The organism is Terasakiispira papahanaumokuakeensis, assembly GCF_001709345.1.
Taxonomy (GTDB): domain Bacteria; phylum Pseudomonadota; class Gammaproteobacteria; order Pseudomonadales; family Halomonadaceae; genus Terasakiispira; species Terasakiispira papahanaumokuakeensis.
Window position 1 is genome coordinate 2,236,284 of record NZ_MDTQ01000001.1, and the last position, 42,989, is coordinate 2,279,272.

Genomic DNA, 42,989 nt, shown 5'->3' on the forward strand with positions numbered 1-42,989 from the left:
AGCGATGCCTAAAGCCGGGTCACCGTACTGGAACAGATAGGTAAAGGCGATATCGTAATTCCATTGACTGATACGTTGATTCCAACCTGCCACATCAGTCGCCTCTGTTTCTACGTTAATCCCAACAGCCTCTAAATTCTGGCGAATCGCCTCTCCCCAACGCGTCCAGGTTTCACCATAAGGCATCGGCAGCAAGCGCACAGGCTCCCCGTCATATCCCATTTCATCCAATAGGGCTTTCGCTTTATCAGGATCGTAAGGGTAGCCTTTAATATTCTCATCATGAGCGGCTAATTTGGTTGAAAAGGGCCCTTGAGCGACATTGCCCAAACCATTCCACAACACATTTTTGGCAAAATCCCGATCCATGGCATACATCACCGCCTGACGAAAACGGGCATCACGGGTCGGCCCTTCTCGATTATTCAGCCATAACATGGCAAATGGGTTGAAATACTCATTCCCCTTCTCAGTCATACAACTATTATCAAGACCCGATAAGCGGGGAATATCAAAATTCTCCACAGACCCGGCGGGCATGACATCAAGCGTGCCATTTTCATAAGCCGCCGCTCTAGAGGCCGCATCCGGGATCACATGCCAATAAATGCCATCCAGATATGGCTTGCCTGGCTCATAGTAATCTTCATTTTTTGCCAGTTGAATGACAGAACCTCGATCCCATTTAACAAACTTAAAAGGCCCCGTACCTATTGGCGTATTATTAGCCGGGTTAGAGCGGAAATCGGTCCCTTCATAAATATGCTTCGGCACCATAGGCATGGTGCCCACTTCAAAGGCTTGAATAAAAGGCGGGAAAGGGGCCTTCAGCTGAAACACCACTGTTTGCGGATCAGGGGCCTGTATCGATTTAACATGCTGAAGAATCATGCGGGTGCGAGGATTGGTTTGGCGCAGAAAAACATCTGCAGAAAATACAACATCATCAGCACTAAAAGGCTGGCCATCATGCCACTTAACCCCATCATGAAGATGAAAGGTATAGGTCATACCATCATCACTAATGTCCCAAGACTGAGCGAGCTGTGGCTGAGGTTTAAGGTCAGTCGAGTAACGTAATAGGCCTTCATAAATATTACCGGCAACTCGCTGGGTCGGTGCATTTTGAATCAAACCTAACATTAACCCAGGAGGTTCGGGCTGAATGGCAACGTTAATCATGCCACCCGATTGGGGCGTCTTACCCCATGCGGTTATCGTCAGGCTCGCAGAGGCGACAAGGACCAGTAAGGACCTGGAAAGCTTCATCATGATTCCCCTTCTCTCTTAGCATTGTTGTTCAGGGTCTATTTGTCGTGCGTTCAAGTTCGACGTCTTTCAAGATGTGTCTTTTCGGTCATACATCACAGGCGATTAATCCGCCATTTGGGTTATTATCTTGTGCTGATAAAAGCAGTTCATTGGTTGCGAACAGCGCATTGATTGAGACAATCGCGCATGAAAAACTCAATCACCTGTGCCAACACATTTTCTGTTAGCCAAGCGGTCTCCTCCTCATTACTGATCAAAATCCGGGGCCACTTTTTTGGCTTGGCGTAAAAAGGCAGCCCATTCTGGGTCGGACCCTCCGGCTTCATGCTGCGCTTCCCAGCCTTCATATTGACGAGCGGTAAACTCACATAAGGCCTCATCGGGTTTAATGATCGTGCCCCCCGAAGCCATAATCGCCAACTGGGCCTGACAAGCACGCTCTAAGTTAAACATGCGTCTAAAGGCCTCTCCCACACTACGCCCACAAACCAATAACCCATGATTACGTAGGATCATGACCGGCTTATCGCCAAGATCAGCAATCAAGCGTTGGCGTTCATCCAAACTCAGGGCAATGCCTTCATAATCGTGATAGGCCACCCGGCCATGAAACTCCATCGCCCATTGATTCAGTGATAAGAGCCCTTCTTCCAAGCACGAGACAGCCACACCCGCCACCGTATGAGTGTGTAACACACAAACCACATCGGGCCGTGCACTGTGTACGGCGCTATGAATCGTAAACCCAGCCTGATTAATCCCATGCCCCACAGGATCCGCTAGGACAGTGCCTTCATGAGACACCGTCACCAAATTAGAGGCCGTCACTTCATCAAAGCGATAACCATATGGGTTAAGCAAAAAATGCTCATCATCACCCGGCAAGCGCGCAGAGATATGCGTAAAAATGCTGTCGTCCATACCCATATGAGCGATCAAGCGATAAGCCGCCGCCAGGTCTTTCCTGATCGTCTCAGCAATCTCATGCCGAGCATCGTCGGCTTTTGATGATGGCGTCATACTGCTCATGGTGGCCCCCTATTATTGTATTGTGAGTGTTTCAGCAATCGGCCTCATTACACCTCAATGCACCTCAATGCACCTCAATGCATACCGTCCCAATGCACTTTATGTATACACTCAATATCTAGGAAAACAAAAAACTGTCGACAGTCGACATATATAAAAAAAACGCTATTCTAATAAAAAATCAAGGATGAATTTTAAAGCGCTTACCCATGCACAAAGATGCATCATTTTCAGGACATTTGCACCATGAAAGGATCCACAAAAGAATTAGCGCCAATTCAACAACTTGACCTTGTTAGCGAGATTGCCAGCCTCGTGACTAAAGCACTATTAAAGGGCGAATATTTGCCTGACGAACATTTAGCAGAAGCTCAACTGGCAAGAAGCTTGAATGTCAGCAGAGCGCCTGTTAGAGAAGCATTACGTTTGCTTGAAAGTCGGGGACTCGTGATTTCAAAACCGAGAAGAGGTTTTTTTGTCAGACAAATTACAGCGAAGGATCTAGATGATATTTACGGCCTTCGTATCGGTATTGAACGTCATGTCATTCGCGAATTAGCAACCCGATTCACACCTGAAATGATGAAATCACTTCATCATCAAATCGATAAAATGCGTGAAGTTGCACTTATAGAGTCACCAGAACTACAAGTTGAAGAAGACCTTAATTTTCACCGAATGCTTTGTGTTTTTTGTGATAACAAACGGCTCCTTAGAGTATTTGATGAACTCACACATGAACTAAGATTTAGTCTTTTTATGATGGGTGACCTTTATGCTGAGCCGATTCAATTAGCAGAAACGCACCTGCCCATCATTGAGGCATTAATGTCAGCCGACCCTGACCGCTGCCAAGAAGCCATTGAATATCACATCGGTGTTGCCAGAGCTCATGTCGTGCACCTGTTTTCACCACAAGACGATCACACGATCTCTGACACACACCCCTCAAAGTAAAACGCTTTCGAGTCAACCAGTCAGACTTTTTCCCACCAGACTCTTGATACTACCGACGAACCGTCGCAGTGTGTGGGGTAGATAAAATTCATGACGCTCAAAGAGACGAGGAGAAATGCAATGTCCAAGACACAGCTGCAAGATACCCAACTCTTTCGTGAACAATGCTATTTGGCTGGTGCTTGGGCCTCAGCTGACAGCGGTGAAACCCTCGAAGTCACCAACCCGGCCAATGGTGATGTATTGGGTCACGTACCCGTAATGGGTAAAGCCGAAACCACCCGCGCCATTGAGTCAGCCCATGAAGCCTTTCAACTCTGGCGACAAACAACGGCAAGTGAGCGCAGCGATATCTTGCGACGATGGTATGAATTAATGATGGCGCATCAGGACGACCTCGGCCGACTGATGACCTTGGAGCAAGGGAAACCACTGCCTGAAGCGAAAGGCGAGATTGCCTATGCGGCTTCTTTTTTGAAATGGTTTGCTGAAGAAGCCCCTCGCGCCTATGGCGATACGATCCCAGGCAGCAAAGCCGATCAACACATTCTAGTCATTAAGCAACCTGTAGGCGTCTCCGCCGCCATTACCCCCTGGAATTTCCCCGCCGCGATGATCACGCGCAAAGCCGGTGCCGCCTTAGCTGCGGGTTGCCCCATGGTCGTCAAACCGGCTTCTGAAACCCCTTTCTCAGCCTTAGCTCTGGCTGAGCTGGCTGAACGGGCAGGCGTTCCTCAAGGGGTATTAAGCGTTTTAACCGGTAAATCATCTGAGATTGGTGAAGCCATGACTCACCATCCCAAGGTACGCAAGATCAGCTTTACAGGCTCAACCGAAGTGGGCCGTATTCTGATGCGACAAAGTGCTGAAAATATCCAGAAAATCTCACTGGAGCTGGGCGGAAACGCGCCTTTCATTGTGTTTGATGATGCCGATCTGGATAAAGCCGTTGAAGGAGCAATCGCCGCCAAGTTCCGTAATACCGGGCAAACCTGTGTATGCGTCAACCGCTTTATTGTGCAAGAAGGTGTTTACGAAACGTTTATGACTAAACTAAAACACGCGATGGAAGCGCAGTTGGTCACAGGCGACGGTTTCGAGTCAGGCGTCAATCAAGCGGCACTGATTAATACGGCCGCTGTCGACAAGGTTCGTGAACACTTAGAGGATGCCTTAAGTAAAGGCGCTAAACTGTTAACGGGGGGCGAGCCTCACCCCTTGGGTGGACACTATGTGACACCGACACTCTTGGCTGAGATCACCTCAGACATGCGGATCGCTAAAGAGGAAACCTTTGGCCCCTTGACCGGCGCAATCCGTTTCCGGACAGAGGAAGAAGCCATTGAAATTGCCAACGATACACCTTTTGGTCTGGCCGCTTATTTTTACAGCCAGAACATCCATCGTGTTTGGCGAGTGGCCGAAGGGCTAGAAAGCGGAATGATCGGGATCAACGAAGGGCTGATCTCCAATGTCGCCGCCCCTTTTGGTGGCGTTAAAGCATCTGGGCTTGGCCGCGAAGGCTCGAAATACGGTATGGACGAATATATGGAAACCAAATATCTCTGTATGGGAGGCGCCTAATGGCCAATCAAGGTATTCGCCGCAGCTGGCGGATCGCAGTACTACCCGGTGATGGCATCGGCTCCGAAGTTGTCGGGGCCACACTGCCGCTACTTCGTCATGCCAGCCAAATGGCAGGGCTGGATCTAAACTGGGACATGCTGCCTTGGCCCAGTACCGCTTGGCATGAAGACAATGGCCAAATGATGCCCGATGATGCACTGGCGCAGCTCAGTCAATATGATGCCATGCTTATGGGGGCCCTGGGTGACCCAGGCCCAACATCCAACCCTAACCGCTACCTGCTCTCTGATGGTGTTTCTTTATCGCCACTACTGACACTACGCAAAGGGTTTGATCTATGGGCTTGTGAGCGTCCGGCTCAATTATTAGAAGGCGCTCATCAGTACCTTGCTGATGACCGGGCGCGCGACGTCGACATGCTGGTCATTCGGGAAAACAGTGAAGGTGAGTATGTCAATCAAGGCGGCCGCCTTCACCGAGGCACGCCGCGGGAAACCGCCACCCAGCTCGAAGTGTTTACACGCGCAGCGACAGAGCGCTTGCTCAGGCATGCCTTCGAAAGTGCTCAACGTCGAGCCGCGGAACGCAAAGAGAAAGGACAGACTCGACACTTTAAACGACTGGATGGATCTCATGCCACGTCTCAGGTCTGCTTAATCACCAAACGCAATGCATTGCCGGAATGGGGTGAGCTCTATACCGAAGTATTCGAACAATTGAGCCAGCGCTACCCCGATGTCGCGATCCATCACGAACTCATCGATGCGGCCTGCATGAAGTTTGTACAGGCCCCCTGGCAGTTTGATGTAGTGGCGGCCAGCAACCTGCAAGGGGATATCCTGACCGACCTAGCGGCCATTTTATCAGGCGGAATGGGCGTAGCCCCTTCCTGTAATCTGAAGCCGGATGATCGCAGCGTGCCACCGCTTTTCGAGCCCACTCACGGTAGCGCCCCAGATATTGCCGGTCAGCATTTAGCCGATCCCACAGCGATGATCTTAACCGCGGCGATGATGTTGGATTGGATGGGCGTAGAAGACCCGGCGGCAAGTGATGCTGCCGAACATCTACGTCGTGCGACAGAAGCCAGTCTCAAAGCGCGTAATGAAGGCAGCACTTTGACAGGCACCGATAATATCAGTCAGCACATTGAACATTTTCTAGCGCAGCGTCAGGAAGCCCTCACGCCCTGAGAACCCGATTAGAAAGGGAAAATCGCTAGCGATCACGATAGCTCAGTGGTCTGATGACAATATCTATAACGCCATGTCATCACGAGTACGATGAATGCCCCAGGTCAATCACGACCACGGGATAGACAAGCCGTCATTCACATGAACCTAGGCGCAAATCGCCTGAGTGTCACCTCTAGCCCTTGTGATCTCACGAGGGCTAGCAACAAAAGGCAGTATCACCCAGCTCACTTCATGTTATGCAAGGGAGATTCATATGAGCCATTTGTCACCACTGTTAACACAGTCCACCCAACTGCTGGCCGAACGCGGTTCAGGCAGTTTCCTCTATGATCAAAATGACCGTGCTTTTCTGGATTTCACCGCAGGTATTGGGGTCACCAGCACCGGCCATTGTCATCCCAAAGTCGTTGAGGCGGCTCAAGCCCAAGTCGGTAAATTGATTCACGCACAATATGCCACCGTCAAACATCCGGGGATGTTAAAACTAGCCGACAAGCTGGCCGAGTTAATGCCCGGTGACATTAACTCGATCTGTTTTAGTAATGCCGGGACTGAGGCCGTAGAAACGGCACTGCGTCTGGCCCGCCAGGCCACCGGCAAAGCCAATATTATTGCCTTCCAGGGCGGTTACCATGGCCGCACCGTCGGTGCAGCATCACTGACCAGTTCGGCCACTAAAGTCCGTGCGGGTTATCATCCGATGATGGCCGGTGTCGCTTTTGCACCTTTCCCACACGCTTATCGTTATGGCTGGTCAGAAGATGAAGCCGTCGATTTCTGTTTGAAAGAATTAGACCATCTTTTCGTTACCCAAGCGGCGCCGGATGACACCGCCGCGATGATTATCGAGCCAGTGCAAGGGGAATACGGCTACTACCCCGCCACCAAGCGCTTCATGCAAGGGCTGCGTGAGCGCTGTGATCAGCATGGCATTTTACTGATTTGTGATGAGATTCAGGCGGGCTTCGGCCGAACGGGCAAACTTTGGAGCCACAGTCACTACGACGTTCAGCCCGATATGGTCATCACCGCGAAAGGGTTAGCTAGCGGCTTCCCTATTTCTGCAGTCGCCACCTCCGAAGCATTGATGGCCAAAGGCTTACCCGGTTCACAAGGGGGCACCTACGGCGCCAATGCCGTCGCCTGCGCTGCCGCACTAGCAACCATTGGTGTGATCGAAGAAGAACACTTGGTTGACCATGCCGCCGAAACCGGCCGCTACCTGCGCCAGCAACTGGACGAGCTGTGTGAAACATATGCCAGCATTGGCGCGATTAATGGCATGGGGCTGATGCAAGGCATGGAAATGATCGATGCAGCAGGAAAGCCTAACGGCAATCTCGCGGCGGCACTGATCAAATCGGCGGAACAAGAAGGTCTACTGCTGCTTCGGTGCGGCCCTTGGGGACAGGTGGTTCGCTGGCTTCCCCCGCTGACGGTGAGCCAGGAAGAAATCGATCAAGCCATTAGTGCATTCCAAAAAGCACTGGATCAATGTGATGCTTGAACCTTGAGGTCCTTGGGCTGAGTCATGGACTCAGCCCAAGTGTTCAATCATGCGGGCCCTTTTGTCTGCTGATCATTACTGTATTGCTGGAGCGCGATATGAGCCGTGAACTGCTTCGTCTAAGCGCCACAGAACTCCTTGGCGCCTACCGTAAAGGCGACACGACCCCGACTGAAGTCACTCAAGCTATGCTGGCGCAGATCGAACGTCACAATCCGACGGTCAACGCTTTTTGTCTGGTCGATCAAGAAACCACGCTGGAATGGGCCGAAGCCTCAACAAAGCGCTGGCAGGAAGCGCAACCTCAAGGGCTATTGGATGGTGTCCCCGTCGCCATCAAAGACGTTTTCATGACACCCATGTGGCCCACCTTAAGAGGCTCCAAAGTCGTGCGGCCCGATTCAACCTTGGGAAAAGAATCGCCTTGTATCAGTGCATTAACACGGCACGGATATATCCCATTGGGTAAAACCACGACCCCAGAACTCGGCTGGAAAGGCGTCACAGATAGTCCGCTATGTGGCCCCACCCACAACCCGTGGAACCCACAAAAAACAGCAGGGGGCTCCAGCGGCGGCAGTGCATCCGCCATTGCTTTAGGTATGGGTCCGCTGGCATTGGGGACAGATGCAGGCGGCTCCATTCGGATCCCCGCCGGCTTCAGTGGCATTGTAGGATTCAAACCCACCTATGGCGAAGTGCCTCATTGGCCTGCAAGCCCCTTTGGCAGCTTATCCCACGTCGGCCCGATGAGCTGGACCGTCGAAGATTGCGCCCTAATGATGCAGGTATTGAGCGAACCGGATCCACGCGATAGCCAAGCGCTGCCACGTCATCAAGAGGATTACCTGAGCCACCTTAAAGACGGTATTAAAGGCCTTAAAATTGCCTACAGCCCTGACCTTGGGTATGCCGACGTTGACCCTGATATCGCACAAACGGTCGCCGAAGCCGTGCGGGTCTTTGAAGCACTGGGGGCCACGGTTGTCCGTACGGACCCGGGCTTTGTCAATCCGATGGGGGCTTTCAGCCACTTATTTTACAGTGGTGCTGCCAATGCATTGCGCGATCTCACTATGCGGCAGAAAGAAAAGATGGACCCAGGGCTCGTTGAGGTGGCACAAAAAGCCTCCCGCCTCTCCATGCTGGATTACTTAGGCGCCCATAATGAGCGCATGTCACTCAGCGAAAAGATGGCACTTTTTCATCAAAAATATGACCTGCTGCTCACCCCCACCTTGCCTATTGCAGCCTTTACGGCCAACCGAGAAGTCCCTGAAGACTGGCCCAGTACACGTTGGCCCAGCTGGACACCGTTCACCTACCCCTTCAACATGACAGGACAGCCTGCACTGTCAGTGCCTTGTGGCTTTTCCCGCGAAGGCCTGCCCATCAGTTTACAAATTGTAGGACCGCGCTTTGCGGATAGCACCGTCCTCCAGGCCGGGTTTGCTTATCAACAAGCCGCGCCTCTGACAGATCGTCGCCCCCCCATGTTTGATGAAGCAGGAGGCTATGATGATGAACAAGGGGGCGGTTTACTCAATCGTTGGTAAGGCAAGCACCACACCCCCAGTATCCGCCAACCGAACCGTCAGGCCTGAGCGCCACAAGCAATACTGCGATAACAGGTTCACTCAACAACAAGCACAACACCATGGTCGACCCAGCGGAGGAGAATGCTGATGGCTAATGATCTCGATATCGATTTCTACGAATCCGAAGACCCGATATGGAACCCGGCGCTGATGACCATTCCCGTGCCGGGAATTCGCCGTATGGTCAACCTGGCCGCGAAGATGGATGATGTTATTCACCTCTCCATTGGCCAACCCGATCTCACGCCCCCCGAGCATGTCATCGATGCGACGGTAGAAGCGCTTCGCGCTGGACAAACGGGCTACACCATGGATGCCGGGCTGCCCGAGTTGAACGAAGCGCTGGCGGAATATTATGGTGAGCGATATCAGCGTCCACTCACGCCCGATAACATTCTTGTGACCACAGGTGCCACAGAAGCGATCTATCTGGCACTGACCGCCACGGCAGCACCTGGCCGGGAATTTATTATCCCTGAACCCAGCTTCATGCTCTATGCACCGCTTATTCGCATGAACGGCGGCACTGTTCGCGCCATCCCCACTCATGCCGAAAACAATCATCAACTTGATCCTCAAGAGGTGATTGATGCCATCGACATGAATACCTATGCCATTGTGCTGAACTCTCCCAGCAACCCGACAGGCACGGTCTATCCTAAAGAAACGATTGAAGCCATCGTTGAAGAAGCCGCTTACCGCGGCGTTCAGGTCATCAGTGATGAGGTATATGACCACCTGATCTATGATGACAAGCCTTACCCCAGCGTGCTCAAACACTGCAGCGATCTCGACCACATCATGGTGGTCAGCAGTTTCTCCAAAACATTCAGTATGGCCGGGATGCGAGTCGGCTGGCTGATCGGTAGTCAAGGCGCAATCAAAAAACTGCGTCGCTACCATATGTTCACCACAACTGTCGCCAATACGCCTTGTCAGTGGGCCGGTGTAGCCGCCCTTAGAGGCGGCAACGACTTCATTGATGGCATGCTGAAAGAATACACCCGGCGGCGCAATCGATTGGTCCAACTCATTGATGAAACCCCCTGGTTGACAGGTTATCGACCCGAAGGGGCCTTTTATGTGTTCCCCTCTTTACCTGAAGGGGTCAGCGGCGCCAATGTGGCCATGCGACTGTTGAGGGAAACGGGGGTCTGCACCATTCCTGGCGATACTTTCGGAGAGCACTGCGGCAATGCGCTTCGCATCAGCTACTCAACGTCTCTGGACAAAATTGAATCAGCGTTTGAACGAATCATTCCCTGGATGCAAGCCCAGGATTTCACCTAATCAGGCCCGCGAGAAAGCCTTCTAAACAGCGTTAAGGTCCTGACCTGCTCGACAGGTTAGGACTCGCCAGATCATCCAGCATCCATCGCTGATAAAAAATGCTTTGCAAACGGCGTCACATTGCGTTTAATGCCGCCTGACCGGCCCTTCATGCCGGACGCCTAGCCGCTTAAGATAGACAAGGAGCCTTGAATGCGTCCATCCCAAGTTACTGTCGCCGCGACCCAGATGTCGGTCGGGCACAACCGCAGTGAAACATTGGCCAAAGCAGAAGCACTTGTGCGCGAGGCGCACCGGCAAGGCGCCCAAGTCATTTTACTGCAGGAGCTCTTCGAAACGCCTTATTTCTGTCAGAAGCAGAAAGACGAATATCTGCAATTAGCGATGCCCTTGACCGACAACCCGGCCATTGCTCGTTTTAGAGAAGTCGCGGCTGAACTGCAGGTCGTCTTGCCGATTTGCGTGTATGAAAAGGCCGGGCAGAGTCGCTTCAATACCGTTGTCATGATCGATGCCGATGGTCAAGTAAAGCCCAACCGCTATCGCAAAAGTCACATCCCAGATGGCCCTGGCTATAGTGAAAAATTTTACTTTTCGCCAGGAGATACCGGGTTTCAAGTTTGGGATACACGCTATGGCCGTATTGGCTTGGGCATTTGCTGGGATCAGTGGTTTCCAGAAACAGCGCGTTCCCTCGCCCTGATGGGGGCTGAACTGATTCTTTACCCCACCGCCATCGGCAGTGAACCCCATGACAGCAGCATTGATAGCTGTGGCCACTGGCAGCGCACCCAACAAGGTCACGCAGCGGCGAACATCACCCCAGTAATCGTTTCTAACCGAGTGGGCGTCGAAAAAGAAGATGAATTTTCGATCAACTTCTACGGCAGCTCTTTTATTGCCGACCCAACAGGGGCCAAAGTCGCAGAACTCAATTCGACTGAAGAGGGCGTGCTTATACACACCTTCGATCTCGATGAAATTGATCAGATGCGCAGCGCTTGGGGTGTTTTTCGTGACCGCCGCCCAGAGTTATACGATCGACTGCTCACACTCGATGGCGAGCATTATTAAACTCCACGGCTGATCTTGATTAAGAAGAGGTCTCAATATGGCCTTGTTGCGTCATTGCCTGCCTCGTGATGATGGCTTTTATATGCCTGCTGAATGGGCGCCTCATCAGCAAACCTGGATGCTATGGCCCCACCGCCCCGATAACTGGAGGCTCGGGGCCAAGCCCGCTCAGAAAGCCTTTGTTCAGGTCGCTCAAGCGATCGCAGCCTTTGAGCCGGTTACGGTTGGGGTTATGGGCCGTCAATTTGAATATGCCAGCATGCAGTTGGAGCACCCCAACATTCGAGTGGTCGAACTCTCAAGCGATGATGCCTGGGTGCGAGATACAGGCCCGACCTTTGTGATTAACACACAAGGTCAACTCAGAGGGATTGATTGGGGCTTTAACGCTTGGGGAGGGATGCAAAGCGGACTCTACTTCCCCTGGGATAAAGATGAAAAAGTCGCGGCGAAGATCCTCGGCATTGAGCGCTGCGATCGTTATGAAACCGTCGACTTTATTCTTGAAGGCGGTGCGATTCATGTGGATGGCGAAGGTACTTTACTGACGACAGAAGAGTGTTTGCTTAACCCTAACCGCAACCCTCACATGGATCGCACAGCCATTGAGACACGCTTGGCCGAAATGTTAAACATCGAGCGGATCATCTGGCTGCCCTATGGGTTACACAATGACGAAACTGATGGCCATATCGATAACTTCTGCTGCTTCATCGAACCCGCCCACGTGTTGCTCGCCTGGACCGATGATCCGCAAGATCCCAATTACACCCGTTGTCGCGCCGCTGAAGATAGATTAACCGCCGTACAAGATGCTCGGGGGCGACAGATCATCATTACCCATATGCCTCTGCCCGGCCCGATTCATGCCACACTAGAAGAGTGTGAAAGTGTCGAAACGTTACAGCGCAGCCAAAAGCGCGACCCGAGCATTCGGCTGGCTGGCTCTTATATTAACTTCCTGATGGTCAACGGTGGTGTCGTTGCCCCCGCTTTTGGCGATGAACAAGATGCTGTCGCTCGGGAAATTCTGCAACAGTGCTTTCCTGACCGTAAAATTGTGATGGTCCCTGGACGAGAAATACTGTTAGGGGGCGGCAATATCCACTGCATCACTCAACAGCAACCTGCCGCATAAACCCGCAGGCCCTCTTCAGCACGATCTAGGTAGACACTTTCAAGATGAACACGGTCAACATGAACACAGTCAACATAGACATTGCCAAAAGAGGGCCTGTATCTGAATTCGATTTAATGCGTTACCGCTTATTGGACACTAACATTTGTTAGGAACTGGAGTCGGTGCGGCGTCTAGTTTTTCCAGCTGCTCGTGTAACAAGGCGCCGACAGACATCATACGCTCAAGTTCTAACTCAGCCGGTCGCGAGGTAAAGAGGCTCATATAGGTCTGCGATACTTCGTACATGATCGGATGCTGTTTTTTGTAATCATCGTTGTTATTCATGATCCGTCTCCTCTGGGATGAAAGCTTCTTGCGAAGCGCAGAAGGTCGCTGGGGTCAACCTCCATAATTCAGACTATGGACCCAAATCATGATTATTGCCAAAAAAAGATTTATATCGAAGTCATAATTAAAAACTATGATAGCAAGCTACGCATCTTTTCAGATGAACAGGATTCAATATACCGCTTCAGCTCATCGTCCACAGCCTGTAACTCCTCGGCACTTAACCTTCTCACTTCCCCTTCAGCCAGCCCTTGCAAGTTTAACGGCCCCATCGACTCACGATGCAATGCTAAAACCCGATTATGGCGACACCTCAACATACGTTTCACCTGGTGACGACGCCCCTCATGCAGGGTCAGTCGAACCCAATGCTCATTCATAATCTCAAGCGCTGCAGGGCGCGTCAGACACGACTCGCCATGTAACCAAACCCCTTCGGCAAAGGCTTGTTTGTCCGCCTCGTCCATCGGGCTTTCAGTCTGCACCCGATACACTTTGGGCATATGAAACTCAGGTCGAGACAACCGCTTAGACCACTGCCCATCGCTGGTCATCAACATCAATCCTGTCGTCGAAACATCCAAGCGGCCAACAAAATGGACTTCCTGGCGAACGGCTTCGGGCAATAACTCAAAAACAGTCGGGTGACCGGACTCAGACACATGACTGCTGATATAACCTGCGGGTTTGTGGAGTATCCAATACTCACGGGGCCGCCCAGTCTGAATGAGACAAGGCTGCCCCTGCTCATCCGTGATCTCAATACGATCAAATCCCGTCACCCAGGCCTTAGGATCTTGCTCAACGTGACCATTCACCCAAACATGGCCTTGCGCCAACAGCGGCTTCATTTGGCGCCGACTCCGCCCAGTTTGGCGCGCGCACAACACATCCAATCGCATTCAGTCTTCTCTATCGATGTTCGAAACAGTGATCAGCACCGCCAAGTCCAAAATAAAAAACACTTTGTAAAAAATATTGAATACATGTTTCCCCTCGGGCTAGGCTGGACCCATTGAATTGTCCTGACATAAGTTCTTGATATAAGTGCTTGACATAAGTTTTTGCAATAAGGCCTTTACCTCAGCGACGAATCATAAGCGACTGATCAGCCATCGACTGTACAAATGGGAGAAGATCATGGCAACGCGCAAAACACTAGAAGATTGGCAAGCCGCGGCTAAATCACTCAAAGTGCCGCAACAAGCCCTGATTAATGGCACCCTGCAAGCCGCTCAGAGTGGCGCCACCTTTGAATGCATCAGTCCGATTGATGGTCACTGCTTGGCCCAGGTCGCCAGCTGTGACCAGCCCGATGCAGACTTGGCGGTAAGTAATGCTCGCACGACATTCGAAAGCGGCATTTGGTCGGCCTTGGCGCCAGCCCAACGCAAAACCATTCTCTTACGTTTGGCAGACCTAATGGAAGCACACCGCGATGAGTTGGCATTACTCGAAACGCTGGATATGGGGAAACCGATTCGGTTTTCACTCAGTGTTGACGTCAATAGTGCCACTCGTGCAATTCGTTGGTCAGCCGAAGCCGTCGACAAGATCTATGACGAAATCGCCCCAACCGCACCGAATGAAATTGGCATGATTACCCGTGAACCCGTGGGCGTTGTTGCCGCCATCGTCCCCTGGAACTTTCCTTTAATGATGGCGTGTTGGAAATTAGGCCCGGCACTGGCCGCCGGTAATAGCGTGATACTCAAACCTTCAGAAAAATCCCCCTTATCCGCAATCCGGCTAGGACAACTAGCCCTAGAAGCCGGTTTGCCGCCGGGGGTTCTCAATGTGCTACCGGGTTTTGGTCATACGGTAGGTAAAGCCCTCGCCTTGCATATGGATGTCGATACGCTGGTCTTTACAGGCTCGACCCAAGTGGCTAAGCAGCTCATGGTCTATGCAGGTCAATCCAATATGAAACGTGTCTGGCTCGAAGCTGGCGGTAAAAGTCCTAATATCATTTTTGCTGATGCGCCCGACCTGGATGCTGCAGCCGATGCCGCCGCACAGGCCGTGGCCTTCAATCAGGGAGAGGTCTGCACTGCAGGCACTCGGCTACTCATTGAAGCCAGCATTAAAGATGAGTTTATTCAGCGTGTCGCGAAAGCCTTGAAAACTTGGCAACCCGGACATCCATTAGATCCTGCCACGACCTGTGGTGCCATCGTGGATGAAACCCAACTGGATCGCATTATTCAATATATTGAAGCGGGCCAACAGGAAGGAGCACAACTGATCTGCGGCGGCGCTCAAGTCTTAAAAGACAGTGGTGGTTTATTCATAGAGCCGACCATTTTTGACCAAGTGGATAACCAAATGAGCATAGCCCAAGAAGAAATTTTCGGGCCAGTGCTCTCGGTCATTCCTTTCAAAACGATGGAAGAAGCCATTGCCATTGCTAACGACACCATTTATGGGCTGGCCGCAGCAGTGTGGACTGCCGACATCAGCAAAGCCCATAAAACCGCAAAAGCGTTGCGTGCGGGAAGTGTCTGGATTAATCACTATGATGGTGGTGATATGACAGCCCCCTTCGGAGGATTTAAACAATCTGGCAATGGCCGGGATAAATCACTCCATGCCTTTGATAAGTACACAGAACTCAAAACGACTTGGCTGACGCTTTAAAAAAGATTCCTTTAAAAAAACCTATTCCCTTAAAAAAGATCTTTAAAACGATGCCATAACATGCCGACGGCCAGCAAGGGAGAGCGTAAATAGGCCCCACCGGGAAACGCCATATGCGGGACCCGGTGGAAAATATCGAAACGTTCAGAATGACCCTGTAGATGCTCAGCCAGAACACGTGCCGCCATATGAGTGGCATTCAAACCATGTCCGGCATACGCCTGAGCATATAACACCTGGGGTTGGCCCGGAATATGGCCAATTTGAGGCAAGCGATTCGCGCCAATCCCAATCATACCGCCCCAGGCATACTCAAGCGCAACCTCTTTTAACTGAGGAAAAACGTGCGCTAAATTCGGCTGTAACGCAGCCCGAATGTCCTGTGGATCACGCCCCGAATAAGTGCAAAGCCCGCCAAAAATTAAACGCCGATCTTTTGAGATGCGATAATAATCCAATGCCACTCTCATATCGGCAACGGCCCTGCCCCCCGGCATTAACTGCTCACAAAGCGACTCATCCAAAGACTCAGTCGCGACCACATAACTGCCCGCGGGTAGGACTCGCGCACCGGCATAAGGCGCCAATTGATGGCCGATATAAGCATTACCGGCCAACACCAGTTGATCACAGTTGAGAACCCCTTTAGGCGTCGTGACCACCACTTTGTCATTCACGACTTGCAACTGCTGTGCAGGCGAAGATTCAAATAAGCGCACCCCTAATCGCTCGGCAGCCGAAGCTTCTCCCAACAGCAGATTCAATGGGTGTAAATGACCACTCCCCTCATCGACAAGCGCGCCTAAATAACGGTCGGAGTTCACCACTTGCGTCACACTGTGCCGATCCAACAAAGCAAGTTGATGCGGATATCCCAGGGCTTGAAGCTCAGCTTGCTCAGCTTCCAGTGCTCGAAGATGACGAGGGCGCATCGCCAAATCGGCATATCCCCAGTGCAGATCACAGTCAATGTCATAGCGCTGAATACGCTCACGCACAATGTCGACGGCTTCAAATCCCATCATTTGCAAGGCATGGATGCCCTCTTGACCGATATGAGGCTCAAATGGCGTTAAATCATGACCGATCCCTCGAATAAGCTCGCCACCATTACGTCCACTGGCCCCCCAGCCGATACGATGAGCTTCCAATACCGCCACGCTAAACCCGGCCTGAGCCAGTTCAAGTGCCGTATTGATGCCGGTTAACCCTCCGCCAATCACACCAATATCCACATTCAATGTTTCATCAAGCGCAGGGCGTTCCACCAAATCACGGGCGGTTGCCACATAATAGGAATCAGGGTGGTCTGCAGGAGAGAACGACGATCTCATGGCAATATCCGGTCATAATGAGTAGAAAGATCAGCCTGCCGATGTCAATTAAATTTTACAACCCTTTTTAAAGGACAGTTTTTAAAGGACAGTTGACGTCGTTTTTCTTATCGGCCTCTTGGAGAACTCGACAAAGCAATACATATCGCGATAAAGCGATACATAGCGCGCTAAAGCAATCAATAGGATACCCCTGATCAATTATTCTCCCAGTAAAAAGATTGCAATCATCCTCTATGAACGTCACCATACCGTGCTCAATCCTGAACACTTCATCCATTACTTAATCGAGCCCATCACTTGATCGCCTCTCAAGCGATAACCCGGTGAGGGCTTTTGACTCCGCCCATTAACGGCACATGATTTAGGAGGTTGCCTTGGATATAGGGGCTCGACTCAAAACCATCCGTCAGATGAAAGGGCTATCACAACGAGAGCTGGCCAAACGGGCAGGTGTCACGAATAGCACCATTTCAATGATTGAAAAGAACAGCGTCAGCCCGTCTGTCAGCTCCCTAAAAAAGGTGCTTAGCGGCATTCCCATGTCACTGGTCGATTTTTTCTCTCTGGACATCGAGCATCAGAAACCACAAAAAGTGGTTTATCGTCCTGAAGAATTGCTAGATATCGGCAGTAGCGATGTCAAAATGAGGCTGGTCGGACAAGACTTCCCACAACGAGCTCTCACCTTTTTGACCGAGACCTACCCTCCGGGAGCAGACAGTGGTGATGATATGTTTACGCATGAAGGGGAAGAAGCCGGCATTATCATCTCAGGGCAAATCGAGCTGACCGTCGGTGAAGACTGCTATGTCCTGAACGCAGGCGATAGCTATTATTTTGATTGCCGCCACCCTCATCGCTTTCGCAATCCGTTCGATGAGGCTTGCCAGTTAGTCAGTGCCACTAATCAGACTCAGCTTTAATCACATCTCAGACACATCACGATTTAGTCATAAAAGTCTCACATAATGATCAGTATTCGAAATACTGGTTAAGACGCTCCAGATATCCCGGAGCCCAATGATTGAGGCTTTTCATGACCTTGAGGTTAAAATTAATCGTCAGTTACTGTGCGTTAGGGCTAATTCCTATGGCATTAGTCGCCACCTTAGCCTGGGTCGATGCCCGCGAAGCATTGCGCAACCAATCTCAAGCCGCTCTAGAAGCTGTTTCCGCCACCCGCCAACAACGCCTCGAAAGTTACGTTAAAAATCGTTTTGAACAGCTTGAGCTTTTACGACACAACCTCGTCGCCAGTTTTTCTGGTTTGAATCGAATGGGGCTCATGAGCACCATTAATTATAGCCAGGAGTTCTTCCAGGCTTTTGTCAAAACCTTTGATTTTCAAGATCTCACTCTGGTTTTCCCCTCCGGAGAGGTCTTTTACAGTGTGAACACTCCTGAACTCAAGCGCACCACCCTAAACCCTCAGAATCCACAAGACACGCTCGCCCAAGCCTTTTCTAAAGCCATGGCACAACATAAGCGAGTGCTCACTGACTACGCCCCTAGCCCCACTCATGGCCCGATTTCAGTGATGGCAATCCCCGTCATGATGGGGGATGAAGGTGAAAAGAAAAACCAAGTGCAAATGGTGGCGTTGCTGAGCATGGACCTCACACCACTGAATACCATCATGCAGTTACGAACAGGACTGGGAACGACTGGAGAAACTTATCTGGTCGGAAACGACCATCAACTCCGCTCCAACTCAACGCGCCATACCAACGAGCCCAAGGTCACAGGTGATGCGGTGGTTCAAGCACTGAACGGCCAAACCCTGACTGTAGAAGAAAAAGGCCTCGATGGTGCCATGAGCTTACGCCACGGTTTACCAATTCACTATGGCCAACATCAGTGGGCTTTAATTGCCGAGCGACATACACAAGAAGCTTTTGCACCAGTGACCCAACTGATGCGAGATATCAGCTGGCTATCATTAGCTTTTGCTATTGTGCTGGTATTGGCAGCCCTGTGGTTAGCTCGTCAAGTGATGCGCCCCCTTGGCGGAGAACCCAGGCAAATGCAAGCCCTCGCCCATACGATTGCTCAGGGCCGATTACCCCAGCTCACAGAAGCCGCGCCAGAAGGGAGCTTACTGGCGGCCATGCAGACCATGACAGAACGTTGGCGCCAGATTGTCAGTCAGCTCAAACAAAGCGGGCAAGCCCTAGACCAACAAAGCATGGCGATGGAAACCGCGTCTAACACTACCCTCATACGCCTCAATGATCAGCAAAGCGCCCTTGATCAAACAGCCTCAGCACTGGAAGAGCACGGTACTGCCGGTCAACATATTGCTGAAAGTGCAGCCCGTGCCACGGAAATCAACAGCGATGCGGTTCAAGCTTATCAGGAACTTCAAAAAACCTATGAGGGCTGGTTACAAGGTCTTGAGCATCTTAGCCAAGAAGTCAGTCAAGTCCATACCATCAATACCGAAGTATCAGAGCATAGCCAACATATTCATCAGGTTGTGGAAGTCATTAGCGAAGTGGCTGAACAAACCAATCTACTGGCCCTGAATGCCGCCATTGAAGCTGCCCGTGCGGGCGAGGCCGGTCGAGGATTTGCGGTCGTGGCGGATGAAGTCCGCCAACTGGCCGGGCGTACGCATCAAAGCACAGGTGAAATTGCCAGCTTACTGAATCAGCTCAAAAATGCCGCTGAGCAAGCGATGCAACATATTAGTCAAACCAATAGCCTAGCGGAAGCACTCTCCGAGGATACCGCATCCGTTCGTACGCATATGGAAGCCGTGGGGGAGCGCTTTACTCTGGTCAGCGAGCAAGCGGAACAAATTGCCAGTGCGGCCCATCAGCAATCGGCGACTTCCGATGAGATCAATCAACATATGAGTGATCTGCTAACCATGACTCAATCCAGCCGAGAAGCCGCCAACAATCAAGGCAGAACCAGTGACAGTATCAGTGACCAGTCGAAAACCCTGACCCAGATTGTCAACCAGTTTCAGCTAGACTCATCCGATTGACCCCAGGCAAGATGTGATATCAATATCACATCGTCCGCCTCGTGCGACCTTGTTCAATCATAATGTCAGGGAGTCCATTAATGAGCCGAAGCGTCTTGCTGGATCGCGCCAGCATGGGGGAAGGCCTTAACTTTACCCATTTACAAACCATCGCGGCAGACTTGACCTGCTATGACTACACCCGTGCAGAAGACACCGCCGATCGCTTGGCCGATGCTGAAATCGCCCTCACCAATAAAGTCGTCATTGATGAGGCCGTCATGGCGGCCTGTCCCAAACTTAAACTGATCTGCGTTATGGCGACGGGCACCAATAACATCGACTTAGACGCCGCCAAAACCCGCGGTATATCAGTCAAAAATGTCGAGGCCTATGGCACCCATAGTGTCGCACAACACACCATGATGCTAATGCTGGCGCTGACCACCCAGCTGCCTCGCTATCAACAAGATGTCGCCGCCGGTAAATGGCAGCAAAGCCCCTTTTTCTGTCTATTGGATCACCCTGTGATGGCGCTTGCCGGTAAACATCTGGTTATCCAAGGCTCAGGAACCTTAGGTAAAAAAGTCGCACAACTGGCCGAAGCCTTCGACATGAAAGTGACTTTCGCCGCTCGCCCTGGGGATACCCAAGATACTCGTCCGTCGTTGGCATCACTGATCAGTCAAACCGATGTCTTATCACTGCACTGTCCGCTCACCGATGACAGCCGCAACTTGGTCGATGGCGACCTCCTGGCTAAAGCCAAGCCAGAATTATTATTGATCAACTGTGCTCGTGGCGGCATCGTGGATGAAAGTGCTGCGTTAACAGCACTCAAAGCAGGACAACTCGGTGGATTTGCCACCGATGTGCTCACTCAAGAACCGCCGAAAGACGGCAATCCATTACTGGATGCGCTCGCCAATCAGGCACCGCTCAATCTTATTGTCACCCCACACAGCGCCTGGATCTCCCGGGAGGCCCGGCAGAATATCCTCGATCTCACCGCCGACAATATTCAAGCGGCAGGCCTAGCCGCTCAAATACCATCCTAATCTAGATCACACTAATCTAGATCACACTCATGTAGATCACAGCGGCTCCGCTCACGTCCCCTACTCTCAAACGTGCCTCACGCTCAAAGCAACATACCACAGCGGGGAACGTGAGCAGACCATCAAGCGCGCTTACCCCCCTAGATAGGCTCGACGCACATTGTCATCGTTCAACAAGGCCTCACCGGTGTCTTGCATCACAATATGACCATGCTCCAACACATAGCCCCGGTCAGCAATACTTAATGCCCGATGGGCGTTTTGCTCGACGAGGAAAATCGTGGTGCCTTCTTCACGCAGCTGCTCAATAATCTCAAAGATTTGAGCAATAATGATGGGCGCTAGCCCTAGCGAAGGCTCATCCAAAAGTAATAAGCGAGGTTGACTCATCAAAGCACGACCAATGGCCAGCATTTGCTGTTCACCACCGGACATTGTCCCGGCACGCTGGGTATAACGTTCTTTTAGACGCGGGAATAGCTTGAGCACATGATCCAGCAATCGCTCAGTTTCTTCTGGTGTCTGAAAAAAAGCCCCCATGGCCAAATTCTCTTCCACCGTCATCCCGGTAAAAACACGTCGCCCTTCTGGCACAACAGCCAATCCAGAGCGCATGATTTGCGCGGTCGGGGCTTGGGTGATATCACGGCCTTCAAACACCACCTGCCCCTCTCGAGCCTGAGGATCACCACATATCGTCATCAGCAAGGTACTCTTGCCGGCCCCATTGGCACCAATAAGCGTGACAATTTCCCCCTGATTGACCTCAAGCGAGACCCCTTTGAGCGCCTGAATGGGGCCATAGAATGTCTGAATATCAGATAACTTCAGCATTACTCTTCCCCCAAATAGGCTTTAATCACATCCGGATTATTGCGAATCTCATCAGGCGTACCCGAGGCTAAATGAGCCCCTTGATTCACCACAACAATTTGATCCGAGATGCCCATCACCAACTTCATATCATGTTCAATTAACAATACAGCGACGCCTTGTTGATCTTTCAGTTCAACAATCAACTCATCTAACTCAGCCGTTTCTCTCGGGTTCAAACCCGCCGCGGGCTCATCCAACATCAAAAGCCGAGGCTGTGTGACCATACAGCGCGCAATTTCCAGGCGCCGCTGCTGACCATAAGAAAGATAAGCCGACTCACGATTGGCATGTTCTAAAAGGCCAACACGCTCAAGCCAATACGCCGCTCGATCAGCCAATTCATCTTCTTTTTTTCGATAGCCGCTAGTATTAAACATGCCTTTAAGCAAGTTACGCTCAGCCTGCATATGCTGTGCAATGAGTAGGTTTTCCAAGACCGTCATTTCACGAAACAGGCGAATATTTTGAAACGTTCGCACCATACCGTGGCGAGCAATTTTATAATCAGGCAAACGATGCATTGCCTTACCTTGAAAAATCACCTCACCCGAAGTCGGACGATAAAAGCCACTAATACAGTTAAATACAGTCGTTTTACCCGCACCATTAGGGCCAATCAGTGACACAATCTGGCGCTCATCAACCGTCAGGGCCATCTGATCTACCGCGAGCAAGCCCCCGAAACGCATACTCAGATCACGCACCACCAAAAGGTTATTTGACATTGGAAGCCTCCCCAGTGGATGCAGATGCCAAACGGGTAGTATCTAGCCTTCGCTGAGGTCGTTTCATAGGCAACAAGCCTTGGGGACGCCAAACCATCATGACGACCATCATCAAACCAAACAGCAACATCCGATATTCATTAAACTCACGTGCCAACTCAGGCAATAAGATCATCGCAATCGCCGCCAAAATCACACCCAATTGGGACCCCATTCCCCCCAACACCACAATGGCCAAGATAATGGCAGACTCAATAAAGGCAAAAGAGTTCGGGCTAATAAAGCCTTGGCGAGCGGCAAAAAAACTACCGGCAAATCCAGCAAAACTAGCGCCTAACGTAAAGGCTGAAAGCTTGACCCAAGTGGGGCTTAACCCTAATGAGCGACACGCAATATCATCTTCACGCAGGGCTTCCCAAGAACGACCAATGGGCATACGAATAAAGCGGCGAATCACATACAGGGTGAGCAGTACTAATAGGAATGCCAATAAATACAGATAGATCACTTTATGCACGGGGCTGTAGCTGAAGCCAAAAAACTCATGCAATGTGCCCCACCCTTCATCGACTCGGCGAGATAACTCTAAGCCAAAAAATGTCGGCTTAGGGATACCGCCAATGCCATTGGGCCCTCCTGTTAATTCGGTCAAGTTATTCAGCATTAAACGAATAATCTCACCAAAACCTAAAGTCACAATCGCCAGATAATCGCCACGCAAACGCAGTACAGGGAAGCCGAGTAGAAAACCAAATAAAGCCGCCATACCACCGGCTAAAGGCAAGGCTTCCCAAAAAGAAAAGCCAAGATATTGGTGTAATAACGCATAACTGTAAGCACCCACGGCATAAAAGCCGACGTAACCCAGATCGAGCAACCCTGCTAAGCCCACCACAATGTTCAAGCCAAGGCCCAGCATCACATAAATCAGCACCAGCGTAGCGATATCAATCCAGCCTCGTGACGAGACAAAAGGAAACATCAACATCAGAATGATCACAAGCGCCATCCACATACGCTGGCGTTGCTCACCTTTAAACACTTCAGGCCACTCAAAGCGCTTTTCCGGATCACTTCTCAAGCGAGGTAGCTTATCTCGGAATAGCTGCACCCCAAACACCAACAAAGCGGCCAGCCCGAGATACCAAAACGTATGACTATCGGCGACCTGCACCCCCAACTTAATCCCTGCAGACTCAAGCTGAAGCCCCATTACAGAAACGCCCAAAAACAAGGTCAGAAGCGCTGAAAAGAAGGCAGATTTAATATTAGCCATTAGATTTTCTCCACTTCTGGCTTACCCAAAATGCCTGAGGGTTTAAATAGCAGAATGAGACACAATAAAGTGAAGGCCACCACATCTTTATATTCGGTGGAGAAATAAGCTGCCGTCATGTTTTCTGTCACACCGAGAATCAGCCCCCCCAGCATAGCGCCAGGAATCGACCCAATACCGCCTAGAACAGCTGCAGTAAAGGCTTTCAACCCTGCGATAAAGCCGATCATCGGGTTAACAACACCGTAGTAAAGGCCTAACAAGAAACCGGCCACGGCCGCCAGCATGGCGCCTATCACAAAAGTAATGGCAATCACTTTATTGGTATTGATACCCAGCAGACTGGTCATGCCCTGGTCTTGAGCACAGGCACGACAAGCACGCCCAGTTCGCGAGCGACTGATGAACCAGGTCAGCGCCCCCATGCTCACTAAAGTGGCTATAAAGATAATGGCCTGCATATAGGAAAGACTTAATGCCAGAGGGCCTTCCCCAGAAAGATCCCAGCCGCCTGAAATCAGGCCAGGCATCGCCAAATCGCGCGGCCCCTGGGCCAGGCGCATATAGTTTTGCAGAAAAATGGACATCCCAATCGCTGAAATCAAAGCGATCAGTCGTTTGCTTCCTCGTACCGGGCGATAAGCCACTCGCTCAATGGCATACCCATATGAACCCGCCACTAACATGCTAATGGCTAAAGCCGTCACCAATACAACGGGTAAAAACTCAATACCCATTGAGGCAAGCGCCGTGACAACGATAAAGGTGACATAGGTACCGATCATATAAATCTCGCCATGGGCGAAATTAATCATGCCGATAATGCCATAGACCATGGTGTAGCCGATGGCAATTAAGGCATAGGTACTACCCACCGTGAGGCCATTAATGACCTGCTGAAAAAAATAAAGTAAGGACTCACTCATGCGCAATTACCCCATCCACGTGAGCGTCAGTGCACTTGTGGCGCACTGAGCTCATGCGGTGACACGCGTTCAGGTTAGAGACGTGACCTAAGGGTCAACCCTCAACAAAACCAGTCAAACAGCCTAATAGCGCCATCACATCACGATTAGGCTATTGATGATCAATACGTTTATGATCAGTTCGCTGGTGTTTTAGAGCCGTCTTTGTGCCAGTTATAAACCACAAAGCGGAAAGATTTCAGATCACCTTTTTCATCAAAAGCGACCTGACCGATGGGCGTATCAAAGGTATGGCTGCGTAAGTATTCGGCCACATCATAGGGATCGGTGCTATCCGCACCCTCGATGCCATCAGCCATCACTTGCACAGCGGCATAAGCCGGCATCACAAAAGGACCGGAAGGGTCTTCATCATTGGCCTTAAAGGCTTTGACAAGATCAGCATTGCGCGGATCTTCATCAAAACTGGGGGGCAGAGTCACCAGAAGCCCTTCGGAAGCATCACCGGCGATCGCGGTAATATCGGGGTTACCTACCCCTTCCGGGCCCATAAATTGAGCGTCAAAACCCGCATCACGTGATTGACGCAGAATCAGCCCCAACTCCGGGTGGTAACCGCCGTAATAAACAAAGTCGACCTTCTCACGTGCCATTTTGGAGATTAGGCCTGAGAAGTCTTTATCGCCAGCCGTAATCCCTTCGAACATCACGACATCAACCCCCGCCTCTTCCAACCCTTGGCGCACAGCCGTCGCAATCCCTTCTCCATACTGCTGTTTGTCATGAATGACCGCGACGCGTTCAGGCTTAGCGTGATGAATAATGTAGTCAGCCGCCACAGGGCCCTGCATGTTATCCAGGCCAATCGTGCGGAAAATCATCTCATAGCCCCGCTCAGTAATCGCCGGGCTGGTCGAGGCGGGCGTGATCATCATCACCCCTTCATCTTCATAAATATCGGAGGCAGGCTGGGTTGACCCAGAACATAAATGCCCCACAACGAAACGAATGCCTTCATTGACAATACGGTTCGCAACGGCGACAGCTTGCTTGGGTTCACAGGCATCATCAAAAACAACACCTTCTAGCTGGCGTCCATCCACGCCTCCAGCATCATTAATACGCTTAATGGCCATTTTGGCCCCGATAAACTGCATATCGCCATACTGAGCCACAGGGCCGGAAACCGGACCCGCCATGGCAATTTTAATGGTATCCGCAGCAACCGCATGAACGGCAACCCCGGCGAGTGCAATAGATGTGGCAGCACTTAGAAGTGTTTTTTTAAAAGCTGCTTTCATGGCCCGAATTCCCTTTATTGTGTTTATTAAGGTATCAGTGAGTATTGCGTTATGGTGGTGAGGACGATATCGCGTGTCAGTCATTCTTCAACAACGCCAAGCCTCACCCCTGATCAGCGCTGTGCTCAACCCCAAACGCACTCCAATGGGTGATCAAGCACGACATTAATGCTCAGCAATTCCTGTGCCACTCAATTTCTTAATCTTGCCTACCAGGCCGTGAGTAGGATTGTGTTTACCTTTCAAACACATGCACAGAAATCATCTTAGCCCGCACCGATTATGTGCAGTGGATAGCGCTATGTCTAGACGCGATCTTCGCCAAAAATGTCAAAAAAACACAAAAATAGAGGCATAAACCACACAAGAACCCAACGACACATAAGCACACCTCAATATGCGTCATTCACAGAAGAATCCACTGATCAATGAATCAAATTCAGAGCACACTCCATCAAGCGCCTCAACTTGAAGAGGAGAAACCTACTTTTTTTTGCTAAACCCTTATTAGATGCCTATAGACAATTTCAATGACCTCTCTTACCACGGGGTGGCACATGGCGACATCATTACCTTGTTTTGATACGCTCATGGAAATGGCGCAGCAAGACCCTCAAGCCCTTGAGGCCCTGCGGCAAAAATTATCGGATGAAATAGTAGAGCAAAGTAATCAAAAGCAGAGACGCAAGCTTGAGCAGCTGCGCTTTAGAATTGAGGGGGAGCGCTATAGAGCAACAACGCCTTTGGCCAGTTGTATCCGACTATCCAGCCTGATGCATGACACCTTGTATCACCTGAATATCCATTTAGAAAAACTCCAGCAACCGATCTCATCATTCGGCCCAGTCGCAAAGCCACCCACCCCATCAACGACATTATCCAAGACACAAAATCAATCGGCTAAAATACTGCCATTTGTAACACGTTATTGAGTGGACCCGTCAGACACAAGCAATCAAAGTGTCTCAAAATAGCGCACAAAACCACCGCAAAGCCTCATGCCGGTGCGCGCAAAAAAGGGGTCACCATGACCCCTTAAAACAGATTGAACAGCGCCTCAAATCGAAGAAGTCGTCGCCGTTTCACCTGCTGCTTCAAGATCTGCGCCCGCCATTTCATTGCCTAGGCGCCAATCACGGTAGGCTTCAAGTAAATAAGAATAACGCTCAGGCAACTCACTGCTGTCTTGATAGACCAGATACAATGATTCATGCACGTCTTCGGATAATCGCCACTCACGCGTTTGCTGCTGCCAAGGAGAGCTCTCCCACACACCGCGTGGCAATACGGTAAATCCTAAACCTCGAGCTACCGCATCTAACACCATATTAATCCGATTCACTTGGCTACGAACCGCTAATTGGCGCGGCCCACGATACTCTCCTCGAAAGTTAGCCTTAAATAACATGGAGATTTGCTCGCGGGCTTGCTGATGCTCAATAAAGCCCAGCCCCAGAAGTTCGGCCAAAGTACCGCCCTGAAAGTCAGCAGGCACAATCACCACCAAGGGCTCTTCCATAAAGGGCTTACAGGTCAAATCAGGGTGGCGCACCATATCGGTCACGATAGCGACATCCATTCGCTTGGCCAGAACTTCACCTATCGCTTCGTTATTGGAGGTAAAACGATAAGTCATCCGCATACGGGGATAGTTTTTTAAATACCCCAAGACGAAGGGATAAAACAGCACGCCAAAACTCGCCACACTGGCAATTCGGCACTCGCCACTATCGGGCATCAAGTTATCCAGCGAATGCTTAAACTGTTCGTGCTCAGAAAAGAGCCGAACGGCGTACTCATAAACTTGACGTCCAGCATCGGTCAAATCAAACCGCTTCCCTTTGCGTGCCAGCAACGGCATAGAGAAATACTGCTCCAGCTTGCGGATATGCTGACTGACACCGGGCTGAGTCATCTCAAGTTTGCGCGCGGTCTGCGTGAAACTGCCGGTTTCGACAAGAGTAATAAAGGTTCTTAAATAGTGCGCATTGAACATACCGCATCATCCATCATCACAAAGGCAAGAAAAGTCCACCAGCAAGACTTATTCATCACACTCAACAACCAGCGCGCGATAAAGCGCAGGACCCTAGCACCCCCGACATTCGGGCGCAAGCATGCCTTTATGCATTCACCTTGACTCGGGTCAAGCACGCCCAGGGCATCAAGTGTATAGACTCAAGGCTCATCTCCGACCGCCGAATAACTGTGTAGCCACCATGTCGACGCCTCTCACATTTGAAGCACTAGAAGTACTGGATGCCATCGCTCGTAAAGGTAGCTTTGCTGCTGCGGCTAGTGAACTCTACAAAGTGCCTTCGGCGGTGTCTTACACCATCCGAAAACTGGAACAAGAGCTAGGGATCAGCCTGTTTAACCGCGATGGTCATAGAGCTATTCTAACCCCTGCGGGCGAATTATTGTTGTGTCAGGGCCGACATATTCTGGAAGCGGCCGAAGGGTTAGTCGATGCAGCACGCCATGTTTCAATGGGCTGGGAGCCAAAGCTCACATTATTCCTTCATTCACTGTTGCCCCATGCCCCGGTATTACAACAGGTTCAGCATTTTCATCAGCAGCACCAAGGCACTCAATTAGCTTTAATGGAAGAGTGGCCTGGCGACCCCTGGGATGCGCTACTGAACAACCAACTGGATCTTATCATTGGTGCCCCCGTACCGACATTAGTGGATAGCCGTATTGCGGTTCATGAAATAGGTCAGTGGCCCCAGCGTTTAGTGGCCCATCCCCAGCATCCGCTAGCCCTCACACCTCAACCCCTCGAACTTGAGACACTGACTCCCTATTTATTGAATCTGGCTTGTACTCAGGACAGGTCGCACAATCATCTGACTTCACATCTGACGGTCTCCCATATCTCGACCCTCATTCAGTCATTACTGATGGGGTTAGGCGTCGCCCGCTTACCTGAATTACTGGTGCACCCTCTTGTCACACAAAATCAACTGGTTGCACTTGAAGCTGCTTCCCCCAGTCCAGACCTCTCACTTTGTATCGCTTGGCGTAAACATGCTCAAGGACAAGCGCTTCAGTGGTTCATTAATCAGCTGCAACTCATTAATTGGCAACAATTACCAAATCCAATGATTGCTGCAGCGTAAACACACCTCTCCACGCCGACGCTTCACTAGCCGCTGGTGGCACCAACCTATATTGACATGCCCATGAGGGGCATTTGACGGCGATACGGTGGCCCGGATTATCGTCACAAGGCTTCGGTGATTCACGGCTTGTCACATCCGTGATATCGCGATAGAGCACCGTTTCGATCTTCTTGCGTCGCCGCACAGGCGGCATTGCGCTCCCTGGAAGCCGCAATACCCATTGCTCTACGCTACCGATGAGACCTGTTACCCTGTTGATATCATTGATGTTGAGTCATTCACGTTGGGTCATTCACATTGAAGTCAAATAATCATCAAACGCCTGTAAGCTCATCAAATGCCTCATACTTCATAGAATGCACTCAGGAGAGTACCTGTCATCGACGTAATCCCTTATCATAAAAAAAGATAGAGGAGTTTTTATGCAGCCCCCCGCTTATAATAAACGCGCTCAACAACTCCATTTCACCCTGAGTGAGATGGAGCAAACAGCACCCGCTGAGCAATTATTTGCTCTGGGCTATCTGATCCCTCAGATTGAATTAGTCGCGGAACATGCTGATATCCCTGATGATGCTGATTTTGACCAAGTCTTTGAAACTTGGCTCTCACAGGTTTTCAATGAGGATGATTTAAGCCAAGAAGACCGCGATGAGATCCATTCGGTCTGGCATCAGGCCCGCTTGGCCACACCGCGATAATGGAGATTGCATGTCTGAATTTGCTTGTGTAGATGCCCTGGTTTCTCCAGAAGGCAGCCTGGAAGTTTTGTCTCAACAAGAAGTCAACCGGCTAAAGGACACGTCACTTTCTGGCGGACATCAACTATTGCGACAATGCGCTTTGGCTGTATTGTCATCAGGGAGTCCACTGGATGATAGTCGTGCTCTTTTAGAGCGTTATCCGGATTTTGATATCGAAGTGCTTCAGCAAGACAGGGGCATTCGTCTTCGATTAACACAGGCGCCTGCACACGCTTTTGTCGATGGCAACATGATTCGGGGTATTCGAGAACACTTGTTTGCGGTTCTGCGAGACCTGGTCTATGTCAGTAACGAGATCCAAAATAATCCCAGTATCCAGCTCAATGACAGCGCAGGGATTACTGATGCCGTCTTCCACATTCTACGCAATGCAGGCGTATTACGGACCAATACAGCCCCTAACCTTGTCGTCTGTTGGGGCGGGCATTCCATCAGCCGCCACGAATACGAATACACCAAAGATGTGGGCTACCATTTAGGGCTCAGAGGCTTGGATATCTGCACCGGTTGTGGACCGGGAGCGATGAAAGGCCCGATGAAAGGTGCCAACGTTGCTCACGCCAAACAACGCATCCATTCTCGTCGTTACATTGGTATCTCTGAACCCGGCATTATTGCCGCGGAAGCCCCTAACCCCATCGTCAATGAACTGGTCATCATGCCGGACATTGAAAAACGCCTGGAAGCATTTGTCAGAATGGGGCATGGCATTATCGTGTTTCCTGGCGGGGTCGGTACGGCAGAAGAGATTTTATATCTACTCGGTATTTTAAGCGCACCCGAAAATCAGCAACAGCCTTTCCCGGTGGTATTCACGGGCCCAGCATCAGCACGCGACTACTTTGAACAAATTGATGCATTCATCGCCATGGCGCTGGGGGACAACATTCGTCAACGCTACCAAATCATCATCGATAACCCCCAAGCAGTTGCCAGAGCGATGAAATCCGGCATTGAAGAAGTCGCAGACTATCGACGCGCGATGAGCGATGCCTTCTATTTCAACTGGCGCTTAAAAATTGACCCGTTATTCCAACAGCCTTTCATTCCGACGCATCAAAACATGTCAGCATTGCCACTAGATAACCGCCAACCTCTACACGAATTAGCGGCCAACTTAAGACGGGCTTTTTCTGGTATTGTAGCGGGCAATGTCAAGGAGGAAGGGATTCGACAAATTGAGAAAAATGGTCCTTTTGAACTCACTGGCGACCCCAAAATGATGCATGCTCTTGATGCATTGCTTGAGAGTTTTGTCGCTCAGGGGCGCATGAAGCTGGCGGGCCATGAATATAACCCCTGCTATCAGGTGGCAAAAGGTGAGCATCAAAGAACACTTTGATATGTTTAAATAAGCGATCGCATAAAGGCAATTTACTTTTGTAGCCTAATTGAAGTGGCTTATTCACATAAAAGTGACGATGAAGCCCTCCTCATCAGAGGGGGGTTTGCTAAAATAGAACCTTAAATCAACTATTAGTATATGCCCTTAGGGCGGATCGATCGGAGATCACGCATGGTCGACATGGCGAAGCTGAAGGAGGATGCCCTCCGACGCAAGCATGAACACGAGCAAATGGAGAGACGTCGCAACGCACGTAAACGTCAATCTGCTCGTCGCCAGTCTGGAGCCACAAAACAAGAAGTTGCGGGATCATCCCGGTCAGCTCGAAATACAAGCGCTCGTGGATCTGCTAAAGCACAGCCCCAGCGAAAAACATCAACCCACCCAGCCCATAAGAAAAAAAAGCGTTCAGTCAGCCGCTGGGTGCTAGACATCTTACTGGTTCTGGGAGGGTTATTTATTGTACTGATGATCGTCAATCCCTTCTAACCTCTTGCCCATACAGCTTGCCCATATAGATAGGACAGCGAGACCATCATCATTCAATGAACTCACTCATGGCTTATGGCAAAAATGCGACCAAAGCGTCTCTCCACGCCTTAAGCCATGCTTCACTCGCATCAGTCGGCTGAAAGAATTCAATCGCATCAATCTCTAAGCGGGACTGAAGCGATTTAGCGCCTAAATCATCCAGTAATGCTTCAAAACGGCGCCCCGCTTGGCAAAAGCTCTCACCATAAGAAGAATCTCCCAAAGCGATCACACCAAAAGGCTTACCCGTCAAAGGCGGATATTCAGAACTGATGGCCGCAAAGAAAGGGGCGATATTATCAGGTAAATCTCCGCTTCCGGTTGTCGACGTAATCACTAATAACGCCTCTGAATCGTTGAGCGCCGGAATATCGGGTGTTTCAGTCACTAACGCCTCAATACCTTGCGCCTGCAGTAACGCCGAGGCCTGTTCAGCGACTTCGGAAGCACCACCATAAACAGTACCTACAGCAATCAACACTTTGCTCATTCATCCGATCCTTCTGGGTTGACCAATTGACGGGGACCAATTGATAAGTTGATAAATTAATAATTATTCAGATACTTAGATCACATCGAGTCATTGCCGCTCAATACCTTCTACCACACAAGATGAGCTTTTAAGGCGCACGGCTCGACAAAACACATCATCTGACAAGACACATTACCTGACAAAAGCAGTAAGGTAATATTATCATTATCTAAACCCGATCACCCAGCCCAATCAAAACCCCGGAGTGTCGCCATCAAATGAAACCGCCGAGATGATCAACGAGCAAGCCGCCCATAGATATATGCATTGCCATAAGCGACATCACACAGGTATACCCTACTCATGAATTACGAACTCAACCTACTCATCGACGATTATGCCATGCCGGTGCTCATCGCGATCATGATCGGCTTTATGGTCTTTATTATCTGGGACCTCGCCAAACGCTCGAACGCAGGTAAATTTGGCACCCTCATTCTCTTTATTGCGTTAGGCCTCGGTATCTTAGGCTTTGTCATCAAAAGTGTGGTGGTGACGATGATGGAAGGCGGGTTTCATTAGGCCTCTAGGAGGGGGACTGCGCCTTAAGAGATGATCACAGTCAACTTGCACCGTTATTGACATGTTCATGACGCATGTCTCAACGAACAAAAAAAGCGCCTAAATTTTTCAGGCGCTTAATCAATGAGTGGTTGATTGGTCGTTTCATCGAGATTCATCATATCATCGATGGGGATGTGTTCATTCACAACAAAGCCTCCACTTCTTCACGCCAATCTCGCCACAGCTGCTGAGGCTCATGAATTTGTTCAATCCAGGTTTTTTGCAGCTCACACCAGTTCTGATTGCAAACACTGGCCCAATGATGGGCGTCATCAAGAGAATCAACCTCACCTCCTCGCATACAGCTCATACAAAAGTGCATATACTGCTCAACCATATGGAACTGGGCATGATTCATCACTTCAATGCTGCGCCATAAGTGAGCCTGCCACTGCTGCCAAGGGTGCATCTGCTCTTGCATCAGATCACGCCAGCTGTCGATGACAGTGTTCATGATACCCTCCTCGCCATTACGCGGCTTTAAGAGAGATAGGCCTCCTTGAATCATTGCATGCCAACCACATCTCTACGTCATTACTCACGTGTTGCATAGGCCTAACAAATGATTCCATTCACTTGAAAAGCAATTTAAGTATAGCGATAGATCGCAAAGGAACCGCTTAATATGACTTTCTCTTGAGCTAGGCCAATACTCACTGTTAACCTTTAAAAACAAATAGGTTAACAGAGAATTGGATATGCAGACTTTGTGGCATCCTTACACTCAAATGCATCAAATGGCCCCTATGCCAGAAGTCGTCGGTGGACAAGGCGCTTACATTCATCTGGCAGATGGCCGCCAATTACTGGATGCCACCAGCGCTTGGTGGTGTTTGATTCATGGCTATTGCCATCCCAAGCTCAACGCCGCATTGCATGAACAGGTTGATCAACTGAGTCATGTCATGCTGGGAGGGCTCACCCATGCCCCCGCGCAACAACTGGCCGATAAGTTAGTGAGTATTACCCCAGACGGGCTCAACCATGTCTTTTTCAGCGATAGTGGCTCAGTCGGTATGGAAGTGGCCATGAAAATGGCGGTGCAGTACTGGGCCCAACGGGGTGCACCCGGCAAGCATAAAATGGTGGCCTTTCAACAGGCTTACCATGGCGATACCAGTGGCTGCATGGCCGTCTGCGACCCCGAAGAAGGTATGCATCACTTATTCAGTGGCTTGCTCCCGCAGCAGTACTTTTTACCAGCACCGACAGCCCCCTACGGTTGCACCGAAGATGATCCACGATTAGCCACTGATTTACAGCGTTTAGCCTCATTTTTAGACCAGCACCATCAACATATCGCAGCCTTGGTCATTGAACCATTACTTCAAGCCGCAGGTGGCTTCAATATGTACTCAGCGGCTTATCTACGTCAGGCGCAACAGCTATGCCGTCAGTATCAAGTCTTGATGATTTTCGATGAAGTCGCCACAGGGTTTGGTCGAACCGGTCAACTTTTTGCAAGTGACCACATCGGCATGACACCCGATATCATGGTGCTATCCAAAGGGCTCACAGGAGGCTATCTGGGCCATGCTGCCACCCTAGCCACAAGCGAGGTCTTTGATGCTTTTAAAGGCAGCGATGCCAGTACAGCATTTATGCATGGCCCTACGTTTATGGGTAACCCGTTGGCCTGTCGAGTCGCATTGGCCAGCATTCAAACCTTCGAAGAGGAAAACTATCTAGGCAAAATTGCACACTTGAATCAGTGCCTGCATCAAGCCTTAGATGATTTTACTCACGAGCACGTCATCTCCACACGCGTATTGGGGGCGACCGGCGTAATTGAAGTCAAAGATGCACAACGCTTAGAAGGCATCAGTCAATGGGCGGCTCAACATGGCGTTTGGATTCGTCCATTTGGCCGGTATTTATATACAATGCCGGCCTATATCATCGACGAAAATGAGCTTAACCGCATCTTATCCTTGATGAAGGCGAGCTTAGATCGTTAACCGCTAAGCTTCTCTAATCTAACAAAAAGCCTCTCAACAGAGGGCGCATGGAGCGCTTCTAGAGAGAGGCTTAGAGTGATCCCACTGGAGACTCATCTTATTAATGTGCGGGTAACAACCAAGAGCCCGGCCCGACACCATCAGCCAACCACTGGACAACTTGTGACGCAGGTGCCGGTCGTGCTAACCAGAACCCCTGGCACACAGTACACCCCAGCGTGCTGAGCAACTCACTCTGTAATGCCGTTTCAACCCCTTCGGCCACAACAGACAACCCCAGTCCATGCGCTAACCCAATCACTGCCGTCACAATTTGAACGTCATCTTGATTATCGGGCAACTCACGAACAAAACCTGCATCGATTTTTAACGTATCCAATGGCAATCGACGCAAATAAGCTAAAGAGGAATAGCCGGTCCCGAAGTCATCAATCGATAAACGGAAACCAGACTCACGCAGACGTTGTAATAACGTCAGCGTCCTCTCCGCCTTAGTAGGCACCAGACAGCTTTCGGTCAGCTCCAACTCAATCAACCCAGGATTCACTTGGTACAATTTAATGGTCTGCTGCAAACGAGATAAAAAATCACGATCCCCCATTTGCCGCGCGGAAACGTTCACCGCCACGGGCACCACATCACCTTTTTGTGACCAACGCTGCAAATCCTGGCAGACCTGATCGAGTACAGCTTGCCCCAGCGCATCAATTAACCCCAGCTTTTCAGCTAACGGAATAAACACAACCGGGGATATTTTGCCCAGTTTAGGATCATGCCAGCGTGCCAAAGCCTCAAGTCCAATCATTTGCTGACGCGCCACATCCACTTTGGGCTGATAATGCACTGACAAGCCACCGTGATCCAAGGCGCGACGTAGCGCATGCTCCATAATCAACTCCTGCTGATTATGGGCTGACATATCGGCATTAAAAAAGCTGTAGTGGTTACGACCAAGCTCTTTGGCACGATACATCGCCGTATCCGCATGCTTCAGTAGTTTCGCCGCATCATCACCATCTTGCGGATAAAGGCTGATCCCCACACTGGTCGAGATCACAAGCTGCTGTCCCATCACCTCAATAGGGCTCTGGAAACGTTCAATCAATTGCAGACACAGTGTTTCAATTGAGCGCGTATCCCGAATTTCCGGCAGCAAAATACTAAATTCATCGCCACCTAAACGAGCAACAGAACCCGATTCTCCGACTTGGCTTTCCAGCCGAAAAGCCACCTCACGAAGCACCGCATCCCCGGCATGATGGCCCAGCGTATCGTTAATCCGCTTAAACAGATCCAAATCGAGAAAAAGCACCGCCATCTGGTGACGATGACGGTGAGCATTGGCCAAAGCCTGGCGCATACGGTCCATCAGCAAACGACGATTCGCCAGCCCTGTGAGCTCATCAAAATAAGCCAATGTATGAATGCGTTCTTCTTTAAGCTTACGATCGGTAATGTCACTGAAAATGGCGGCATACTGACAAGCATCACCCGCTTCATCATGAATCGCGGTAATGGTCAGCCACTCGGGATAAATCTCACCATTCTTACGTTTATTCCAGATCTCACCTTGCCAAAATCCCTGCTCTTCAAGCGTCGTCCACATGTGATCATAAAACTCAGCAGGGTGACGGCCGGAACTCAGTAGCGCCGGCGTCTGCCCCACCGCTTCATCGGCACTATACCCCGTCAGCGTCGTGAAGCTGGGATTGACCAGCTGAATCACACCTTGGCTATTGGTAATGATGATGCCATCCAAGGAGGTATCAATGACTTTGTGGGCCAATTTCAAGTGTTCAGCGGAAGCGCGTAATGCCTTATCACGATCAGCCAGTGCATCACGTAAGCGCTGCACATACTCATACTCAATGCTCGAGAGAATATCAGTCAATGACAATAATCCACATAATTCGCCGCTCTCATCATCTCTAACACCTAGATGCCGAAAACCATGCTCACGTAACGTTTGCACTGCGTTGAGCATACTGCTATTGCGCGTCACACTGATCAGAGGACCATGAGCCACTTCGCCTAATGAGGCGACATGCACATCATCAGCCAACAAATGGATCAGATCTCGCTCCGTAATAATGCCAAATTGGCCATCGTCCAGCTGAACGACAGCGGCTTCGGCACCTCTTTGGCGCAACTGTGTCACCGCATCATCCAAAGGCAGTTGATGGTCTAGTACCAAAGGGGCTGATGTCAGGCTACTGCCAACATCACGCAACATTAAATAATGCTCAACCCCTTGGTGCCGCACAATATCGCTTTGGGTAATCAGACCCACCGGATATGACTGATCGTCCAGCACCAACAAGCGACGCAAGTGACGCTGCCTCATCATCAACGAGGCCTCATTAAGCGGCGTTGACGTCTGTGCGGAAACGACGGGATGGCTCATCCAATCTTTGACCGGCATGTCACCAAGTGACTGATCAGAAAAATCAAGTCGCCGGGCATCACCTTCAGTCCAAATCCCGACGACACGATCATCCTGACACACCAAAATACAACTCACCTGAGCGGCCTGCATTTTAGTGGCCGCCTCACGCAAGGATGTTTCCGGCAGACAAGTTAATAAGCCGCCACTCACAAGATCACCAATACAGGGATCATAACTGGGCATCCAAGCTGCATACGAAGTCCCTTGATCATCCGCTTTAGTCAAACTGATTAAGCTCCAGCATCAGCATCTAGCAATTGAGTAATTAAGTGCTTGACGTTGATCACTTCAAAGGGTTTATCGCAAATGGCAGAGACACCAGCCTGACGGACAGAAGATAAACGCGCCTGATCGTCCTCTGAAGTCACCATCATAATCGGGATATGGGCATAAAGGCCTGACTGACGAATAAAGTTCGTAAAGGCCTCCCCATCCATATGGGGCATATTATAATCGGTACAAATCAGATCAAAAGCTTCGCTCTTTTCCAACACCTTGATCGCTTCCTGCCCGTTTTCGGCCTGTTCGATATTTTGAATACCGATTTGCTGAAGAATCCGAGTCATATGGCGGCGCGCCATACGCGAGTCATCCACCACCAACACTCGAAGCTCAGTCACATCATACAGTTCAAGGCTTAATTCATCGCCCGCCAGCAGCTCAATTGTCGTTCGAAGGGCTCGATCCAAATCCTTACGGCCAAAAGGTTTTGGCAATAAGGCAATGACCCCGGCTTGACGAACCGCTTCTAAATTATCACGATTCTGCTCACTCGAAACCACCATGGCAGGAACATCAGCCAGCTTGGGATCAGCGCGCATCAAGCCAATCAGCTCATGGGCATCCGCATCCGGCAAATAGAGGCTCGTAATCATCAAATCAGGCGCATAACGCTTCATGTAATGAAAAGCCGAGCGCGCCGAATCAACGGCTTCGACCTGGTTGACACCCTCACTGCGCAATAAATCACAAATGATCCGTCTTTGAGTCGCAGAAGGCTCTACCAACACAATAGACAGCTCTTCAAGTGCAATCGACGACATAATTTAATTCCTCACCCCGGTTCTAAACGCATCCTGCATACCCAAAGTCAGCAGCCAATGAAGTGTTTACCTGATCATTAAACTGATGCGTCACTATTGTTAAAACAACAGGTGTTAAAATAACAGGTGTCAAAACAACACGTTATTCACACCGCGCCTTATAAACACCGTGTCTCATGAACACCGTCTTTTATCAACACGACGCTTCTCAAAATGACGTTAATGCCTAGCCAGTGGCGCCTCAATTCCAGTACGTCGATAAGCGGTGACCTTATTAATATAGAGCGCCCCCAACACTCAGCGCCTATTGATTCATCGCTTTTCTTGGACGAACAGCCTTTTAAAAGGACGCGCTGGATGACCCTCTTGCTCACAAACCTGATTAAACGGCTGCATTTTGCCACTTTATAGGATTAAAATGTCAGGTTTTCATGCTTTTATCTACACTGACCTAACAATAAGGAACCTAGTTTACATGAATGCTGTCATTCTGGCCGTATTGGTCATGATGGGCCTGTCGCTGGCGCGCGTAAACGTGGTCTTTTCTCTGATTGCCGGTGCTTTAGCCGGTGGTTGGTTAGCGACCGATATGCCACTGACCGATGTCCTTAACGCCTTTAATAATGGTTTAGGCGGGGGGGCAAAAGTGGCCCTCAGTTATGCCACATTAGGGGCCTTTGCCGTCGCGATATCTCGTTCAGGCCTCCCTGAAATACTTGCAAAGCGTCTACTCAACCTACTGGGCGAAGAGGAAAGCCATCACGCCACGCGGCTGGTACGACTGACCTTGTTGGGCAGTATCCTGCTGGCAGCCATCAGTTCGCAGAACTTGGTTCCCGTTCATATCGCCTTTATTCCGATCCTGATTCCGCCGCTACTGATGCTAATGAATCGGCTTAATCTCGATAGACGCGCCGTGTCTTGTGCATTGGCTTTTGGCTTAATCACGCCTTATATGTTGTTACCTGTAGGGTTTGGCGGCATTTATCTCAATGAAATTCTACTGGGCAATCTGCAAAGCAATGGCTTACAAGCAGAGGCGAGCATGGTGCCACAAGCCATGATGCTGCCCGCACTAGGCATGCTGGTCGGCTTATGTATTGCACTCTTTCTCAGCTACCGTAAACCTCGCATTTATCAAAATATCACGCCACAAGAGAGTAACCCCGCTCAGGAAGCGCCCGAAGTTTCACCTTTCAAAGTGGTGTGCTCACTGGTCGCGATTGTTGCCGCCTTAGTGATTCAGCTAGAAAGCGACTCAATGATCATGGGCGCCTTAGCAGGCTTCTTGATCTTCACCTTAAGTGGTGTCGTTCGCCCCAGTGAAGCCGACGATCTGTTTACCCGTGGTATGCGCATGATGGCCCAGATTGGCTTTATCATGATTGCAGCGGCAGGGTTTGCCGCCGTAATGAAAGCGACGGGGCATATCGATACCTTGGTCGCCGACTCAGTCAGCGTGATCGGCAATAATCAAAGCATCGCAGCCATCATCATGCTCGTGGTTGGCCTTTTCATCACCATGGGGATTGGCTCTTCATTTTCGACAGTTCCGATTATTGCTACCCTTTATGTCCCGCTTGCCATGCAATTTGGTTTCAGCCCTATGGCCACCATTGCACTGGTCGGCACCGCAGGTGCGCTGGGTGACGCCGGCTCACCGGCATCAGACTCCACGCTAGGCCCGACTTCAGGTCTCAATGCCGATGGTCAACATGACCATATTCGAGACTCCGTCATCCCGACATTCCTGCATTACAACCTGCCGCTACTGGCCTTTGGTTGGTTGGCCGCCATGACCCTGTAATTAATACTAGTGATCGAGACGCCAGCGTCTCGATGATCAAAAAGCCCCGCGAGCATTGCTCGCGGGGCTTTTTTGATTCAATCAACATCAGCACCTAATCAACATCAGCGATCAAATCGCACACATTTTAAAAGCTCAGTGCTCATCGTAACGCTGCACACTTTGATGGTCCGCCGGTAAAATCAGATTCAAAGCGATACCGATGACAGCACATAAGCCAACGCCTTGTAGCGTAAATTGGCCACCACCAAACTGCATGCCGCCAATACCAAAGACCAAAATCAAAGAGCCGATCACTAGATTCCGAGGCTCTGAAAGATCCGTTTTAGCTCTCACTAAGGTATTAATCCCGACAACGGCAATAGAGCCAAACAACAACGTCATAATACCGCCCATGACAGGCATCGGAATGGTCTGCAGTAACGCGCCAAGTTTACCGACAAATGCCAGCGTAATGGCGGTGATCGCAGCCCACGTCATAATCCGCGGGTCAAAATTGCGCGTCAGCGTGACCGCTCCGGTCACTTCAGAATAGGTCGTATTGGGCGGGCCGCCGAAACATGCCGCCAACGACGTGGCCAACCCATCGCCCAGCAAAGTACGATGCAACCCAGGAGATTTGATATAGTTCCGACGCGCCACCTGACCAATCGCGATCATATCGCCGATATGCTCAACCGCAGGGGCAATGGCGACAGGCAACATAAATAAAATCGCTTGCCAATGAAACTCCGGCGCAACAAAGTTCGGTAGCGACAACCAAGCGGCCTGAGAGACCGGAGAAAAATCGACCAACCCCAGCAACAATGCGACGCCATAGCCCACCAGAATCCCCCCGAGCACCGGCACCAAGCGTAAAAAACCTCGGGCAAAAACGGCGAGAATCAAAGTCGCCAGCAAAGCGCTCATGGAGACGATCAACGCGGGCCCATGAGGCACCACCTGCTCACCACCGGCAACGCCTGTGGCCATATTGACAGCCGTTGGCGCCAAAGCCAGACCGATCACCATAATGACAGGCCCAACCACAATCGGCGGCAGGATACGATGCAGAATATCGACGCCTCTCACCCGCACAACTTGACTGAGCAAGACATAGACCAACCCGGCGGCAATCAACCCCGACATCGTCGCGGGAATCCCCCACTGCGCCACACTGGCCGATATGGGCGCAATAAAAGCAAAAGAGCTGGCAAGAAACACCGGCACCTGTCGACGGGTTACGCCCTGAAAGACCAGTGTCCCGGCACCCGCCGTAAACAAGGCCACATTGGCATCCAGCCCCGTTAATAGGGGTACCAAAACCAGAGCCCCAAAGGCGACAAACAGCATTTGCGCCCCAGTGACCACACGTTTGGGTTGGAAAAAGCCGCCCTCGAAGGCGGCTGAATCAGAGTGAGAATCTTGAGTCATGGGTTATCGGGTACCAAAGATTTTATCGCCCGCATCGCCCAGGCCTGGCACGATATAACCATTGCTGTCGAGTTTTTGGTCCAGCGATGCGGCAAAAATCTCGACATCAGGGTGGGCCTGTAAGACTTTCTCAACCCCTTCAGGGGCTGCCACCAACACCAACACTTTAATATCCTGACAACCGGCCTTCTTCAGCATATCCAGTGTTGCAATCATAGAGCCGCCTGTCGCCAGCATCGGATCAATCACCAGCGCGAGCCGCTCATCAATATTACTGACTAATTTTTCGAAATACGGAACGGGCTCTAAGGTCTCTTCATCGCGATACAAGCCCACCACACTGACTTTAGCGCTGGGCACTAGCGTCAAAACCCCATCGAGCATCCCAATACCGGCACGCAAAATAGGCACAACGGTAATTTTCTTACCTTTAATATGTTCAACCTGGATGAGATCACCACTCCAACTTTCAATGGTCGTGGACTCAATATCCAAAGCCTTGGTGGCTTCATAGGTGAGCAGCGCGGCCACTTCACCGGCCAATTCTCGGAAACTTCGGGTACTGATACCCGCTACACGCATCAGGCCGATTTTATGTTTGATCAGAGGGTGGTCAATAACATTGAGACTCATGGGGTCCTCGGGTCAGGGATGAGGTCAAGAGGGAGATTCCGGGTCGTCTTGGGGACGCCGACCCACCGGTCGATAAGTATCTTTCTGATAGACCAATTGCCGGGGCTGGGGAATAGGTCTTTCCGCCAACCGGAATACAGCATGACGCAGGCGCAAAGCCCGTTTTTCTTTACGTGTCGAGCGTGAAGCATCCCGAAATTCGGTCTTGGGTGGCAACCGAAGCGCTTGGCGGTCTTCCGACCAAATCGTGGCTTTATCTAACATCAATGTCAGAAGATTGCGTTGACCAGTCTGCAACTCGGCCAAAAGTGTCAGCCCGACTAACTGGCGGGCACGTCGCTTTCTGGCTTGAGGAGTTAACGCCATAATCCAGGATTCCTAAAGGGAGACTAAAGTTCACTCAGCGCGATTCATCATAACGGACTCATCACAAGGATGCGTCATCATCCTATTATGATAAACGTTGATGCCGTTGACGTCATGCCATCTTCGATATTCAAACCACCTAATCTCATCAATAGCCACTCAACTCAACACATCAACCCTTTAATGCCACATACTTAATGTCACACACTGATATAAAACAAAGCGACACAAAACAATGTCGATTCAGGGCTACGCCCTAACTATAGAGCAGTATAAGATGAACCCAAATAGTGTATTTTCGATCTGGCGGCTAGTCGGCGAGTGATAACATGACAGAACGACAAGATGACACAACAAGCGTGACAACGCTCCCTTCC

38 protein-coding genes (1 of these 38 only partly in view) are annotated in these 42,989 nt (G+C 50.5%); 20 read left to right on the forward strand and 18 right to left on the reverse strand.

Annotated elements, in window-relative coordinates; all coding sequences use genetic code 11:
- Both BFW38_RS09785 and BFW38_RS09790 read right to left on the reverse strand, forming a co-directional pair.
- Window positions 1-1,269, reverse strand: partial view of an ABC transporter substrate-binding protein gene (locus BFW38_RS09785; protein WP_068998306.1) — the 5' portion only. The gene continues 288 nt to the left of window position 1, outside the view; only the first 1,269 of its 1,557 coding nucleotides appear in the window; the start codon lies at window positions 1,267-1,269; the stop codon falls past the left edge of the window.
- Window positions 1,270-1,518: 249 nt separating this feature from the next.
- Window positions 1,519-2,301: a class II aldolase/adducin family protein gene (locus BFW38_RS09790; protein ID WP_068998308.1), complete on the reverse strand. Its 783-nt coding sequence runs from the start codon at window positions 2,299-2,301 to the stop codon at window positions 1,519-1,521.
- A gap of 246 nt (window positions 2,302-2,547) precedes the next feature.
- Here BFW38_RS09790 and BFW38_RS09795 point away from each other — a divergent pair, with 246 nt between their 5' ends.
- The 8 genes from BFW38_RS09795 (at window position 2,548) to aguA (ending at window position 12,648) form a co-directional block, all read left to right on the forward strand.
- Window positions 2,548-3,258: a GntR family transcriptional regulator gene (locus BFW38_RS09795; protein ID WP_069000368.1), complete on the forward strand. Its 711-nt coding sequence runs from the start codon at window positions 2,548-2,550 to the stop codon at window positions 3,256-3,258.
- A 120-nt stretch (window positions 3,259-3,378) separates the two neighbouring features.
- Window positions 3,379-4,842, forward strand: a complete 1,464-nt coding sequence (locus BFW38_RS09800) for an NAD-dependent succinate-semialdehyde dehydrogenase (protein ID WP_068998310.1) — start codon at window positions 3,379-3,381, stop codon at window positions 4,840-4,842.
- The gene (locus BFW38_RS09805; protein WP_175400962.1) at window positions 4,842-6,038 is read left to right on the forward strand and encodes an isocitrate/isopropylmalate dehydrogenase family protein; all 1,197 of its coding nucleotides are present in this window, start codon (window positions 4,842-4,844) and stop codon (window positions 6,036-6,038) included. Before BFW38_RS09800 ends, BFW38_RS09805 begins: the two co-directional genes overlap by 1 nt.
- A gap of 256 nt (window positions 6,039-6,294) precedes the next feature.
- A complete protein-coding gene (locus BFW38_RS09810) occupies window positions 6,295-7,548 on the forward strand; it encodes an aspartate aminotransferase family protein (RefSeq protein ID WP_068998311.1) in 1,254 nt (417 codons plus the stop codon).
- 98 nt (window positions 7,549-7,646) lie between these two features.
- Entirely contained in the window at window positions 7,647-9,104 is a 1,458-nt protein-coding gene (locus BFW38_RS09815) for an amidase (protein WP_068998313.1), read from the forward strand.
- Between the two features lie 129 nt (window positions 9,105-9,233).
- Window positions 9,234-10,436, forward strand: coding sequence for a pyridoxal phosphate-dependent aminotransferase (locus BFW38_RS09820; protein ID WP_068998315.1), 1,203 nt, complete (start codon window positions 9,234-9,236; stop codon window positions 10,434-10,436).
- 192 nt (window positions 10,437-10,628) lie between these two features.
- A complete protein-coding gene (aguB, locus tag BFW38_RS09825) occupies window positions 10,629-11,510 on the forward strand; it encodes an N-carbamoylputrescine amidase (protein WP_068998317.1) in 882 nt (293 codons plus the stop codon).
- 37 nt (window positions 11,511-11,547) lie between these two features.
- Window positions 11,548-12,648: an agmatine deiminase gene (gene aguA, locus BFW38_RS09830; protein ID WP_068998319.1), complete on the forward strand. Its 1,101-nt coding sequence runs from the start codon at window positions 11,548-11,550 to the stop codon at window positions 12,646-12,648.
- 138 nt (window positions 12,649-12,786) lie between these two features.
- Here the strand turns inward: aguA and BFW38_RS09835 are convergent, their stop codons facing one another.
- On the reverse strand, window positions 12,787-12,975 hold the full coding sequence (locus tag BFW38_RS09835; protein ID WP_068998320.1) for a hypothetical protein: 189 nt from the start codon (window positions 12,973-12,975) through the stop codon (window positions 12,787-12,789).
- Window positions 12,976-13,109: 134 nt separating this feature from the next.
- On the reverse strand, window positions 13,110-13,880 hold the full coding sequence (locus tag BFW38_RS09840) for a pseudouridine synthase (protein WP_068998322.1): 771 nt from the start codon (window positions 13,878-13,880) through the stop codon (window positions 13,110-13,112).
- A 238-nt stretch (window positions 13,881-14,118) separates the two neighbouring features.
- On the opposite strand from BFW38_RS09840, the gene BFW38_RS09845 reads away from it, so the two are divergent.
- Complete coding sequence (locus BFW38_RS09845) at window positions 14,119-15,615, forward strand: aldehyde dehydrogenase (protein ID WP_068998324.1); 1,497 nt, start codon at window positions 14,119-14,121, stop codon at window positions 15,613-15,615.
- 29 nt (window positions 15,616-15,644) lie between these two features.
- On the opposite strand, the gene BFW38_RS09850 is transcribed toward BFW38_RS09845, so the two are convergent.
- Window positions 15,645-16,949, reverse strand: coding sequence for an NAD(P)/FAD-dependent oxidoreductase (locus tag BFW38_RS09850; protein ID WP_068998326.1), 1,305 nt, complete (start codon window positions 16,947-16,949; stop codon window positions 15,645-15,647).
- Window positions 16,950-17,326: 377 nt separating this feature from the next.
- On the opposite strand from BFW38_RS09850, the gene BFW38_RS09860 reads away from it, so the two are divergent.
- From BFW38_RS09860 to BFW38_RS09870, 3 genes are all read left to right on the forward strand, one after another.
- The gene (locus tag BFW38_RS09860; RefSeq protein WP_068998335.1) at window positions 17,327-17,875 is read left to right on the forward strand and encodes a cupin domain-containing protein; all 549 of its coding nucleotides are present in this window, start codon (window positions 17,327-17,329) and stop codon (window positions 17,873-17,875) included.
- Between the two features lie 113 nt (window positions 17,876-17,988).
- Window positions 17,989-19,944, forward strand: coding sequence for a methyl-accepting chemotaxis protein (locus BFW38_RS09865; RefSeq protein ID WP_068998338.1), 1,956 nt, complete (start codon window positions 17,989-17,991; stop codon window positions 19,942-19,944).
- An 80-nt stretch (window positions 19,945-20,024) separates the two neighbouring features.
- The gene (locus BFW38_RS09870; protein ID WP_068998340.1) at window positions 20,025-20,981 is read left to right on the forward strand and encodes a D-2-hydroxyacid dehydrogenase; all 957 of its coding nucleotides are present in this window, start codon (window positions 20,025-20,027) and stop codon (window positions 20,979-20,981) included.
- Between the two features lie 132 nt (window positions 20,982-21,113).
- Here BFW38_RS09870 and BFW38_RS09875 read toward each other — a convergent pair whose 3' ends face one another.
- The 5 genes from BFW38_RS09875 to BFW38_RS09895 form a co-directional block, all read right to left on the reverse strand.
- Entirely contained in the window at window positions 21,114-21,815 is a 702-nt protein-coding gene (locus BFW38_RS09875) for an ABC transporter ATP-binding protein (RefSeq protein ID WP_068998342.1), read from the reverse strand.
- Window positions 21,815-22,582, reverse strand: coding sequence for a high-affinity branched-chain amino acid ABC transporter ATP-binding protein LivG (livG, locus tag BFW38_RS09880; RefSeq protein ID WP_068998345.1), 768 nt, complete (start codon window positions 22,580-22,582; stop codon window positions 21,815-21,817). The genes BFW38_RS09875 and livG overlap by 1 nt, the downstream gene beginning before the upstream one ends.
- The gene (locus BFW38_RS09885) at window positions 22,572-23,858 is read right to left on the reverse strand and encodes a high-affinity branched-chain amino acid ABC transporter permease LivM (RefSeq protein ID WP_084004576.1); all 1,287 of its coding nucleotides are present in this window, start codon (window positions 23,856-23,858) and stop codon (window positions 22,572-22,574) included. Before BFW38_RS09885 ends, livG begins: the two co-directional genes overlap by 11 nt.
- Complete coding sequence (gene livH / locus BFW38_RS09890) at window positions 23,858-24,784, reverse strand: high-affinity branched-chain amino acid ABC transporter permease LivH (protein ID WP_068998348.1); 927 nt, start codon at window positions 24,782-24,784, stop codon at window positions 23,858-23,860. Before livH ends, BFW38_RS09885 begins: the two co-directional genes overlap by 1 nt.
- A 176-nt stretch (window positions 24,785-24,960) precedes the next feature.
- Window positions 24,961-26,085, reverse strand: coding sequence for a branched-chain amino acid ABC transporter substrate-binding protein (locus BFW38_RS09895; RefSeq protein WP_068998349.1), 1,125 nt, complete (start codon window positions 26,083-26,085; stop codon window positions 24,961-24,963).
- A 557-nt stretch (window positions 26,086-26,642) separates the two neighbouring features.
- On the opposite strand from BFW38_RS09895, the gene BFW38_RS09900 reads away from it, so the two are divergent.
- Window positions 26,643-27,017 (forward strand): DUF3135 domain-containing protein, encoded by a 375-nt coding sequence (locus tag BFW38_RS09900; protein ID WP_068998351.1) that lies wholly within the window; start codon window positions 26,643-26,645, stop codon window positions 27,015-27,017.
- A gap of 125 nt (window positions 27,018-27,142) precedes the next feature.
- On the opposite strand, the gene BFW38_RS09905 is transcribed toward BFW38_RS09900, so the two are convergent.
- Complete coding sequence (locus tag BFW38_RS09905) at window positions 27,143-28,081, reverse strand: LysR family transcriptional regulator (protein ID WP_068998354.1); 939 nt, start codon at window positions 28,079-28,081, stop codon at window positions 27,143-27,145.
- Window positions 28,082-28,304: 223 nt separating this feature from the next.
- On the opposite strand from BFW38_RS09905, the gene BFW38_RS09910 reads away from it, so the two are divergent.
- The 4 genes from BFW38_RS09910 (at window position 28,305) to BFW38_RS09925 (ending at window position 31,808) form a co-directional block, all read left to right on the forward strand.
- Complete coding sequence (locus BFW38_RS09910; RefSeq protein WP_175400964.1) at window positions 28,305-29,207, forward strand: LysR substrate-binding domain-containing protein; 903 nt, start codon at window positions 28,305-28,307, stop codon at window positions 29,205-29,207.
- Window positions 29,208-29,632: 425 nt separating this feature from the next.
- Window positions 29,633-29,911 carry a YfcL family protein gene (locus tag BFW38_RS09915; RefSeq protein ID WP_068998357.1) on the forward strand — a complete coding sequence of 93 codons (279 nt, stop codon included), beginning with the start codon at window positions 29,633-29,635 and terminating at the stop codon, window positions 29,909-29,911.
- Between the two features lie 10 nt (window positions 29,912-29,921).
- Window positions 29,922-31,316, forward strand: coding sequence for a nucleotide 5'-monophosphate nucleosidase PpnN (gene ppnN / locus BFW38_RS09920; RefSeq protein WP_068998360.1), 1,395 nt, complete (start codon window positions 29,922-29,924; stop codon window positions 31,314-31,316).
- Between the two features lie 174 nt (window positions 31,317-31,490).
- Window positions 31,491-31,808: a hypothetical protein gene (locus BFW38_RS09925; protein ID WP_139116591.1), complete on the forward strand. Its 318-nt coding sequence runs from the start codon at window positions 31,491-31,493 to the stop codon at window positions 31,806-31,808.
- A 73-nt stretch (window positions 31,809-31,881) separates the two neighbouring features.
- Here the strand turns inward: BFW38_RS09925 and BFW38_RS09930 are convergent, their stop codons facing one another.
- Entirely contained in the window at window positions 31,882-32,340 is a 459-nt protein-coding gene (locus BFW38_RS09930; protein WP_068998363.1) for a flavodoxin, read from the reverse strand.
- A gap of 345 nt (window positions 32,341-32,685) precedes the next feature.
- Here BFW38_RS09930 and BFW38_RS09935 point away from each other — a divergent pair, with 345 nt between their 5' ends.
- The gene (locus tag BFW38_RS09935; RefSeq protein WP_068998365.1) at window positions 32,686-32,904 is read left to right on the forward strand and encodes a DUF2788 domain-containing protein; all 219 of its coding nucleotides are present in this window, start codon (window positions 32,686-32,688) and stop codon (window positions 32,902-32,904) included.
- 184 nt (window positions 32,905-33,088) lie between these two features.
- Here the strand turns inward: BFW38_RS09935 and BFW38_RS09940 are convergent, their stop codons facing one another.
- The gene (locus BFW38_RS09940; protein WP_139116592.1) at window positions 33,089-33,400 is read right to left on the reverse strand and encodes a hypothetical protein; all 312 of its coding nucleotides are present in this window, start codon (window positions 33,398-33,400) and stop codon (window positions 33,089-33,091) included.
- A gap of 244 nt (window positions 33,401-33,644) precedes the next feature.
- Here BFW38_RS09940 and bioA point away from each other — a divergent pair, with 244 nt between their 5' ends.
- Window positions 33,645-34,904 (forward strand): adenosylmethionine--8-amino-7-oxononanoate transaminase, encoded by a 1,260-nt coding sequence (gene bioA / locus BFW38_RS09945; RefSeq protein WP_068998369.1) that lies wholly within the window; start codon window positions 33,645-33,647, stop codon window positions 34,902-34,904.
- A 100-nt stretch (window positions 34,905-35,004) separates the two neighbouring features.
- Here the strand turns inward: bioA and BFW38_RS09950 are convergent, their stop codons facing one another.
- Both BFW38_RS09950 and BFW38_RS09955 read right to left on the reverse strand, forming a co-directional pair.
- Window positions 35,005-37,575 carry an EAL domain-containing protein gene (locus tag BFW38_RS09950; RefSeq protein ID WP_218186402.1) on the reverse strand — a complete coding sequence of 857 codons (2,571 nt, stop codon included), beginning with the start codon at window positions 37,573-37,575 and terminating at the stop codon, window positions 35,005-35,007.
- A gap of 5 nt (window positions 37,576-37,580) precedes the next feature.
- Window positions 37,581-38,393, reverse strand: a complete 813-nt coding sequence (locus tag BFW38_RS09955; RefSeq protein ID WP_068998371.1) for a response regulator — start codon at window positions 38,391-38,393, stop codon at window positions 37,581-37,583.
- A 475-nt stretch (window positions 38,394-38,868) separates the two neighbouring features.
- On the opposite strand from BFW38_RS09955, the gene BFW38_RS09960 reads away from it, so the two are divergent.
- Window positions 38,869-40,200: a Na+/H+ antiporter family protein gene (locus tag BFW38_RS09960; protein WP_068998374.1), complete on the forward strand. Its 1,332-nt coding sequence runs from the start codon at window positions 38,869-38,871 to the stop codon at window positions 40,198-40,200.
- A 135-nt stretch (window positions 40,201-40,335) separates the two neighbouring features.
- On the opposite strand, the gene BFW38_RS09965 is transcribed toward BFW38_RS09960, so the two are convergent.
- Genes BFW38_RS09965 through BFW38_RS09975 form a run of 3 tightly spaced genes read right to left on the reverse strand, consistent with a single transcriptional unit; the run spans window position 40,336 to window position 42,612 of the window.
- Window positions 40,336-41,613, reverse strand: a complete 1,278-nt coding sequence (locus BFW38_RS09965; protein ID WP_068998376.1) for a uracil-xanthine permease family protein — start codon at window positions 41,611-41,613, stop codon at window positions 40,336-40,338.
- 3 nt (window positions 41,614-41,616) lie between these two features.
- Window positions 41,617-42,246, reverse strand: a complete 630-nt coding sequence (gene upp / locus BFW38_RS09970) for a uracil phosphoribosyltransferase (protein WP_068998378.1) — start codon at window positions 42,244-42,246, stop codon at window positions 41,617-41,619.
- A 24-nt stretch (window positions 42,247-42,270) separates the two neighbouring features.
- The gene (locus BFW38_RS09975; RefSeq protein WP_068998380.1) at window positions 42,271-42,612 is read right to left on the reverse strand and encodes a hypothetical protein; all 342 of its coding nucleotides are present in this window, start codon (window positions 42,610-42,612) and stop codon (window positions 42,271-42,273) included.
- Window positions 42,613-42,989: the final 377 nt, after the last annotated feature.

Bases quoted from the DNA above. Each gene is read 5' to 3' on its own strand.
- aguA (WP_068998319.1), top strand. From the start codon at position 11,548: ATGGCCTTGTTGCGTCATTGCCTGCCTCGTGATGATGGCTTTTATATG.
- livG (WP_068998345.1), bottom strand. From the start codon at position 22,582: ATGTCAAATAACCTTTTGGTGGTGCGTGATCTGAGTATGCGTTTCGGG.
- livH (WP_068998348.1), bottom strand. From the start codon at position 24,784: ATGAGTGAGTCCTTACTTTATTTTTTTCAGCAGGTCATTAATGGCCTC.
- BFW38_RS09940 (WP_139116592.1), bottom strand. From the start codon at position 33,400: ATGAACACTGTCATCGACAGCTGGCGTGATCTGATGCAAGAGCAGATG.
- BFW38_RS09875 (WP_068998342.1), bottom strand. From the start codon at position 21,815: ATGCTGAAGTTATCTGATATTCAGACATTCTATGGCCCCATTCAGGCG.
- BFW38_RS09925 (WP_139116591.1), top strand. From the start codon at position 31,491: ATGGTCGACATGGCGAAGCTGAAGGAGGATGCCCTCCGACGCAAGCAT.
- aguB (WP_068998317.1), top strand. From the start codon at position 10,629: ATGCGTCCATCCCAAGTTACTGTCGCCGCGACCCAGATGTCGGTCGGG.
- BFW38_RS09870 (WP_068998340.1), top strand. From the start codon at position 20,025: ATGAGCCGAAGCGTCTTGCTGGATCGCGCCAGCATGGGGGAAGGCCTT.
- BFW38_RS09955 (WP_068998371.1), bottom strand. From the start codon at position 38,393: ATGTCGTCGATTGCACTTGAAGAGCTGTCTATTGTGTTGGTAGAGCCT.
- BFW38_RS09820 (WP_068998315.1), top strand. From the start codon at position 9,234: ATGGCTAATGATCTCGATATCGATTTCTACGAATCCGAAGACCCGATA.
- BFW38_RS09865 (WP_068998338.1), top strand. From the start codon at position 17,989: ATGACCTTGAGGTTAAAATTAATCGTCAGTTACTGTGCGTTAGGGCTA.
- BFW38_RS09835 (WP_068998320.1), bottom strand. From the start codon at position 12,975: ATGAATAACAACGATGATTACAAAAAACAGCATCCGATCATGTACGAA.
- BFW38_RS09800 (WP_068998310.1), top strand. From the start codon at position 3,379: ATGTCCAAGACACAGCTGCAAGATACCCAACTCTTTCGTGAACAATGC.
- BFW38_RS09885 (WP_084004576.1), bottom strand. From the start codon at position 23,858: ATGGCTAATATTAAATCTGCCTTCTTTTCAGCGCTTCTGACCTTGTTT.
- bioA (WP_068998369.1), top strand. From the start codon at position 33,645: ATGCAGACTTTGTGGCATCCTTACACTCAAATGCATCAAATGGCCCCT.
- BFW38_RS09895 (WP_068998349.1), bottom strand. From the start codon at position 26,085: ATGAAAGCAGCTTTTAAAAAAACACTTCTAAGTGCTGCCACATCTATT.
- BFW38_RS09910 (WP_175400964.1), top strand. From the start codon at position 28,305: ATGTCGACGCCTCTCACATTTGAAGCACTAGAAGTACTGGATGCCATC.
- BFW38_RS09795 (WP_069000368.1), top strand. From the start codon at position 2,548: ATGAAAGGATCCACAAAAGAATTAGCGCCAATTCAACAACTTGACCTT.
- BFW38_RS09930 (WP_068998363.1), bottom strand. From the start codon at position 32,340: ATGAGCAAAGTGTTGATTGCTGTAGGTACTGTTTATGGTGGTGCTTCC.
- BFW38_RS09850 (WP_068998326.1), bottom strand. From the start codon at position 16,949: ATGAGATCGTCGTTCTCTCCTGCAGACCACCCTGATTCCTATTATGTG.
- BFW38_RS09905 (WP_068998354.1), bottom strand. From the start codon at position 28,081: ATGTTCAATGCGCACTATTTAAGAACCTTTATTACTCTTGTCGAAACC.
- upp (WP_068998378.1), bottom strand. From the start codon at position 42,246: ATGAGTCTCAATGTTATTGACCACCCTCTGATCAAACATAAAATCGGC.
- BFW38_RS09805 (WP_175400962.1), top strand. From the start codon at position 4,842: ATGGCCAATCAAGGTATTCGCCGCAGCTGGCGGATCGCAGTACTACCC.
- BFW38_RS09900 (WP_068998351.1), top strand. From the start codon at position 26,643: ATGGCGACATCATTACCTTGTTTTGATACGCTCATGGAAATGGCGCAG.
- BFW38_RS09815 (WP_068998313.1), top strand. From the start codon at position 7,647: ATGAGCCGTGAACTGCTTCGTCTAAGCGCCACAGAACTCCTTGGCGCC.
- BFW38_RS09975 (WP_068998380.1), bottom strand. From the start codon at position 42,612: ATGGCGTTAACTCCTCAAGCCAGAAAGCGACGTGCCCGCCAGTTAGTC.
- BFW38_RS09935 (WP_068998365.1), top strand. From the start codon at position 32,686: ATGAATTACGAACTCAACCTACTCATCGACGATTATGCCATGCCGGTG.
- BFW38_RS09915 (WP_068998357.1), top strand. From the start codon at position 29,633: ATGCAGCCCCCCGCTTATAATAAACGCGCTCAACAACTCCATTTCACC.
- BFW38_RS09810 (WP_068998311.1), top strand. From the start codon at position 6,295: ATGAGCCATTTGTCACCACTGTTAACACAGTCCACCCAACTGCTGGCC.
- BFW38_RS09840 (WP_068998322.1), bottom strand. From the start codon at position 13,880: ATGCGATTGGATGTGTTGTGCGCGCGCCAAACTGGGCGGAGTCGGCGC.
- BFW38_RS09960 (WP_068998374.1), top strand. From the start codon at position 38,869: ATGAATGCTGTCATTCTGGCCGTATTGGTCATGATGGGCCTGTCGCTG.
- BFW38_RS09790 (WP_068998308.1), bottom strand. From the start codon at position 2,301: ATGAGCAGTATGACGCCATCATCAAAAGCCGACGATGCTCGGCATGAG.
- ppnN (WP_068998360.1), top strand. From the start codon at position 29,922: ATGTCTGAATTTGCTTGTGTAGATGCCCTGGTTTCTCCAGAAGGCAGC.
- BFW38_RS09845 (WP_068998324.1), top strand. From the start codon at position 14,119: ATGGCAACGCGCAAAACACTAGAAGATTGGCAAGCCGCGGCTAAATCA.
- BFW38_RS09965 (WP_068998376.1), bottom strand. From the start codon at position 41,613: ATGACTCAAGATTCTCACTCTGATTCAGCCGCCTTCGAGGGCGGCTTT.